Source organism: Micromonospora palythoicola, from assembly GCF_036689795.1.
Taxonomy (GTDB): domain Bacteria; phylum Actinomycetota; class Actinomycetes; order Mycobacteriales; family Micromonosporaceae; genus Micromonospora; species Micromonospora palythoicola.
Genome location: NZ_JBAGKI010000022.1, coordinates 1 through 56876 on the forward strand (window position 1 = coordinate 1; position 56876 = coordinate 56876).

A 56876-nucleotide genomic window follows, 5' to 3' on the forward strand; every position below is an offset into this window, starting at 1 on the left:
GCGTGCCCAGCGCAGGGCGCCGCGCAGCGCCGGGTGGGGCGCAGACGGCAGGTGGCCCGCATTCCTCTTGGGAGGCATGCGGGCCACGAGGCCGATCAGAGCTGTCAGTCGGTGACGGTCACCGTCACCTCGTTGATGCCGCGACCGGCGGTCACGGTGGTGTCTCCGTTGCCCTGGCGGGACAGCGCGCGCAGAGTCCAGGCGCCCGGCGCGGCGAAGAACCGGAACTGACCGGCCGGCGAGGTCACCACCTCGGCGGTGAACTCACCGGTCGAGTCGAGCAGCCGGACGTACGCGCCGGCCACCGCCTCGCCGTCCCCGGAGCGGACGACACCGGTGATGACGGTCTCCCGCTCCAGGTCGAGGCCGGCGGGCAGCGGGGCCGCCTGGTCGGGGGCCGCGCAACCGGCGGCGGTGCTTGCTGCGGTGGGTGCGGTCATCTCAGGCCTCCCCCGGCTCGTCGCCGAGCGCCACCGGCACCCCGACCAGCGAGCCGTACTCGGTCCACGATCCGTCGTAGTTCTTCACGTTGCGGTGGCCCAGCAGCTCCTGCAGCACGAACCAGGTGTGCGAGGAGCGCTCGCCGATGCGGCAGTAGGCGATGGTCTCCTTGCTGTCGTCCAGCCCGGCCTCGCCGTAGATCCGGCGCAACTCGTCGTCGGACTTGAAGGTGCCGTCCTCGTTGGCCGCCTTCGACCACGGCACGCTGATCGCGGTCGGGATGTGGCCGCCGCGCTGCGCCTGCTCCTGCGGCAGGTGAGCGGGGGCGAGCAGGCGGCCGGCGTACTCGTCGGGGCTGCGTACGTCGACCAGGTTCTTGGTGCCGATCGCGTCGACGACCTCGTCCCGGAAGGCCCGGATGCTGGTGTCCGGCTCGCCGGCGACGTACTGCGTCGCCGGGCGGGCCACGGTGTCGGTGACCAGCGGGCGGGCGTCCAGCTCCCACTTCTTGCGACCGCCGTCGAGCAGCTTGACGTCGCGGTGGCCGTAGAGCTTGAAGTACCAGTAGGCGTACGCGGCGAACCAGTTGTTGTTGCCGCCGTAGAGGACGACGATGTCGTCGTTGCTGATGCCCCGCTCGGACAGCAGCGCCTCGAACTGGGTCTTGTTGACGAAATCCCGGCGGACCGGGTCCTGGAGGTCGGTCTTCCAGTCCAGCTTGATGGCACCGGCGATGTGGCCGGAGTCGTAGGCCGAGGTGTCCTCGTCGACCTCGACGAAGACGACGCCCGGGGCGTCGAGGTTCTTCTCGGCCCACTCGGCCGAGACGAGTGCGGTGTCGCGACTCATCGAATCACTCCCTGGTGAGGATGGATGGTGAGCCAGCGCGCGGAGGTTGTCGGATGTGATGGTGTCGCACCACGCGCGGGACCCATAGCTCGGAACGGATCACGGGTTCGTGCGACGGCGCCGCTGCCGGGCGTCCGGTGGGGTGCACCGGGAACTAGGTACGCATGCCCCGAGTGCCTTGGCCGCTAGGCGGCCCGAGACAGCCCCGCCGTCAGATGACGGGGCGACACAGGCAGGTGGCCACGCGGCACAGGTCGACCGCGCGCCGTTTGGTGAGGAGCGTCCCCATGAGCAGGGAGCCTACCAGCGATCCCAGAATTCTCTATCGGGCCGACCAGCATCCGGGACGCCGGGCCGCTGGTCAGCCGGCCGAGTTGATCGGCACGTCCCGTGCGTCGGCGGTCACCGTCAGCCCCTGCGGCTGCGGTCGGACCTCGCGGACGGTGAGCTGGAACGGCAACTCCGGCAGGGGCACGTCGACCGAGATGCTGCGGGCGAAGTTGCTCACCAGGGCGCGGGCCAGCGGCACGTCCGGCAGCCCTTCGGCGTCCAGGTCGTCGAACTTCAGGGACACCTGCCCCTGCTCACCGACGATGATGTCGGCGGTGCCGGTGACGGTCAGTCGTTGGCCGAGGACGTCCACCGGGGCGGTGACGGCGAGCTGGCCGTCCCGTTCACCGAGGGTCAGCCCCTCCCGGTCGAGCAGGGCGGACAGGCTCTCATAGCTGATGGTGCCGGTGCCGTTCACCGTCTCCGCCACGACCTCACCCTGCCCGGTTCGCAGGGTGTCCAGCGAGGCCCGCACGTTTCGCGCGTCCACGTCCAGGCTGGGCAGCGCGACGGCGTCGCCCTGCACCGAGGCCCGCACGTCCCGCAGCTTGATCGAGATGCGTTCGTAGCGGCCGTCGAGCACCTGGGTGAGGAACGGGAAACCACCCACCTCGACCTCGGGAGGCGAGGACTGGGCGTTCTGCTGGGCGACCTGCTGGCGTACCTCGTCGGCGATGGTGCGCTCGGCGACGGACGCCGCCACCCGGTCGGCGATGGCGATCAGTCCGGCGAGCACGATCAACAGGACGACGAACCCGATCAACACCTTGCGCCCACGTCGCCGCGGTCGCCGTTCGTACGCCTGCGTCTGCTCCACGCCGCCTCCTGTTTCGTCGTACCTCGATGCCGCCAGCGGTGGACCGGTGGTACCCGTGGTCCGGATTTCTCAATCGCGCCGGGCCGGATCGCGCCGCCCGCCCCGGGCTGTCAGAGCAGCAGCCGGCACATCAGGTACGCGGCCGGCGCCGCCATCGCGAAACCGCCGAGTGGGCCCTGCACGTGCCGTGCGGCCCAGGCCGGCGGCGTCTCGCCGGCCATCAGCCGCCCCGCCTCGGCGTAGCTGACGGCGAGATCGGCCAGCACGGCGACAACGGCCGCCGCCAGGCCGATGATCGCGGCCCGGGTGGGGGTGAACGGAGTGACCAGGTAGCCACCGAGCAGCGCGCTGATGAGCGTGCCGACCATCGCGCCGCCGACCACCCCCGCCGCACCCCTGGGCACCTGGGGCGCCAGTCGTGGCCAGGCGGCGAGCGCGTCGGTCACCCGGGCGACGACGAGCGCCACCCCGGCCGCGGTCAGGCAGACGGTGATCGCCTGGGTGCCGGCCGGGATCCGGCTGAGCACGATGAGCGTGGCGAAGGCGACGACTCCGAACACACTGGTGGCGGTGCTCCGCAGCGAGTCGGTCACCCGGACCCGGTCCACCCGTCGGACCAGTTGCCCGAGCACCGCCGCGAGCACCCCGCCCACCGCGACGTAGAGCAGTGGCGCCAACCGGGCCTCGGCCGACCGTACGGCCACCACGTCGGCCGCCACCGCCGTGACGGTGCCGACCCCGAGCACGACCGCCAGTGCCGGTGGCCGGGTGACCATGGTCCAGGCGAGCAGGAACATCACCTGCACGGCGAGCACCACGAGGGTGAACGGCAGCCGGTGACCGGGACTCGAGGTCTGCGCCGCGATCACCAGGCCGAGGCCGAGCAGCGCGGCGAAACCACCGATGGCGAGCGAGATCTGTCGGCGTACCTCGACCGGCGGTTCCGCCTCCTCCTCGTCGTCGGCGTCGGTCTCGTCGTCAGGGCGGCGAGCCGAACCGCCGCGGCGCAGGCGGCGCGGGCCGCGCGAGCGCCGCTCGTCGACCTCCACAGCCGGACCGGTACGCGGCACCGAGCCTCCCGGGGCGGAGGGGTCCTCGGCCCACGGGTCACGGCCGGGCTCGGGCGAGTTGGCGGGAAACACCCACCGATCGTGCCAGACCAACCTCACATCGCGGGTGCCAGCGTTTCCACCACGTTAAAACCTGCGCCGCGATCAGGGGCAGATAGGGCAAAGAGGAAACCGCGTCAAGGTCGTCCGCGAGGAATCGGTTACGCTCAACGGCGAAACCCGCCCGTCAGCGACGCCGGGACCCACGGAAGTTCCCAGCGCCACACCCCGCAGGAGTGCCGCTGGTCGCGCGCGGCCGTAACGGGCCGCCGGGACGGAGGTGATCGTGGAGATCCTGCTGCTGGTGACCGCACGGGCAGGCGAACCATCCGCAGTGCTACCGGCACTGGACCTGCTGCCGCACTCGGTGCGCACCGCGCCTCGCGACGTCCGCACCCTGGTCGCGGGCCCGAGTCCGGACGCCGTGCTGGTCGACGCCCGCTCCGAGCTGAGCGAGGCCCGGGCCACCTGCCGGATGCTGCACGCGACCGGGCTCGGCGTGCCGCTGGTCGCGGTGGTCACCGAGGCCGGCCTGATCGCGCTGAACGCCGACTGGGGCGTCGACGACGTCATCCTCGCCTCCGCCGGCCCGGCCGAGGTGGAGGCCCGGCTGCGGCTCGCGGTCGGCAGGCTGAGCAACGCGACCGCCGGGGCCGGCGGCTCCATCCGGGCCGGCGAGCTGATGATCGATCCGGACACCTACGCCGCGAAGCTCAAGGGTCGTCCGCTCGACCTCACCTACAAGGAGTTCGAGCTGCTGAAGTTCCTCGCCCAGCACCCGGGTCGGGTGTTCACCCGCGACCAACTGCTGCGCGAGGTGTGGGGTTACGACTACTTCGGCGGCACCCGCACGGTCGACGTGCACGTGCGTCGCCTGCGCGCCAAGCTCGGCTCCGAGTACGAGTCGATGATCGGCACCGTCCGACAGGTGGGCTACAAGTTCGTGGTGCCGTCGTCGCGGAACCTGCCGGAGACCACCGATCACACGCCGCTGCCGATGCGGGCCCTCACCGTCGAAGGGTAAAAATTCCTATATGCCCTTTTTGGTCGACTCGCGGGTCATATCGTGACTGCCAGTTGACCAGCGGGGGGCATTGGTGGGCGCTAACCAGGTGGGGGCGGCGCGGGCCGTCGGAATCATCACGCTCGTGGTGACAGCGGTGCTCGGCTCGGCGTACCTGCTCGGAAGGGGCCTGGTGCCCGACGCGTCCCGGACCGACGCCGCCGTCACCGCGACCGGTGCCGAGCACCCCGAGTACGCGGACCAGTCCGCCATCGACGTCGAGCCCGAGCACACCCGTGCGCCGGACGCCGAGCCGGACCGGTCGCAGCCCGCCGACCCGCAGGAGCAGGACCCGAACATCGGCCCGATGGGCACCCGGGTGAGCACCGGCACCGCCGGTGTCGCGCTCACCTTCGACGACGGACCGCACCCCGACTACACCCCCCAGGTGCTCGCGATCCTGCGGGACTACCACGTCACGGCCACCTTCTGCGTGGTCGGCAAGAACGCCCAGGCGTACCCGTGGCTCGTCGAACAGATCGTCGCCGAGGGACACACGCTCTGCAACCACAGCTGGGACCACGACGTCGCCCTGGGCGCCCGGTCCGCCGACTGGATCCGCGCCGACCTCATGCGGACCAGCGAGGCGATCCGCGCCGCGGTGCCCGACGCGCCGATCGCCTGGTACCGACAGCCCGGCGGGGCCTGGACCTACTCGGTCATCTCCGTCTCCCGGGACCTCGGCATGGCGCCGCTGCACTGGACGCTGGACCCCTCCGACTGGCGGGCGCCCGGCGCGAGCCGGATCGCCGCCTCCGTGATCAATCAGGCACGGCCGGGCTCGATCGTCCTGCTGCACGACGCGGGCGGCGACCGTCAGGGCACCGTGAACGCGCTGTACCGGATCCTGCCCGAACTGGCCGGCAGGTTCGAGGTTCAGGCGTTGCCACCACGCGGACTGTGACGCGGGTACCCACCGTCGGTCCGGGCGGCCGGTCCACCGTGCGGCTACGGTGATGCGATGAGCAGCACCCAGTCGGACGTCGATCAGGTCAGCCGCCTCGACCGGCTCGGCCCCGCGGAGGTCGCCGACGTGCTGGCGCTCGCCGGCGCGGCCGGCGACGCCGACGGCGCGGACCCGATGGACGAACGCGTGCTGCTGCGCCTCCGCGACGAGCACGCCGCGGCGACCCACCTGGTCGCCCGCTCCGCCGACGGCACGCTCACCGGGTACGCACACCTCGACACGACCGATCCGGACCGCGGCGTCGGCGTGGACCTGGTGGTGCACCCGGCGCACCGGCGGCGGGGCACCGGGCGGGCGCTGGCCCGGGCGGTGCTGGCCGCCGCCACCGGGCCGCTGCGGGCGTGGGCGCACGGCGACCATCCCTCGGCCGCCGCCCTCGCGGTCGATCTCGGCTTCCACCGCGCCCGGGTCCTCTGGCAGCTGCGTCGACCGCTCGCCGCCCCGCTGTCCGAACCGCACCTGCCCGACGGGGTGACGCTGCGCGCGTTCCGCCCCGGCAGCGACGACGAGGCCTGGTTGACGCTCAACGCGCGCGCCTTCGCCGACCATCCGGAGCAGGGCCGGTGGACCGCGCAGGACCTGCGGGTACGGCTCGCCGAGCCGTGGTTCGACCCGGCCGGCTTCCTGCTCGCCGTCGAGTCGGCGACCGGCCGGCTGCTCGGCTTCCACTGGACGAAGGTACACGAGCGCACCGGCTCCGCGCGCATCGGTGAGGTGTACGTGCTCGGGGTGGAGCCCGCCGCGCACGGTGGCGGGTTGGGCCGGGCCCTGACCACCGCCGGGCTGGCGTACCTGCGTGACCGACGCGGACTGGACCGGGTGATGCTCTACGTCGACGAGTCGAACACCGGCGCGGTGGCGCTCTACGAGCGGCTCGGTTTCGCCCGCTGGTCCGCCCACGTGAACTACCAGCTCGGCTGATCCGTCCGGGTCACGGCAGGTGGAACCGGGGCCGGTCGGGATCGGACAGGTCCAACCGGGGCGTGATCGGGGTGACCGCGTCGCGGTCCGCCGCCGCCGCTGCCACCGCGGCGAGGTCGGTGCAGGCCGCCATCTCGCGAAGGGTGACCAGGGTCGGCGGGAGCATGCTCAGCTCGCCGGCGGCGACCTGCCGCCCCGCCTCTCCGGGCCGGATCCACAGCGTGTGGTCGGCCTCGCCGGAGACGTCGCGGGTGCGCTGTCCCTCGGGCAGCAGCGCCACGAAGAAGTACGTGTCGAAGCGACGCGGCTCGAACTCCGGGGTCACCCACCGGCTCCACGGCAGCAGCAGGTCCGACCGGATGGTGAGCCCACGCCCGGCGAGCAGGTCGGCGAAGCCGGTCCGCCGCTGCTCCAGGTCGGCCCGGACGGCCTCCCAGCCGTCGTCGCTGACGTCACCGACGACCCGCGTCGCGTCCGGGCCGGCGAGCAGCACCCCCGCCTCCTCGAAGACCTCGCGGGCCGCCGCGCAGACCACCGCCTGGGCCGCGCTCGGGGCCAGCCCGAGGCGTCCGCCCCAGTCCGCCGGTGTCGGGCCGGCCCAGTCCAGGTGGGTCGTGGAGTCCGACGGGTCCACTCCACCGCCCGGGAAGGCGTACATGCCGCCGAACGCCATCGCCGCGACCCGACGGATCAGGTAGACCTCGAAGCCGGCGTCGGCCGGGCGGAGCAGCAGCACGGTGGCGGCCACCCGGGGCACCGCCGGCACCGCACCGGAGGCCCGGAACCGGCGGGCGTGCTCCACGAGCGCGGGCGGCGCCGGGAAGCCACGGTCGATCGTCATGCGCCGAGACTAGTCCCGACCCGTGGATGCCCAGTACAGCGCTCTGCTGATCTTCGGTAGCGTCGCGCCATGACTCGTTGGGGCATCCTGGCCACCGGCCACATCGCCGCCCGCTTCGCCGAGGATCTCCGGCTGGTGCCGGAGGCCGAACTCGTCGCGGTCGGTTCACGCACCGCCGAGACCGCGGAACGCTTCGCGGAACGGCACGGCGTACCACGGGCGTACGCCTCCTGGGCGGAACTGGCCGCGGACGCCGAGGTCGACGTGATCTACGTCGCCACCCCGCACGCCGCCCACCACGAGGCGGCCCTGACCTGCCTCACCGCCGGCCGGCCGGTGCTTGTCGAGAAGCCGATCACCCTCGACCTGGCCACCAGCACCGAACTCGTCGACACCGCCCGCGCCGCCGGGGTCTTCCTCATGGAGGCGATGTGGATGCGGTGCAACCCGCTGATCCGGCGGGTCTGCCAGCTGATCGCCGACGGCGCGATCGGCACGTTGACCGGGGTCCGGGCCGATTTCGGCGTCGCCGGGCCGTTCCCACCCGAACACCGGATGCGCGCCCGGGCGCTGGGCGGCGGCGCGCTGCTGGATCTCGGTGTCTACCCGATCAGCCTGGCCCACCTGCTGCTGGGCCGACCGCAGCACGTACGGTCCTGGGCGAAGCTGGGTCCGGAGGGCACGGACGAGAACACGGGCCTGGTCTTCGGCTACGACACCGGTGCGGTGGCCACGTTGAGCTGCGGCATGGTGGGCGCCACCGGACTCACCGCCTCGATCACCGGCAGCACCGGACGGATCGACCTGCCCGAGCCGTTCTTCCGCCCCGGAGGGTTCACCCTGCACCGGGCCGACGCGGCACCGGAGACGATCACCGAGGAGCTGGTCGGCTCGGGCTACCAGTACGAGGCCATGGAGGTGCAGCGGTGCCTGGCCGAAGGCCTGACCGAGAGCCCGCTGGTACCGCATTCGGCCACGCTGGAGATCATGGGCCTGCTGGACGAGATCCGCGCCCAGATCGGCGTCTCCTACCTCTGATGTTGTCGAAGGGCCCCCGGGACGACGGGGGCCCTTCGACACCGGTCAGCTGAAGATCGGACGGACCAGGAAGTACATCAGGGCACCGATCGAGCCGGCCGCCGGGAAGGTGAGGATCCAGGCGCCGATGATGTTGCCGGCCACGCCCCACCGCACCGCGGAGAGCCGCTTGGTGGCACCGACGCCCATGATCGCCGAGGTGATCGTGTGCGTGGTCGAGATCGGGGCACCGAGCACCAGGGCGTTGAAGTAGAGCACGCTGCTGGCCACGGTCTCGGCCGCGAAACCCTCCGGCGGGCGCAGGTCGATGATCTTCCGACCCAGGGTCCGGATGATCCGCCAGCCACCGGCGTAGGTGCCGGCCGCCAGCACCGCCGCCGAGGTCCAGAACGCCCACTCCGGAATGTAGGTGGCGTCCTCCTGGTAGCCGCCGACGAAGAGGGCGAGCACCACGATGCCGATGGTCTTGGCGGCGTCCTGCATGCCGTGACCGACCGACATGGCCGCCGCCGAGGCGGTCTGGGCCCAGCGGAAGCCCCGGTTGAGCTTGCCCGGATGCCCGTTCCGGAAGATCCACTGCACCGCGATCATCACGATGTAGCCGAGGAGGAAGCCGACCATCGGCGACAGGATCATCGGAATGATCACGCTCTCGCCGATGCCGGTCCAGAGCACGGTGCCGGAGGCGGCGACGGTCGAGCCGACCAGGCCACCGATCAGGGCGTGCGAGGACGACGAGGGCAGGCCGAAGTACCAGGTGATGATGTTCCAGGTGATCGCGCCGATCACCCCGGCGAAGACGATGCCGAGGCTGGAGACGCCGGTGGGCAGCTCGACCAGGCCGCTGCCGACGGTCTTGGCGACCTCGGCGCCGAAGTGGGCACCGATGAAGTTGCCGACCGCCGCCATGGCCAGGGCGACCCGGGGGGTCAGCGCCCGGGTGGAGATGCTTGTCGCGATCGCGTTGGCGGCGTCGTGGAAGCCGTTGGTGTAGTCGAACACCAGGGCCACCCCGATCACCGCCAGCACGGCGATGAGCTCGGGACTCACAGGATCAGGACTCCTTGACCGCGATGGTCTCGACCGTGTTGGCGACGTGCTCGAAGGCGTCGCAGGCGGCCTCCAGCTCGTCGGCGACCTCCTTCATCTTCAGCACGGTCAACGCGTCGTACTCCCCGGAGAACAGCCGCACCAGCAGCATCCGGTAGGCCTGGTCGCCGTCGTTCTCCAGCCGGTTGATCTCGATCCAGTAGTCCTCGAGATCCTTCATCGACTTCAGTCGGGGCATCGCGTCGGCGGTCAGCTTCGCCTGCTGGTCGAGCACGTGCACCAGCTCGTGCATCTCCCGGGGCAACGACGGCAGCTTGGTCAGCCCGTAGAGGTAGAGCAGGTTGCCCACCGCCTCCAGGTGGTCCATCACGTCGTCCAGCAGCGAGCCGAGCCGGTAGATGTCCTCCCGGTCGAAGGGGGTGACGAAGGTGGAGTTGATCTTCTTGTACAGGTCGTGCGTGATCTGGTCGCTGTCGTGCTCCACCTCGGTGAGCCGCTCGCTCACCGACTGCACCTCGACATCGGGCAGGGCCAGCTCGTTGAGCAGCTCGGTACCCCGGACCAGATTCTGCGCGGCCCTGGTGAAGAGCTCGTAGAAAGCGCCCTCGTTGGGGCGGAAGGAAAACCTCACAGCACGGACCTCGTCGTGTCGGGTGGAAGGGGTGGCGGCCGTCGCTCCGGCGCCCTGCTGAGGGGAATGCTAGGGAACCGTCAGACCGGCGATTTTTCGGCCCACCCCTGGCCAGATCGCATTCACCGCTCGTTCAACTTCTGTTCACCTTCACCGGCCCCGTGGTTCCCAGCAGCCGCTCCCGTTCCCGCGCGATGTCGAAGTCGGCTGGCGGATACCCCAGATCAAGAGTGTTGAACGTCTCACGCAGCAGGTGCGCCACCGCCCAGTCCCGGTACCACTTACGGTCCGCCGGCACCACGTACCACGGCGCGATCTCGGTGCCGCACCGGGCGAGCACCTCGGCGTACGCGGCCTGGTAGTCGTCCCACCGGGACCGGGCGTCGACGTCGGACGGGTGGTACTTCCAGTGCTTCGTCGGATCGTCGAGCCGGGCCAGCAGCCGCTTCGCCTGTTCGGCGTTGGAGATGTGCAGGAAGACCTTGACCACGACCACTCCGGCGTCGGTCAACTCCCGCTCGAACTCGTCGATCTCCGCGTACCGGGGCCGCCAGACGTCCTCCGGAGCCCGCTCCTGGACCCGGGGCACCAGCACGTCCTCGTAGTGCGAACGGTTGAAGACCCCCAGGCTGCCCGGGGGCGGCAGGGCCCGCCGGATCCGCCACAGGAAGTGGTGCCGCAGTTCCTCCACGGTCGGTGGGCCGAACGCCCGGATGTGCACGCCGAGCGGGTTCATCGCCCCGACCACCCGCTTGACCGTGCCGTCCTTGCCACCACAGTCCATCGCCTGCAGGACCAGCAGCACCCGCCGCCCGGCGCCCGGGTCGGCCTTCGCACCGGCGAACAGCATCTCCTGCTGGTCGGCCAGCTCCGCACCCAGCCGGGCGACCTGCCGGCGGGCCCAGGACTTGCGGTCCGGCCAGGTCACCTCGGGGCCGGGCAGGCCCGGGGTCGAGCGGGGGTCGATCTCCGCGAGATCCACCGGGCCACCGGGCCGCACCCGGAGCAGGTCGCGTACCGCGCCGCCGGTCGGCGCCACCACGTCGAAGTCACCGTCGTCCACCATCGGAGCATCATCACCCGTCCGCCGCCGGTCCGCGCGACGGAGGTGGCCACGGCGATCAGACGACCAGGGCCAACCACTTGCGGTACGAGGTGGCGAAGGGCTCCGTGCCGTCGCCGAGCGCGCCGTACAGCCAACGCGCCGCCGCCTCGGCCGCCACCACCAGGTCGTCGGGGTACCCGAAGCGGACCCGGTGCTCGGCGAACTCGTCCTCGTCGCGCAACTCGACCAGGCCGGTCTCCCGGCGCCGGACCACGTCCAGGTCGAGGTCGATCAGGTGCACGGTGTCCTCGCCCTCCCAACGGGCCGGACTGGCGATGTCGCAGTAGACCTCGCTGGTCCGGGGCGGTGGGTTGAACATGCCGGTCCACCAGGCGTGGTGGGGCACCAGCAGCACGAAGGGAATCTGCTCGACCGACGGCCGGCCGTGGTAGACCGAGCTGGTGCCGGCCGACACGCCGAGCCAGATGCCGAGGTCGTCCTCGGCCAACCGACGCGCCGGGTAGTCGCGGTGGGCGCTGCCGTCGAACTTGCGGTAGATCACCCGGATCACGTCGCTCGGCATGAGTCGCACCCTAACCGATTCCGCCCACGCGTCGCCGTCGGGAAGTTACCGGACGACCGGGCGGTGTTTTCCGTTATGTGCGCCCGCAACACACGGCTGTTCGGTACCGACCACGTCCGACCCGGCGGGTACCGTGCCACGGTGACTCCGCCCCGCACCGCCACCGGCACCAACACCACCCGCGACAAGGCCCGCCGCCGGGGGGACCGCCCGGGCGGGGCCGAGCTGTTGTCCGCCGCGGTCGGGGCGGTGCCCGGCGGCACGGCCCGTCCGGGCCAGCAGCGGATGGCCGCGGCGATCGAGGAGTGCGTCGCCAGCGGTGACCACCTGCTGGTGCAGGCCGGCACGGGTACCGGCAAGTCCCTGGCGTACCTCGCGCCGGCCCTGACGGTGGACGGACCCGTGGTGGTCTCCACCGCCACCCTGGCGTTGCAGTCCCAGCTGGTGGAGCACGACCTGCCCCGGTTGGCCGACGCCGTCGAGCCGTTGCTCCGGCGCCGGCCCACGTTCGCCGTGCTGAAGGGCCGCCACCACTACCTCTGTCTGGCCCGGCTGGAGAACTCCACGGCGGACGAGCCGGAGGACACCCTCTTCGACGCTCCGGCCGAGCGTCCCGGCGGCACGCGCTGGCTCGGTGAGGCCGGCCGGCTGGGCAAGCAGATCCAACGCCTGCGGGACTGGGCCCTGGAGACCGACACCGGTGACCGCGACGAGTTGGATCCGGGGGTCGACGACCAGACGTGGCGGCTGGTCTCGATGCCCGCCCGCGAGTGCGTGGGCGCCTCCCGCTGCCCGTACGGCACGGAGTGCTTCGCCGAGGCGTCCCGGGCCCGAGCCCGGGAGGCGGACATCGTGGTGACCAACCACAGCCTGCTCGCGGTCGACATGCTCGCCGGTCGGCACATCGTCCCGCCCCACCGGCTGTTGGTCGTCGACGAGGCCCACGAGCTGGCCGACCGGGTCTCCTCGGCGGCCCAGGCGGAGCTGACCCCGGAGCTGATCGACCGGTCCGCCCGGCGGGCCCGTCCGCTGCTGCGCCCGGAGACGGCCGAGGCGTTGACCGCGTCGGGTGACGCCCTCGCCGTCGGGCTGGCCGAGGCACCGGTCGGACGCATCACCAGCGGGCTGCCCGGCCCGCTGCGGGAGGCCTGCACACTGCTGGACGCCGCCACCCGATCCGCGCTCGACAGCATCGGCGACGTCAAGGCCGACGACCCCGACCCGGTACGCAAGCAACAGGCCAAGGCCGTCCTCGACGAGTTGTCCACCACGGCCCAGCGGCTGCTGGATGAGGCCGACCACGACGTGGCCTGGGTGGAGCGCAACGACGTGACCGGACGCCGGGCACTCGTGGTGGCACCGCTCTCGGTCGCCGGCACCCTCGCCACCCACCTCTACGACGAGCGGACCGTGGTGGCCACCTCGGCCACGCTCGCGCTGGGCGGGCGGTTCGACACGGTCGCCCGGGCGCTGGGCCTCGACTCGCCCCCGCCCGGCCCGCCGTCACCGGCCGCCGCCGCCCTGGCCGAGGCCGCTCGGCGACCGGCCGGGCCGGGCGGGGCCACCCGGCGACCCGCCGGGCCGGGCGGGGACACGCGGCGACCGGCCGGGTCCGCCGAGGCGGCGGGCGGTACCGAACCGGCCCGGGCGGAGGACGCAGGCACGGCGACCGACTCCGGGCTCGGGTGGCGTTCGCTCGATGTCGGCTCGCCGTTCGACTATCCCCGGCAGGGCATCCTCTACGTGGCCGCCCACCTGCCCCGACCGGGGGCGTCCGGGCTGCCCGAGGCCGCCGGGGAGGAACTGCTCGGGCTGGTCACCGCGCTCGGCGGGCGTACGCTCGGCCTCTTCTCCTCGCGGCGGGCCGCGCAGCAGGCGGCGGAGCTGCTGCGCGCCCGGACCGACCTGCCGGTGCTGCTCCAGGGTGAGGAGGCGTTGCCGCTGCTGGTCCGGCGCTTCCGCGAGGAGCGGGCGAGCTGCCTGTTCGGGGTGATGTCGCTGTGGCAGGGGGTCGACGTTCCGGGCGATTCGTGCCAACTCGTGGTGATCGATCGGCTGCCCTTCCCGCGCCCCGACGAACCGCTCGCCGCGGCCCGGGCGGCGGCGGTCGACGCCCAGGGCGGCTCCGGCTTCGCCGCGGTGAGCGTCCCGATCGCGGCGGTCCGACTCGCTCAGGGCGTGGGCCGGCTGATCCGGGCCAACGGCGACCGGGGCGTGGTGGCGGTGCTGGACTCCCGACTGGAGACGGCCCGCAGCTACGGCTCGTTCCTGCGCCGGTCCCTGCCCCCGTTCTGGTACACGACCCGTCCGGAGGTGGCCCGGGGCGCCCTGGCCCGCCTCGCCACGAGCTGAGCCGGGCGGCGCGGGCACACCGGCGGCGCGGACCGGGCCGGTCGCGTGACCGGAGTCAGGGCGCCCGGGAGGCGACGACGACCGCGTCGGGTGGGGTGTCGGGGACGCGCCGCGCGGCGAGGCGGCGTACCGCCGTGTTGAGCACCGCGATGATGGGCACCGCGACCAGCGCGCCGGTGATCCCGGCGAGCACCACGCCGGCCGCCAGACCAATGATCACTGCGAGCGGATGGATGGCGACCGCCCTTCCCATGATCAACGGCTGGAGGATGTGGCCTTCCACCTGCTGCACCCCGATCACCACACCCAGGATGATCAATGCGGTCACCGGGCCGCTGTCGACCAGCGCCACCAGCACCGCGACGCCTCCGGACAGAGTCGCACCGACGATCGGAATGAACGCGCCGAGGAAGACCAGGGCGGCCAGGGGGAAGGCGAACGGGATGTCGAAGATGACCAGGAAAATGCCGATACCGACGGCGTCGATGAAGGCGACGAGCACGGTCGCCCGCACGTAGGCGACAAGCGTCGCCCAGGCGGCCCGACCGGCGTCGTCGACCTTCCAGCGCGCGGCGACGGGCAGCAGCCGGACCAGGAACCGCCAGATGATGTTGCCGTCGCGCAGGAAGAAGAAGGTGGCGAAGAGGACGAGCACCGTGCCGGTCAACACCTCGGCCAGGGTGGCCGCGGTGGAGAGGGCGCCGCTGGTGAACCGCTCGGTGTTGTTGTCGACCCACCGCTGGGTCTCCTCGATGTACCGGTCGAGGTCGTTGTCCGACAGGTGCAGAGGCCCGGTCTTGAGCCAGTCCTGGATCTGTTGCAGACCCTGGGTCGACTTCGCGGTCAGCTCCGGAACGCCCTTGATGAACTCGTTGACCACCAGGGTGAGCGTGCCGATCACCGCGGCCAGCCCGGTGACCAGGACCACCGCCGTCGCCAGTGATCGCGGCAGGCGGGCCCGCAGCAGCCAGCCGACCGCGGGTGCCAGCAACGCCGACAGCAACAGCGCCACCGCCAGGGGAATGATCACGATGCTGATCGTGCCCACGAGCTTCAGCAGCGCCCAGAAGAGGATGCCGATGACGATCAGCCGCCAGCACCAGGCGGCGGCGATCCGCAGCGCGTGCGGCACGTCGGCGTCGTCGCGACTGGAGGTGGAGTTGTGCACCGGCGCGGTCGGTTCGGCACCGACCACGGTCGCCGCGGCCGGTGCCGCCGGCCCGGGACTGGAGGGCGAGGCCACGGCGGCCGACTCCGGGACGTCGGACGGCGTCTGGCGACCCGCACGGACCGATTCCCGGCCCGACTCGTACGCGCGACGCAGCCGTCCGCGTATCCGCTCGAAGCGGCTCAAGCGCACCTCCTGGCAGATCTTCGCCCGCGCACTGCGTCAGGTCGGACAGGATACGCCCGACCCGGCAACGGTAGGACGGATTCGCCACCCACAGTGCCCCGTCCGACCGGTCCGCTAACCCGGTGACCACCAGCGGGCCGGCGCGGACGACACGGTAGCGTCTGCGGCGTGACCGCCGACAACCTCGACTCCGGCCTGCCCATCCGGCTGCTGCACGACCGCGTGCTGGTGCGGATGGAGGGCAGCGACGGCGAGCGGCGCTCCAGCGCCGGCATCGTCATCCCGGCCACCGCGGCGGTCGGCAAGCGCCTGGCGTGGGCCACCGCGGTCGGGGTCGGCCCCAACGTACGCTCCATCGTCTCCGGCGACCGGGTGCTCTTCGACCCCGACGACCGCTCGGAGGTCGAGTTGCACGGCCGCGGCTACGTGCTGCTGCGGGAACGCGACGTGCACGCGGTGGCCGCCGAGCGGGTCGAGGAGAACGCGACCGGCCTGTACCTCTGACCGGCCCCGGGCCCCCCTCGATCGTCCTCGCGTCGTTTGCCGCGCTCCCCGGCGGGAAGCCAGCCGCACCACCGGCCAGGGGAGGGACGATGCCGGTATTCGTGAAGAAGGTGCTGGCCTGGGGAAGCCTCGCGTTTCTGATCTACTTCATGGCGTTCCGGCCGGAGGGCGCCGCACAGATGTTCAAGGCCATCGGTGCGGCCCTGATGATGATGGCCCAGGGGCTCGGAGACTTCCTCACCAGCCTGATGACCTGAGCACCACCCGCCGACCGGCCGGCGTCGAGCGGTCAGCGGTGTCCCGGTGGCCAGGGGGCGGCCGGACGTGGACCGTACCAGCCGGGCCCGCCGTAGCCGGCGGGGAACGCGGGTGGCGGGGGCGGCGGCGGGGTGAGCACCACCGGGATCGGCACCACCGGCTCCTCGGGGGCCTCCACCGCCCGCTGCGAGCCGTCCGGAAAACGCAGGTGGTAGCGGTGTCCGTCCCAGACACCGACCGGTGACTGGGGATCCCGGCCCACGAAGTACGACCGGTACGCGGCGATGGAGTGCAGCAGTTCCTGTTCCTCCCGGGCCGTCCGGTCCCGGTCGACGGGCCGGCGGTCCAGCCCCCGGCTGGCACCGTCCCGCAGCAGGGCCAGCCGGGTGGCCGCGAACTGGTAACCGCGCATCGCCCGTAGACCGGCGTCACCGGCCACCCGCCGGGCCCACACCCGGGCCGCGTGTCGTCGGCCGAGGCTGCTCAACGCGGCCACCTCCGGTGGGGTGAGCCAACCGGCCCGGACGTAGTCCGGCAGGACCCGCTCGGTCAGCCGCCCCTCCCAGGCCCGCAGCCACACGGCCAGGCCGACCATGCCGAAGAAGATCGGCACCATCACGCCGACGAAACCGAAGAGCGAGATCAGCACCTGTCCGGTGGCCTGGGTCAGCGTCGGCAGCAGGTTCCACGTGCCGTGCAGCATCATCGCCAGCAGCAGCCCCGCGAGCGGGGCGAAGAACCGCACCCGACGGTCCGCCGACCGGGCGGCGATACCGAGCCCGATACCGGCCATCGAGGTGAACAACGGATGGGCGAACCCGAACAGCAGGATCCGGACGATGAAGATGGCGATCACCTGTTGCGCCCCGGTCGCCGGCCCGTACTGCTCGACTCCCGTGGCGTATCCGTACCCGCCCAGGTAGAGGATGTTCTCCACCATCGCGAAGCCGATCGCGGACAGCCCGCAGTAGACAAGCCCGTCGGTGATGCCCGACCACTCCCGTCGCCGGAAGATCAGCAGCAGGATCGGGCCGAGGGTCTTGGTCAGCTCCTCGATGAAGGGTGCGACCAGGACGGCGGTGAGGGCGACGGGCAGGCCCTGGTCCTCGAACCAACCGGCCGCCGTCTCGTTGACCGTCAAGGAGGCCGCGGTGGAGACGAAGGCACCCCAGGCGAAGCAGAAGACCAGGTACTTCAACGGCTCGGGTTCGTAACGGTCGAGCCAGAGGAAGCAGGCCACCAGCACCGGTACCGGAAGGACCGCCGCGGCGGTACCGACCAGCAGCGCCTCCGGGCCGAGACTGGTGCCGAGCGTGAACAGCATGAAGATCGCACAGGCCGCGATCAGGATGATCACCCCGACCAGCACCAGCGCCCGCCGCCAGCTGAGGCGACGTCGCGGCATTCCGGGTACGCCACCACCCGCGCCTGGCGCGACGGGCACGGACGGCGACGGCGGCAGCGATCCGCCGGACGGGGTGACGGCCATGCGGTCAGCGTAGTCATGCCCGGCCCGGCCGGCCGGGCGCATGGCCGCCTGGCGGCTCAGCCGACCGGGGGCGCGGTGGGCCGCCGCACGGCGGGCTCCGGCCCGGCCGGCGCCCCCGGCCGGTCCAGCTCACCGAAGGAGCGGCGGACCAACCGGTTCGCCTCCTCCTGGCTGATGCCGGAGGCCACCAGCAGGTCACTGGCGGTGGTACGCACCTGCGCCACCACCACGCTGCCGGAGAAACCCACCCCGTCGCCGTACGCCCGACCGGCCTCGCTGACCGCGCGCAGCGACCGCTCCCGGGCCTGCTCGGGCTCCTCGCCCTGAGCGAACTCCTTCTGCAGCAGGCGAACCGACTCGGCCAGGTGGCGCAGCGCGTCCGGCATCGGTTCCGGGACCGGCTCGTCGTCCTCCACCAGGGTCACCGCGCGCCGGATCAGGGTGCCGCTGTTGCGCATCGCCCGGTCGATCGGGTCGGCCGCCTCCGCGTAGTGGGTGAGTTCGCTGCGCCGGTGCCACCGCGCCGGGGAGAGCAGCGCGGTCTCCTTGGCCCCCTCGATCGCCTCGGTGAAGGTGGCCAGTTCCTCCTTGTTGTCGCGCAGCCGGTCCAGCGCGTTCTGGATCTTCTCCCGATCGCGCTCCCGCAACCCTTCGGCGGCGACGTCCAGCTGCTCGGCGAGCAGATCCAGCGCCGGCCGGGCCGCCCGGTTGAGCACCCGCAGCGGGTTGAGCGGCAGCAGAATCGCGGTGACCAGCAGCGCGATGCTGCCGCCGACGATCGCGTCGATGAACCGGGGCAACTCAAGATCCTCCACCGACGGGCTGAGCGTCACGATCAGCACCGCGGTCGCCGCGGCCTGGATGACGATCGCGACGCTGCCCCCGGCGAAGACGGTGAGCACGATGGCGGAGGTGACCACCAGGCCGAGTTGCCATGGCCCGGTGCCGAGGAAGTAGATCAGCAGGTCGCCGACGAACACCCCGACGCCCACCCCGAGGATCAGCTCGACGGTCCGGCGGAACCGCTGCCCCACCGAGACGGCCAGGGTGCCGACGGCGGAGATCGGGGCGAAGACCGGCTGCGGATTGCCCAGCAGCTCGTGCGCGGCCACCCAGGACAGCCCGGCCGCCAGACCCGCCTGGGCGGCCAGGCCGAGCGACAGGCGCACCCGGTGCAGCCGGTCGCGCAGGGTGGCCTTGCCACGGTGGTGCAGCTGCGCCATGGTCCCGGCGATCCGGGCCGTGTCCACGTCGGAACGGCCGTCGTTTGCTCGGTCACGGCGCAGCAGCCGGGAAAGTCCGCTCCGGGCCACCGCCATGGCCGGGACTACCCGCCGGACGCCCGGACATTCCCGCCGAAGCGGCACATCGCTCCGGACCGGCGACCCGTCGCCGCATCGGGCAGACTCGGGCCGGTGACGGAGTTGCTGGCACGATGGCGTACCGCCGCCCGCGCGGCCGGAGCGGCTGACCCCGCGTCGGTCGACGCCGCCGGGGCGGAACTGCTCGAACGGTGGCGGGAGCCGCACCGGCGCTACCACACGGTCACGCATCTGACCGCCGTGCTCGACGTGATCGACCGCCATGCCTCGACCGCGTCGCGACCCGATCTGGTGCGACTCGCCGCCTGGTGCCACGACGCGGTGTACGACCCCCGCGCCCCCGGCGATCGGAACGAACGCGCCAGCGCGGCGCTCGCCGACGCCCTGCTCACCCGGTCAGGGCTGCGGTCGGACGGGGTGGCCGAGGTGGGTCGGCTGGTGCTGCTCACCGCCGGTCACGTGGTCGACCCGGCGGACGCCGACGGCGCGCTGCTCTGCGACGCCGACCTGGCCGTGCTCGCCGCCCCCGCAGCGAAGTACGACCGGTACGCCACCGCGATCCGCCAGGAGTACGCCCACGTCCCCGAGCCGGACTACCGGGCGGGCCGGGCAAGGGTGCTCGCCTCCCTGCTCTCCCTACCCACCCTCTACCGCGTCCCCGAACTGGCGACCCGCTGGACCACCCCCGCCCGCACCAACCTCACCCGCGAACTGACCCACCTGACCCGATAACCCCGTCGATCTTGCACTTTCGGTCGGGACATAACGGCGTCAAAGCCGCGGATCGGGGACCGAAAGTGCAAGATCGCGGGAGTCTGGGCGGGGGCGGGAGAGGTGTTTGGGGCGGCGGAGGTTGGCGGCGCGGAGGAGACGGACGATGTCGCGGCTGGGTACCACCTGCGCGCCGAGCCAGACGGCCATCGCGAAGCGCTCGGCGGGCACGTCGTAGTGGTCCCGGTCGAAGCCCCGCCGGGGAGCACCGAGCATCTCCGCGAAGGCGTGCAGTTCGGCCAGGGACACGTCGCTGATCAGGTGCGACCAGAGCCGGCCGCGCCCCGGCCAGGACGGCCGGTCCACGTAGATCACGCGGCCACGGTACCGGGCGACGACCCAGGTTGATGATCACCATTGGCCGGTCGTAGCCTCGGCCGCATGGCCACCTCCCCGCTCCTCGACGACCTCCGCGCCGCTCTCGGGCCGGACGCGGTGCTCACCGATCCTGACCTGCTGCGTGGGCACGAGCGGGACGAGGCCGACCTGTGTGCGTCGGCGACACCGCTGGTGGTGACCCGGCCGCGCAGCACCGAGGAGGTCGTCGCGGTGGTCCGGGCGGCCGGGCGGCACGGCGTACCGGTGGTGCCGCAGGGTGCGCGTACCGGGTTGGCGGGCGCGGCGAACGCCGTCGACGGCGCGGTCGTGATCAGCACCACCGCGCTGAGCAGCATCCTGGAGATCGATCCCGTGAGCCGGATCGCGGTCGTGCAGCCGGGAGTGGTCAACGCCGCGCTCACCGCGGCCGTGGGTGAGCACGGCCTGTGGTACCCGCCCGACCCGGGCTCCTGGGAGTCGTCCACCATCGGCGGCAACGTCGCCACCAACGCGGGCGGGATGTGCTGCGTCAAGTACGGCGTGACCACCGAGTACGTGCTCGGCCTTGAGGTGGTGCTCGCCTCGGGCGAGGTGCTGCGCACCGGACGCCGGACCGCCAAGGGGGTGGCCGGTTACGACCTGACCCGGCTCTTCGTCGGCTCGGAGGGCACCCTCGGTGTGATCACCGAGGTGACGGTGGCGCTGCGGCCCGCGCCGGCGGAGTCGCTGACCCTGGTGGCCGTGTTCGGCTCCACCGCGAACGCCGGCGCGGCGGTGGCCCGGATCGCCGCCCAGGGGCTCTCCCCCAGTCTGCTGGAACTGCTCGACCGCACCCACCTGACGGCGATCGAGGCGTACCGGCCGATGGGGTTGCGCACCGATGCGGAGGCGCTGCTGCTGGCCGCGGCCGACACCGGTCCCCGGGCGGCGGCGGACCTCGCCGAGTTGGCTGCGGTCTGCGACGCGGCCGGCGCCGAGGAGGTGTACGCGGCAGGTGACGCCGTCGAGGCCGCCGCGCTGTTGCAGGCCCGCCGGCTGGCCCACCCGGCCATGGAGAAGTACGCCGTGGACACGTACCCGGGCGGCAACGGTGGCCTGATCATCGACGACCTGGCGGTGCCCCGGGGTGCGCTCGCCGCACTGCTCGACGGGGTGGCCCGGATCGCGGCGGAGTGTCAGGTGCCGATCGGGGTGGTCGGTCACGCCGGCGACGGCAACATGCACCCCAACATCGTCGTCGACCGGGCCGATCCGACGAGCCTGGAGCGCGGCCGGCGAGCCTTCGACGAGATCATGCGGTTGGGGCTGGACCTGGGCGGCACGTGCACCGGTGAGCACGGCGTCGGCCTGCTCAAGCGGGACTGGTTGGCCCGGGAGATCGGTCCGGTGGGCGTCCGGGTGCACCAGGCGATCAAGGCGGCGCTCGACCCGACCGGCCTGCTCAACCCCGGAAAGGTGCTCTGACGACGCGGCCTCGGCGCTGCCGCTAGCCCACCATCTCGGCGGGCGTGTTCTGGGTGAGCAGCAGCAGGATCTCCTCGGCCACCGGCGGCCGTTCCTCCCCCGGGCAGTCCTGCGAGGTGATCAGGCCGGCCGCGGTCAGCAGGGTGGAGGTGAGCGCGCCGACGCAGCTGACCCGATAGCCCCGGGCCTCGTCGGTCTCCAGGGCCAGGTCCGGCTCGGCCAGCAGTTGCTGGAGACGCTCCCGGTGCTCCGCACTCAACTCACCGGTCGAGGTGACCCCGTCGCCGGCACAGTCGATGCACTCCCAGCGCCCGTCCGGCTCCACGTTCAGGGTGCGCAGCGGACCGTCGGCCCCGTCGTTCTGCAGCAGGCTGACCCGGCCCTTACCGGCGGTGGTGGCCCCCGCCCCGCCGGGTTGCCCGGCGGCCGGCGCGCTCGGCGCCACGGGCGGTTCGGAGTTGTCGCCGAACGGCGCACAGCCGCCGAGAGCGACCGCCAGCAGGACGATGCCGGGCAGGAAGACCAGTCGTGATCGGGAAAGCGCCATCACTCGCGGAACTTACCCCACCGTAGGTAGCGAGCGTAACCCCATCGGATGGATATCCACGCTCGGCGATCCCCAGAATGGAACCGTCAGCGGGCCAGGCCGGCCGCGCCGTCGTCGGCGCCCCGATCCGCCGGGTAGCCGCGCACGTCCGGAGCGCCGAGCCGAGCGGCGTCCGCGGTGGCGTCGTCCGGCATCAGCTGGGACTGCCGCTCGGCCTCCACCCGGGCCCGGTAGTGGGTCACCTCCCGGGCCCGGCGCGCCGCGTCCCAGCCCAGCACCGCACCCATCAGCTCGGCCGCGTGTTCGGCCGACTCCAGGCCCCGGTGGGTGGTCTCGATCGAGATCCGGGTACGCCGGGTGAGCACGTCCTCCAGGTGCAACGCCCCCTCGGCGCGGGCCGCGTACGTCACCTCGGCGGCGAGGTACTCCGGCGCACCGGCCAGCGGGGAGGACAGCAGCGGATCGGCGTCGATCAGGGCGAGCAGATCGAGGGTCAGGCTGCCGTAGCGTTCCAGCAGGTGCTCCACCACACCCACCGGCAACCCGTGGCGGCGAGCCAGGTCCGCCCGGTCCCGCCACATGGCCGCGTACCCGTCCGCGCCGAGCAGCGGCAGGTCGGCCGTACGCGACACCCGCTGGCCACCGAGCCGGCGTACCGCCCGGTCGACCACGTCGGCGGCCATCACCCGGTACGTCGTGTACTTGCCACCGGCCACCAGCAGCAGCCCGAGCATCGGCTCGATCACGGCGTGCTCCCGGGAGAGCTTCGAGGTGGAATCCGCCTCGCCGGCCAGCAGCGGACGCAATCCGGCGTAGACACCTTCGATGTCGGCCGTGGTCAGCGGGCGGTCCAGCACCGTGTTGACCTGCCGGAGCAGGTAGTCGATGTCGCTGGCCGAGGCCGCCGGGTGGGAGCGGTCCAGCCGCCAGTCGGTGTCCGTGGTGCCGATGATCCAGTGCCCACCCCACGGGATGACGAACAGGACACTCGTGGCCGTACGCAGGATCAGTCCGGTCTCGCCGGTGATCGCCGAGCGGGGCACCACCAGGTGCACCCCCTTGGACGCCCGCACCCGGACACCGGGCCGCAGGCCGACGTCGTTGAGCATCCGGGACATGTCGTCGGTCCAGACACCGGTGGCGGCGATGACCGTGCGGGCGCGCACCTCGAACTCGGTCTCGGGCGCACCGGGGGGTGCCTCCAGGTCGCGGACCCGGACCCCGGTCACCTCCCGGGCCTGTCGGATCAGTCCGACCGCCCGCGCGCTGCTGACCACGGTCACGCCCAGGCTGGCGGCGGTGCGGGCCAGGGTGATGACCAGACGGGCGTCGTCGACCTGCCCGTCGTGGTAGCGGATCGCGCCGGCCAGGCCGTCGGAGCGCAGGCTCGGAAAGACGCGGCGGGCACCCTCCCGGCTCAGGTGCCGGTGCAACGGCATGCCCCGGCCACCGCCGAAGAGGCCGGCGAAGGCGTCGTACGCGGCCACCCCGGCGCCGTAGTAGGCCCGCCGCAGCAGTCGGGCGGGCAGATCACGGACGCCCTGACCAGCGGGGAGCGGCACCAGGAACGGCACCGGCCGCACCAGGTGCGGCGCCAGCCGGGTGGCCAGCAGCCCGCGCTCGGTCAGCGCCTCGTGCACCAGGCCGAACTCCAACTGCTCCAGGTAGCGCAGGCCACCGTGGATCAGCTTGCTGGACCGGCTGGAGGTGCCGGCGGCGAAGTCGCGGGCCTCCACCAGGGCCACCTTGAGGCCCCGGGACGCGGCGTCGACAGCCGCTCCGGCACCGGTCACCCCGCCCCCGATCACCAGCACGTCGAACCGCTCGGCACGCAGCCGACGCAGGTCGGCGGCGCGGCGAGCGGGCGAGAGCTGCCCGGCAACGGACCGCAGAACGTTCGGATCACGCACCCGTCCACGTTAACCGTCCCCACCCGCCACCGGCAGGTGCCGCCCGGGCACCCCGATCAGCCGCCCGGCAGATCCGTCCCGACGACCGGGCGGCTGCGACGTACTGTGTGCGGATGCGGGCGGATCCCACCACACCCGGCGCGGCCGGTAGCCCCTGGGCGATCGTCGCGGCGGTGTTCGCCGGCTGCTGGACGGTCACGGTCACGGTCCTGGCGCAGACCGGCGGCTGGACCATCGACCAGGTGGTCCTGATCGGCGGCCTGGACCGGCTGGTGCCGCTCTGGCCGGTGGTCTGCCTGCTCACCGTGCTGCTGATCGCCGCCGCGGCGCTGCCGCTGGCCCTCATACCCCGCTCGGCGGCGGTCCGCGTCACCGGGCGGGTGTGGTTTGCCGGCGCGCTCGTACTCGGCCTGCTCGGGTTGCTGCGGACGATCCCCCCGGTGCACCACGAGGCGTACCTCGCCGGGCTGGCGCTGGTGGCCATGCTGCTGGCGGTGGTGACGGCCCGGCTGCCGTCCCACGTCCTCGGCCCCGGCCGCCGGGCCGACGAACCACGGCGGGCGGAATCCGTCGGCGGGGTCGGGCAGCAGGTCGACCGCCCGGACCAGCCGGACCGGATGCCGCCCGGCGGCCCGGGGCACCGGACCGGGCCGGAGGCGATGCCGGTCGGGCGACCGGCACGACTGGACGCACGTCCGTCGGTGCCGGCCCTGCTCGCGATGGCCGCCGGGCTCGCCCTGCTGCTGCCCTGGGTCTGGTGGGGGGCCCTCGGCGGGCTGTCGGAGACCATCCTCGCCGGGCTGGCCGCGGCGGCCGTCGGCGCACTGGCCGCGACGCTGCTCGACGCTCGGTTCTGGTGTCGTTTCGACGCCGACGAACCGCCCCGACCGGCCCGGCTGGTGCTGCTGGGCGGGCTCGTGGCCGGGGTGGTGCTGCTGCTGGTGGGTGCCGGCACCGGCCACTCCGGTGCGCAGTTGCCGCTGCTGGTGACGCTGCCGCCGGCCGGGTTCGCGCTGGCCGCGCTGCGGGCCATGAGCCGCCGGGCGGCGGCCGGGCGCGGCGTCGCGCACCCGGACACCTGGCCCGGCGTGCCGGAGCAGCCGGCAACCGGGGCCACCGTGCGCCGCCATCCGGCCGGGTCGGGTGGCCGGGCACCCGTTGCCTGGCTAGTCGGGCTCGGTGTGTTCGGCCCGCTGGCGTTCACCGATCCGGAGGAGGTCAGCCTGCTGCTGGTCAGCACCCGCGACGTGCCCTTCTGGGTCGCCGCCGCGACCGGTGCCGGACTTGCCGTCGGACTGGTGCTGGCGGTCGGATACGGCCTGCTGCTGGCGCGACGCTCGGCCCGTACGCCGAGCCGCGCGCTGGCCGCGGCGAGCGCGCTGACGCTGCTGGTCACGGTCGGCCTGGTCGGCTCGGTCGCCGGCCAGCCGGGGCTGCACGGGGAGCGGCTGTTCGTGCTGCTGCGGGAACAGGCGGACCTGAGCGGTGTCAGCGGCGGACCAGGTCGGGCCGGCCGGGACGCGCGCGCCCGGGAGGTCTACCGGCGGCTGGTCGACACCGCCGACCGGACCCAGGCCGACCTGCGGCGGGACCTGCGGCGGGCCCGACTGCCGCACACCCCCTACTACCTGGTGAACGCGATCGAGGTGGCCGGCGGGCCGGCGGTACGGGCCTGGCTGTCCAGCCGACCCGAGGTGGCCCGGGTACTGGTCAGTCAACGCCTGCGCCCGTTGCCGGCGCCCGCCGACAGCGCCACCGGCAGCGCGCCGGCCCCGTCCGGCCCACCGTGGCACCTCACCATGATCGGCGCGGACCGGGTCTGGTCCGAACTCGGCGTCACCGGCACCGGGGTGACCGTGGGTAGTTCCGACTCGGGGGTGGACGGACGGCACCCGACCCTGGCCCAGGGCTTCCGAGGCGGCGACGACTCATGGTTCGACCCGTGGAACGGCACTGGCGCACCGACCGACCGCAGCGGGCACGGCACCCACACGATGGGCAGCGCCGTCGGGCGGGACGGCATCGGCGTGGCTCCCGGCGCACAATGGGTCGGCTGCGTCAACCTCGACCGCAATCTGGGGAACCCCGCCGCCTACCTCGACTGCCTCCAGTTCATGTTGGCGCCCTTCCCGCCGGGCGGTGACCCGTTCCGGCAGGGGCGGCCCGCCCGGGCACCGGAGATCCTGACCAACTCGTGGGGCTGCCCACCGATCGAGGGGTGCGATCCCCGGGCGCTACAGCCGGCCACAGCGGCGCTGGAGGCCGCCGGGATTCTCGTCGTCGCGGCGGCCGGCAACACCGGCCCGTTCTGCGGCTCCGTGCAGGATCCGCCGGCACCGTACCCGGACGTGCTGACCGTCGGCGCGGTGGACGACCGGCGGCGGGTCACCGCCTTCTCGTCCCGTGGCCCGACGGCCACCGGGACGACGAAACCGGATCTGATGGCGCCGGGCGCGGAGGTCATCTCCGCGATGCCCGGCGGCGGGTACGCCGTGCTCGACGGCACCTCGATGGCCACCCCGCAGGTGGCGGGGGTGGCCGCGTTGATGTGGTCGGCCAATCCGGAACTCGTCGGCGACCTGGACCGGACGCGGCGGATCCTGCGCGAGACGGCCGAACCGATCGAGACCAGCGACTCGGCCCGGGACCGGTCCGACGAGTGCGGCGGCCCGGCGAACCTCGTCGGCGCCGGCTTGGTCGACGCGTACGCGGCCGTCTCGGCGGCTCGTGGTTGATCGCCCGCGACCGATTCCACCCCGATGTGAGCAGTACTCGCCCGAGGGTTAATCCGAGCCCTCCGGACCTGCTATCTTGCGGCTTCATGCACGGTCATTCGTCCGGGTCGGCAGCTCCTCTCCGGACATCGTCGACAGCCCGCTGGCGGGGCATGGCCCTGCTGATCCTGCTGGGGGTACCGGCGCTCGTCGTGGCGCTCTGCTGCGGGGTGGTCCATGTGGTCACCAGGTCCGCCACCGACGACCCGTTCGGCCAACGCGGAGGCGTCACCGGACCGCCCTGATCCGGGCCGCATCCATGGCGGAGCGGGTCGCTGATGTTTCCCGAGCCAAACCGATCAAAAGGGTCTTAACGCCAAATAGATCCCGATAGCGCCATTCGACCTTCCCGCTGCTCGGCGCGCCCTACCGTTTCGGTAGAGGAGGCAGCCATGAGCATGGACGACGATCAGGCCCGGGAAGCCCCACCGACCACCTGGGCCACGATCCACGGACTCCCCGGCCAACTGCCGATCGACCGGCTCGACCACGGCGACGCCGAGCAACTGGCCGAGATGACCGGAGTGGACGAGCCACCCGAGGAGCCCCTCATCCTGGTGGACGAGCCGGTTCAGCACCGCCCGCCGTACGACCGGGCGCGGAAGCGCCGGAACCAGCGACCGCTGCCGACGTAGCCGACGAGTGGCCACCGACACAGCGGAAGGGGCGGACCGCTGACGCGGCCCGCCCCTTCCGGCGTTGGAGCTGGACTCAGAAGTCCATGTCCCCGCCACCCGGGCCAGCCGGGGCGGCCGGGGTCTTCTCCGGCTTGTCCGCCACGACGGCCTCGGTGGTGAGGAACAGCGCGGCGATCGACGAGGCGTTCTGCAGCGCGGAACGGGTCACCTTGGCCGGGTCGATGATGCCCGCGGCCAGCAGGTCGACGTACTCGCCGGTCGCGGCGTTGAGGCCGTGACCCGAGTCGAGGTTGCGGACCCGCTCCACCACGACGCCGCCCTCGAGGCCGGCGTTCACGGCGATCTGCCGCAGCGGGGCGTCCAGCGCGATCTTGACGATCTGCGCGCCGGTCGCCTCGTCGCCGGCCAGGTCGAGCTTGTCGAAGGCGGTCTTGCCGGCCTGCACCAGCGCGACACCACCACCCGGGACGATGCCCTCCTCGACGGCGGCCTTGGCGTTGCGGACCGCGTCCTCGATGCGGTGCTTGCGCTCCTTGAGCTCGACCTCGGTGGCCGCGCCGACCTTGATCACCGCAACGCCACCGGCCAGCTTGGCCAGCCGCTCCTGCAGCTTCTCCCGGTCGTAGTCGGAGTCGCTCTTGTCGATCTCGGCCCGGATCTGGTTGACCCGGCCCTGGATCTGCTCGGCGTCGCCGGCACCGTCGACGATGGTGGTCTCGTCCTTGGTCACCACGACCTTGCGGGCGCGGCCCAGCATGTCGAGGCTGACGGCGTCCAGCTTGAGGCCGACCTCCTCGCTGATGACCTGGCCACCGGTGAGGATGGCGATGTCGGTCAGCATGGCCTTGCGGCGGTCACCGAAGCCCGGCGCCTTGACGGCGACCGACTTGAAGGTGCCACGGACCTTGTTGACCACCAGCGTGGCCAGGGCCTCGCCCTCCAGGTCCTCGGCGATGATCAGCAGCGGCTTTCCGCCCTGCATGACCTTCTCCAGGATCGGGAGCAGGTCCTTGACCGACGAGATCTTGCTGTTCGCGATCAGGATGTACGGGTCGTCGAAGACGGCCTCCATACGCTCCGGGTCGGTCATGAAGTAGGCCGAGATGTAGCCCTTGTCGAAGCGCATGCCCTCGGTGAGCTCCAGCTCCAGCCCGAAGGTGTTGCTCTCCTCGACGGTGATGACGCCTTCCTTGCCGACCTTGTCCATCGCCTCGGCGATGATCTCGCCGACGCTGGTGTCACCGGCGGAGATGGAGGCGGTGGAGGCGATCTGCTCCTTGGTCTCGACGTCCTTGGCGAGCTTCAGCAGCTCCTCCGAGACGTTGGCGACCGCAGCCTCGATGCCCCGCTTCAGGGCCATCGGGTTGGCACCGGCGGCCACGTTGCGCAGGCCCTCGCGAACGAGTGCCTGGGCCAGGACGGTCGCCGTCGTCGTGCCGTCACCGGCGACGTCGTCGGTCTTCTTGGCGACCTCCTTGACCAGCTCGGCGCCGATCTTCTCGTACGGGTCCTCGAGCTCGATCTCCTTGGCGATGCTCACACCATCGTTGGTGATGGTGGGGGCACCCCACTTCTTCTCGAGCACGACGTTGCGGCCCTTGGGGCCGAGGGTCACCTTCACGGCGTCGGCGAGCTGGTTCATGCCCCGCTCGAGGCCGCGGCGCGCCTCTTCGTCGAACGCGATCATCTTGGCCATACGGCGTTGTCCTCCTGGACACTCACGGGCCACCCGAGTGTGTGCCCCGGATGGGCCGTCTGGTGTACGCACCTTGGGACGTCGCCACCTGGCGACGGCGACGTCTCCTCGGCCGGGCCGGATAGCCCGCGACGACCGGCCACGTGCCTCACCCGTGGTTATGTCACGGGCGCGACCGCAGCCCCACCGTCCCGACCAGCTGGCACTCACGCCATGCGAGTGCCAATGACTTGTTTAGCACTCTGCCCTGCCGAGTGCAAGCACGATGGCCCGGGTCAGCCGAGTTCGGCCGCCAGTTGGTTGGCGTTCACCGGGCCCTCGTGCGCCCGCTGCTCGGCGTAGGTGACCACCAGCCCGACCTGCTGCGCGAGGTACGCCGGCAGCGTCAGCACCGCGACCACCGCGATGGTCAGCACCACACCCACCGTCGTACCCGGCGAGTCCAGCGGAGTGGCACCGAACGGCAGGGTCGCCAGCGACTCGATCAGGCTCGCCACCAGGGAGAGACCGATCACCGCGGCACCCACCAGGGCCACCCGGCCGAGCAGCAGCCCCGGCCGGTCACGCAGCATGCGGTGCGACCTGCTGAGCGGGTCGTGCCGCTCGAACAGGTAGACCGGGCCGGCCAGGGCCAACGCGAACACCGCGTACACGCCGGGCAGGAAGCACAGGCAGAACCCGAAGACGACGATCAGGGTGACGAGCAGCGTCCAGCCCCACAGACCGAGCGAGCGGCGCATCCCGTAGCGCAGCGCCGCGGCGGTGCCGACCTGCTCGCCGACCGCCTGGCGGGTGATCAACCAGGTGCCGGCGGCCCAGCCGACCGACTGCACCAGACCGAGGAGCACGCTGCCACCGAGCAGCACGAGCAGGAGCGTGCCGAGATCCGTCCAGAAGTTCGCCGGCAGCGCGGCGGAGTCGCTGGCGAGTTGGCTGTCCCAGCGCGCCGAGGGGTCCACGGCCAGCGTGAGCACCGACAGCACCGCGGCCGGCAGCACCTGGGTGAGGACGAGAATCGGCAGCAGTTGTCGCCAGCCCCGGCGGGCGGCGCCCACGCAGCGCCCGAACCAGCCGCCCAGCCCGGCCCCGGGCGGGGTGACCAGGGCGTCAGCGGGATCGAGACCGTAGCCTGCGGGGTGGTGCCAGCCGTAGGCCGGCTGTCCCGGGTACAGCGGTTGACCGGGATACGGCGACATGCCGACGTGCGGCGGCTGCGCGGGATGGCCCGGTTGCGCGCCGTAGGGCGGCGGCTGCGCGGGATGGCCCGGTTGCGCGCCGTAGGGCGGCGGGCCGAACCCGGGCGGCGGGTCGAGCGGCCCGGGCGGCGGCGGTTGGTCCGCGGGCGAGGAGGTGGGACCTGTTGGGGGCGGCTGGTCGGACATGGAACCTCCTCAGCGACGGCTGGTTCGGCCCATGATCTTCCCTTGTGGGGCGCCGGCACCGCAGCCCCCTCCGGCGATGGTCACGCCACCCCGACGACGATCGGTCGCCCGGGGTGGGTCGTCCGCACTCAGGCGATGACGCGTACCCGCTCGGCCTGCGGGCCCTTCTGGCCCTGGGCGATCTCGAACTCCACTCGCTGACCGTCGTCCAGCGCCTTGTAGCCGTCCATCTCGATCGCGGAGAAGTGGACGAAGACGTCCTGCCCGCCGTCGACGGCGATGAAGCCGTAGCCCTTCTCGGCGTTGAACCACTTCACGGTGCCTTGTGCCACGGTGTTTTCCTCACTCTGCACGGCGTTCCACTACCTCGGGTCACCGGCGCACCGGCACCCGGAAACCACCGGTTTCGGCAATCCGCGACGACCACTGAAACGGGTGACCGAAATCGCACGCTACACGAGGAGTGACGACGGCGCACGACCACAAATCGGGCGTATTACAGTCACCCGTATCGTCGTACGTCATTGTGATAAGCATGCGGGCATGACGAACGTCACGGACGGAACCTGGGTGCGCCGGGCCGTCATCCGCCGGGTCGAACCAGCGGACGCCGCTCGGATGCGCGCGCTGCGGCTGGAGATGCTCGCGGACGCGCCGCTGGCGTTCCTGGAGACGATCGCCGAGGCCGCGGCCCGACCGCACGCCGAGTACGCCGCCCGGGTCGCCCGGGTCTCCGTCGGCCCGGACACGGCGCAGTTCGTGGCGGATCCGGGCGGCCGGCTGGTCGGGCACGTCGGTGGGATGGCGCACCCGACCGAGCCGGGGGTGACCGTGCTCTACGCCGTCTACGTCACGCCGGGCTGGCGGCGCACCGGCCTGCTCGGGGAACTGGTGAGCGGGGCGGCAGGGTGGTCCCGGGCCTGCGGACGCCCCGAGCTGATGCTGGAGGTGGTGGTCGGCAACGACCGCGCCTACCGGGCCTACCAGCGGCTGGGATTCGTCGACACCGGTGTCCGCGTACCGCACCCGACCATCCCCACCCTGCGCGAACTCCAGATGCGCCGGGCCGCGTAGCCCCGAGGCCGGTCGTCCGCCTGGTGGCTCCGAGGCACCCCCGGAGCCACCGCCGCAAACCCTCAGACGTGCCGGCGACTCTGCACGATCCGGAACCGGTTCGCCACGTACGCCCCGTCGGTCAACGCCGAGTTCGCTGCCGCGTTCGCGCCGCTGCCGTGGAAGTCGGAGAACGCCGCCGACTGGTTCACGAAGACGCCGCCGGTCAGGTTGGCCGACAGGTGCACCCCGACCTCGATCGCCGCCGCCTCGGTGCCGTCCAGCACCGCGTCGTCGGTGGAGTAGACCGCCGCGGTGAGCGCACCCTGCTTGCCCACGGTCGAGCGCAGGATCTCCAGGCTGTGCGCGGTGGAGTCGGTGGCGATGGCGAAGGAGATCGGCCCGAACCACTCCCGCGAGTAGGTCGCGGTGTCGCCCGCGTCCAGCTTGACGATCGTCGGCGTACGCACCACGGCGTCCGGGAACGACGGGTGCTCGACGGTACGCGACTCCAACACCGGCGAACCCACCTTGGCTACCTCGGCCAGCCGCTCCAGCACCCCGTCGTTGACGATCGCCCCGGTCAGCTCCACTCCCCGGGCCGGATCGCCGGTGAGTTTGCCGACCGCCGCGGCGATGCCACCGGCCACCTCGTCGAAGCTCTTGTGGCCCTGGTCGGTGTCGATGCCGTCCCGCGGGATGAGGATGTTCTGCGAGGTGGTGCACATCTGCCCGCTGTAGAGCGTCAGCGTGAAGCCCAGGTTGCGGCACATCCCGGCGAAGTCGTCGGTGGAGTCGATCACCACCGTGTTGAGCCCCGCCTTCTCGGTGTACACCGCCGCCTGGCGGGCGTTGGCCTCCAGCCAGTCGCCGTACTCGGTGGAGCCGGTGAAGTCGACGATCCGGACCGCCGGGTGCAGGGCCAGCGTCGAGGCGAGCTTCTCGTCCGGGGCCTCGGGTGCCAGCAGCACCAGGTTCGGGTCGAAGCCGGCCTCGGCAAGCACCTGGCGGGCGTACCGGACGGTGACGGCCAGCGGCAGCACGGCGCGCGGATGCGGCTTGACCACGACCGGGTTGCCGGTGACCAGGGAGGCGAACAGACCCGGGTACGAGTTCCAGGTCGGGAAGGTGTTGCAGCCGATGACCAGGGCCACGCCCCGGGGCACCACGTGGAAGGTCTTGGACATCCGCAGCGGGTCGCCCTTGCCGGCGGCCTTCTCCCAGCCGGCGGTGCCCGGGTGCCGGGTCATCTCCGCGTACGCGTAGGCCAGCGCCTCCAGCGCGCGGTCCAGGGCGTGCGCGCCACCGGCCTGGAAGGCCATCACGAACGCCTGACCGCTGGTGAACTGCACCGCGTTGGCCAGCTCGAAGATGTTCCGGTGCAGCCGGTCGAGGATCTCCAGGCAGACACCCGCCCGGGCCTGCGGGCCGGCGTCCCGCCAGGCCGGCAGCGCGGCGGACGCGGCGGTGACCAGCTGGTCGGCGTCGGCGTGCGGGTACCGCACGTTCAGCGGGACGCCGAAGGGGCTCTGCTCGGTGGCGACCCGGTCGCCGTCGCTCGGCTGGTCGAGCGGGAAGTCCGCGCCCAGGTACGCCTCGAAGGCGGCCTTGCCGTCGGCGGCGGCGGTCTCGCCGTACACCCGTGGGCTCGGTGATTCCGGGTAGGCGGACCAGTACCCCCGCTCCGCGATTGCGGTCAGCGCGCGGTTGAGGGTCTCGGCGTGCTTGGCGTAGAGGGGGTGCGGGGTCTCCGTCATGCCCGCCATCATGCAACACGAAGCCCTCAGATCAGTAGGGGCGTGTCACAACTTCAGATGGTCAGCTGCCAGTCGGTCCAGGCGTCGACCGGGCGGAAACCGAGCTGCTCGTTGATGCTGATCATGTGATCGTTGACCGCCGCGTTCCAGGTGTCGATCGCGGCCAGGGCCGGCTCGTGGGCAAGGGCGTGCCGAAGGTTCTCCACCTTGACGAGCAGGCCCAGGCGGTGTCCCCGGTGTGCGGGGTCGACAATTGTGATCTCCTGCCAGGCGTGCCACGGCGTGGACGGGCCTCTGTCGATCATCGTCCAGGCGACCAGCCGGTCGGTCGCCTCGTGCACCGCGCCGACGTGGTAGCGCCGTCGGCCCCGCAGTCGCTGGATCCGCTCGATCTCCCGGAACCGCGCGGCATCCACCTGCTCCGCCTCGATCGCGAGATCACCCGTCGGCGCGTCGATGAGCAGCCGGCTCTCCAGCCGCGCGACGTCGACCACGTACTCCTCGGCCACCGGCCCCCGCCAGGCCACCGTCCGGTAGCCGGCGGCGCGGGCGCGGGCGGAATCGTGCAGGGCGGCGAGGGCCGCCTGGTCGAGCCGCGTGGTGTCCAGCCGACGCCGCACCTCGGCCAGCGCGGCCTGCGCTCCGGCCGCCGCCGCGAAGGCCGCACCCGGCGCCGCCCGCTCCGGTCCGCCGGGCAGTGGCCCCGGGGTCTCGCCGATCAACCGCTGCCGGCCGTGCTCGGCGGCCACCTTCCGGGCGTACGCCAGTAGCGCCCGCCCCACCCCCTGCCGCCGCCGCGCCGGGTCCACCGTCAGCTCGGCGGTGGCGATGCCGGTGTTCTCCAGTTGCGGCAGCCGCATCCGCAGGTGGCCGGCCACCTCTCCGTCCCGCCGGGCCAGCGCCTGGTGGATCACGTTGCCGTGCGGCGGATGGGCGACCAGGAGCCCGAACTCGGCCCGGTCCCCCACCGGCAGGTCGGGCAGGTCGACGGCCTGCGCCGCCGCGACGACGCGGTGCGCCGCGTCGATCGCGGCCGCGTCGGTGGAGTCGTACGGCGTGACGGTGACGGCCATGGCGCGAGCCTGCCCGCCGACCGGCGGGCACCGCCACCGGATTTCCCGCCGGTCACACGTCGAGTTGCCAGTTGCTCCACCGGTCCCGCACCTGGAACCCGAGCTGTTCGTTGATGGTGATCATGTGGTCGTTGCTGGCCGCGTTGAACGTGTCGATGACCCGCACGGCGGGCTCGTGAGCGAGCAGGTGCCGCAGGTTTTCGATCTTGGACAGCAGGCCCAGTCGATGGCCCCGGTGCTCCGGGTCGACGATGGTGATCTGCTGGAACGAGTGCCAGTCCGCGGACGCTCCGACGTCCAGCATCGTCCACGCGACCAGCCGACCGGACGCCTCGTGGCGCAGGCCGACGTGGTAGCGCCGCCGGCCGCGCGCATCCAGCGCCGACTCGGTGCCGCGTAGCCGTTCGGCGTCGACCCGCTCCGGCTCCCACGCCAGGTCGCCCATTGGCGCGTCGGCCAGCAACCGTCCGTCGAGGTACGCCACGTCCGCCGCCAGGTCGTCGGGAGTACACCCTTGCCAGCGCAACACCGCGTAGCCGGCCGCCCGGCTCCGGGCGTCGGCCAGCAGCGTGTCCAGCCGCGCCTGGTCCAGGTCGGCGACGGTCAGGCGGCGCCGGATGTCGGTCAGCGCGTCGACCGCGCCGAAGGAGGTGGCGAAGGCAGCGGCCGCCGAGGGGCGGTCGGGTTCCCCGGGCGGGTGCGCCATGCTCATCGCGCTGACCCGCTTGCGTCCGTGCGCGCGCAGCACGGCGAGGCCGTGCTGGACCAGCGCCCGGCCCACCCCCCGGCGCCGGTACGCCGGGTGCACGACCAGGTCGGCGGAGGCGTTCTCGGTGTTGTCCAGTTGCGGCAGATCCAGCACGAGGTGGCCGGCCGGCTCACCGTCGAGGTGTGCCAGCAGGTTGACCGGTGCATTGCCCGGCATCGGCTGGTGCACCATCGCACTGAACCGCCGCCGGCAGAAGGGCGGAAAGTCGGGCAGGTCGGCGGCGACGTAGGCCGTGCCGATCCGGTACGCCTGCTCGATCGCCTGCTCGTCGGCGGGACCGAAGGGGGTGACGGTGATGGTCATGCCGGCAGCCTGCGCCAGCGACAGACGAGCGGGCCAGCGAATTTTCGCTGGCCCGCTCGGACGTTGGTCGGGAGGGACGATCGCACAACGCCTCCGGCGCTGGGTCGTAAAGACTGAAAGTCTACGGCGAAGCGCCCTCCCGCACGGAGCATCTTGCGCCGTCCGTTTGCGGTCGTCAAGTCCCTGGCGGCGTGTTTCGCTCACTCCCTGCGAAATACCGCTTACTCATCCGTTCGTCAGCTCAGCAGGCCCGCGTCCCGAGCGGCCCGCAACGAAGGCTTGATCCGGTGGGTGGGACCGACCTCACCGGCGACCGCGTCGAGGGTCTTCAGCCCTTCGCCGGTGTTGAACACGACCGTCTCGGCGGTCGGGTCCAGCCGGCCCGACTCGACGAGCTTGCGCAGCACCGCCACGGTCACCCCGCCGGCCGTCTCGGCGAAGACCCCGGTGGTACGCGCCAGCAGCCGTACCGCCGCGCGGATCTCGTCGTCGTCGGCGTGGTCCATCCAGCCACCGGTGCGGCGCACCGCCTCCAGGGCGTACAGCCCGGCCGCCGGGTCGCCGATGTTCAGCGACTTGGCGATCCCGGTCGGCTTGACCGGGGTGATGGTGTCGGTGCCCGCGTGCAGTGCGGTGGCGATCGGGTTGCAGCCGGCCGACTGTGCGCCGAAGACCTTCCAGCCGCCGGCCGGTGCCTCGACCAGCCCGATCTCGACCAGCTCGCTGAACGCCTTGTCGATCTTGGTGAGCAGCTCGCCGGAGGCCATCGGGATGACCACCTGGGCGGGGATCCGCCAACCGAGTTGCTCGGCCACCTCGTAGCCGAGCGTCTTGGACCCCTCCGCGTAGTACGGCCGCACGTTGACGTTGACGAAGGCGGTGTCCTCGAACTCGTCGGTCTCGACCAGCTCGCCGCAGAGCCGGTTCACGTCGTCGTACGACCCGTCGATGGCGACCAGGTCGCCGCCGTAGACGGCGGTCGTGACGACCTTGCCCTGCTCCAGGTCGCCGGGGATGAAGACCACGGACGGCGTACCCACCCGGGCGGCGTGCGCGGCGACGGAGTTGGCCAGGTTGCCGGTGGAGGCGCAGGCGAACCGGGAGAAGCCGAGCGCGCGGGCGGCGGTGAGCGCCACCGACACCACCCGGTCCTTGAACGAGTGGGTGGGATTGGCGCTGTCGTCCTTGACCCACAGTGCAGCGGTGATGCCCAACTCGGCGGCGAGCCGGTCGGCGGCCACCAGCGGGGTGAACCCGGGGTCCAGGGTGACCCTGGTGGCCGGGTCCTGGCCGGCGGGCAGCAGGGCGGCGTACCGCCAGAGGTTGCGGGGGCCGGCCTCGATCTGCTCGCGGGTGACGGTGGCGAGGACGGCCGGATCGTAGTCGACCTCCAGCGGGCCGAAACACTCGTAACAGGCGTGCTGGGCGGCGAGCGGGTAGCGGGCCGAACAGGCCCGGCAGACCAGGGCACGAGCGGGGCTGGCGGCGGTGTCGATGCCGGACGGGGCGAGCGTCGACGTCATGTCGAAGTCCTCTCATCTTTCCCCGCATCGCACCCTGCGGCGGGGACGGAATTGGCACCTGCCCCGCTGGATGCTCACCGGTGAGCGCGCGAGGTGGTTGCCGGGGCGTCGTCGGGCCGTATCCCTCAGCCCCTCTGGATGAGGTATGCAGTTGTGTTGCCGAGTCTAGGCAATCCGGACGCAACCGTCGCCTGTCAATCCCAGCCTGTGAGCGAAACCTCAGCGGCGCCGTTGCCGCGCCCTCCGGCGCCGCTGAGCCTCACCGTCAGGCCGGCACGGACCGCCGTTCGCCCTCGCCGAGAGCGACCGTGGTAGCCCCGCGCCGCCACAGCGTGTCCACCGCCCAGGTACCCGGGCCGAGCACCGCCACCAGGAAGAACGCCCAGCAGAAGAGGACGGACAGTTCGCCGTTGTTCCGCAGCGGCAGCAGCGCCTCGGGCTGGTGGACCACGAAGTACGCGTAGGCCATCGAGCCCGACGCCAGCAGGGCCGCCGGCCGGGTGAACAGGCCGAGGAGCACGAGGGCGCCGCAGACCAGCTGGATCACCGCGGCGTACCAGCCCGGCCACTGGCCGAGCGGCACCGCCTCGCCGCTACCCCGGTTGCCGCCGAAGACGCCGAAGACCGATGACATGCCGTGAATGAGGAACAACAACCCGATGACGATGCGGAACAGGGACAGAGCCGGCCCGCCGAACCGGTCAGTGCGCATTGGTACCTCCTACGAGTGGGGTGGTGGTACCAGAATGCGGACTTGATAGATAGTTGTCGATGCAATCTCTCTTGGTGGGAACGCTCCCAGCGTCAGTCTAGCGGTCGAAACTTTCGGCGAGCAGGACCACGAGAAATCCTTACCGCCCGCTTACGCGAAGGCCGGGAACACCCGCCACCGCTGCCGGGTGCGACGATGCTCCGATGCCACGTACAACGGTCCGCAGCTCGGCCCGCGGTGTCCGTCGGCTCCGCGCGGTGCCGATCTCGATCGCGGCGGCGCTCGGCCTGCTCTCCGGGTGCGCACCAGCCGGCGACACCGCGACGGCACCACCCGCGCCGGTCCCAAGCTCCAGCGGACCGGGCGCCGCAACCTCCGGCGCCACGCCGCCCGGCCACGGCGGTCTCGACCGCCTACCCGCCCGCGACGGCGATCTCGGGGGGAATACCGGCCCGACGTCCGAATGCCCCGACTCCGGCGTCCGGATCACCTACCGCGGCGTCAGCGCCGCGATGGGGCTACGGGCGATGGGCCTGGAACTGGTCAACTGCGGCGACCGCACCTACCGGCTGCGTGGGTATCCGGAGCCGAGCCTGCGGGACGCCGACGGCAGGGCCATCCCGGTCAGGGTGATCCGGGGCGCGAAAGGGATCACCTCCGGCTTCGACGATCCACCCCGGTCGCTGGTGCTGGCCCCCGGTGAGGCGGCCGGCGCCGCCCTGCTCTGGCGCAACCTGGTCGACAACCCGACCGTGGTGGCGACGAACGCCGAGCACCTCGAGGTCGCCCCGTTACGCGGCCGACCCGCCCAACAGGTCGTCATTCAGGGGCGGATCGACCTGGGCAACACCGACCGGCTCGGGGTCAGCGCCTGGCGCAAGCAGGAGCCGAGCACGCCGCAGCCCACACCCTCGACGCCGAACCCGCCGCCCACCACACCGGCCCCGCTGCTCTGAGCCGTCCCGGCTGTGGCCGAGCGGTCGCGGGCAGCGCGCTCAGCTGGTGATGTCCTTGCGGGTGAAGCGCCAGAAGGCCAGGCCCCAGAACACGGTGGCGTAGCAGATCGCCGAGACCGTGCCCCGCACGATGTCGTCGGTCTGCACGGGCGTGGAGAGCAGCCCCAACCACGCGGTGCTGTAGTGGGTCGGCAGGAACGACCGGATGACGCCGAGCGCGGTGATCTGGTCCAGGATGCTGGAGAGGATCCACAGCAGCACCGCACCACCGACCGCGCCCAGCGCCGCGTCGGTGGTCACCGACAGCAGGAAGGCCAGCCCCGCGACCACCAGCAGGACGATCGCCAGGTAGCCGAGCACCGCGAGCAGCCGCAGCAGCCCCTCGCCCGGCTCCAGTTGGGCGGCGACCGTGCTGCGCAGCGGCGACCAGCCGTAGCGCAGGGTGCCGATGGCCAGTGCCGTGCCGGCGAGCAGCACCAACGCGAGCCCCGAGTACGCGAGCGCGACCAGCAGCTTCACCGTGAGCAGTCGGGCCCGGGGCACCGGAATCGCCAGCAGATAACGCAGGCTGCCCCAGCTCGCCTCGCTCGCCACCGTGTCGCCGCAGAACAACGCGACCACCACGACCAGCAGGAACGAGGCCGACACGAAGATGGTGAAGAGGGTGAAGTTCAGCCCGCCGGAGGTGGCGAGATCGATCAGGCTGCCGAACTCTCCGCCGCCGTTGTCGTCGTCGTTCGAGTCGAACTGGAACGCGATCAGGATGATCAGTGGCAACAGCACCATGAAGCCCAGCGCCAACTGGGTACGCCGGCGCGACGCCTGCCGGCGGAACTCCGCGCCGCACGGCAGCGTACGGGCGGGCCGGTAACCGGCCGCCGCACCCGAGGCGGCAACGGTGGTCGTGTCCCGCGTCGGCTCGACAGTCGATCCCGCCATCACCGGTCCCCGCTTCCCCGAGAGTTCTCGCCCACCAGAGCGAGGAAGGCATCCTCCAGGCGACGCCGGGGCACCACCCGGTCCACCGCGATCCCGGCCCGGACCAACTCCGCGACCACCTCGCTGCGGGCGGTGCCGTTGGTGTCGACCACCAACTGCCCGTCGGCGTCGTCGAGGATCCGTACGCCACCGAGGCCGTCGAGTACGGTCCGGGCCGCGCTCGGGTCACTCACCTCGAACAGCACGCTCGGCGAGTCGCCGACGATCTCCTCGACCGGTCCGGAGGCCACGATCCGGCCCTTGTCCACCACCACCGCGTGGGTGCAGGTCTGCTCCACCTCGGCGAGCAGGTGGCTGGAGACCAGCACCGCCCGACCGTCGGTGGCGTAGCGCTGGAGCACCCGGCGCATCTCGGCGATCTGCGGTGGGTCCAGCCCGTCCGTCGGTTCGTCGAGCACCAGCAGTTCCGGCAGCCCGAGCATGGCCTGGGCGATGGCGAGGCGCTGCCGCATGCCGTGGCTGTACTTGCGCACCCGCCGGTGCACCGAGGAGCCCAGACCGGCGATCTCCAGAGCCTGTTCGAAGTGGGCGTCGGTCTCCGGCCGGCCGGTCGCCCGCCAGTACGCCCGCAGGTTCTCCAGGCCGGACAGGTGTGGCAGGAACCCCGGCCCTTCCACCAGCGCACCGATCCGCGACAGCACGGGCGAGCCGGGCACCAGCCGGTGCCCGAAGACGTAGATCTCACCCGCGGTCGGCTGGGTCAGCCCCATCAGCACCCGCAGCGTGGTCGTCTTGCCGGCGCCGTTGGGTCCGAGCAGGCCGACCACCTGACCGGGGTGCACCTCGAAGTCCACCTCGGAGACCGCGACGAAGCCGTCGGCGTACTCCTTGCGCAGCCGGCGTACCGCCAGCGGGGTGTCCGCGTACTCCGGGTGCACCGAGGTGTCCTGGCGGCGGTGCCGGCGGCGTAGCACGGCCACGAGCACGACGAGCCCGACCACGATCGCGGTGAGCAGCCCGACCAGGATCCAGCGCCAGATCGCCGCCTCGGTGGGGATCGGGTCGGCGTCGACCGTCGGCAGGCTGACCGGGGTGTCGCCGAGCGCGACCGCGTGGACGGCCGGCTCGATCGGGGTCGTGTAGGCCTGGTCCGAGGTGGCCACCACCAGCCGGAGCCGGTGACCGGCCTCGACCCGGTGCACGATCGCGGGCAGGGTCACGGTGACCGGCGTGGCGGCGTCGACGCTCGCCGGCAGGCCGCTGAGCCGGATCGGCGCGATCAGCCCGCTGGGCAGGGTGGCCGCCCCTTCCGGGTCGACCACGTAGAGCTTGGCGAAGAGAACGGCCTCGCCGCTGCTCGACGCGGCGCGCAGCGACACGGTCGGCGCACCGACGATGTCGACCGCCTCGGTCAGCGGCTCGGACTCGAACCGGGCGTGCTGCCCGGGTATGTCGCCGGCCACCCCGCTGAGCAGCGAGCTCAACGAGCCGGCGAACGGCACCGAGGAGATCGCGGCGGGGTTGCCGCGGGGCGGGTTGGCCACCGGCTGGACCGGGCCGGCCACGGCCACCTCGACTCGGGAGTCGCCACCGAGACCGGGGTAGTCGTCGGTGCGGTAGCCGGTGGCGACCAGCCCACGGTCCATGGCGTCGAAGCCGGCGATCCGGGAGAAGGTGAAGGTGTCGCCCGGTGCCGCACCGTCGCCGGCGACATAGTGGTCGAGCCACTGCGCGGTGAGGAACTTGACCCGGTCGGAGTCGGTCTGTGGTCCCGCGCCGCCGTCGTGGCCGCCGGTGAACCAGGCGACCCGGACCGGGGTCCCGTTCGCGGCGATCCCCCGGGCGTTGGCGTCGGCCTCGGCCAGCGGGAAGAGGGTGTCCGCCGCGCCCTGCACCAGCAGGGTGGGCGCCTTGACACGGTTCAGCACCCCCGCCGGGCTGGACCGTCGCAGCAGGTCGACGGCGGCCTGGTCGGCCCGTCCGGTGGCGGCGATGCGCAGGTACGCGGCGCAGACGTCGGCGGCGAACCGTCCGCAGGAGGGATCGGGGAGAGCGCCGGCGGTCGGTGCGCCAGGTGCGGTACCGGGCCCCTGGCCCGGGGCGGGGCTGGGCGGCCCGGCACCCGGCGCGCCCTCCGGCGTCTCGGCACCGGTGCCGGAGATCCCGGCCGGGCCGGAGCCGACGTTTCCGCCGCCGCCGAAGAAGATGCCGGCCCAGCCCGACTTGAACACGCCCTCGGTCGGCTCGCCGCCGGTGCTCTCGGGCAGGAAGGCCCGGGACAGGTCATTCCAGGTGATCATGGGAACGATCGCGTCGACCCGCTGGTCCTGGGCGGCGAGCAGCAGGGACAGCGCCCCGCCGTAGGAGCCGCCGACCACGCCCACCCGGGGGTCACCGGCGGCGTCGGTACGGACCTCGGAGCGTGCGGCGAGCCAGTCCAGCAGCCGTTGGGCGTCGCGTACCTCGTGGTCGGGACTGTCCAGGTGAATCTGCCCGCCACTGCGACCGAAGCCACGCGCGGTCCAGGTCAGTACGGCGTAGCCGCGGTCGGCCAGCTCCTCGGCGTCGGTACGGACCGACTCCTTGGTGCCACCGAAGCCGTGGGCGAGCAGTACCGCGGGCACCGTACGGCCGGCCGCGGCGTCACGCGGAAGGTACAACGTGGTGTCCAGGTCGACCGGCTCGTCACCGCTCGGTCCGGACCGGACGGTGAGCATCGCGGACTCGGTACGGAAGCCCGGCCGGTCCGGCCAGACCGCCCAGAGCACGGCCACCGCCAGCAGGACGACAGCAGCCGTGGCGGCGACGGCCCGGCGGCCGGTGGGCAGGGCACGTCGGAGCCGCGCGGCCGAGAACGGCGATCTCATTGGGCACACGGTACGGCCCGAAACCTGAGTATTAGCTGAGATCCGCCGTACGTCCGTTCTGGTAGCCCGTTCGTCATCCGACGAAGGTCGTCCGCACACCGTCCAGTCGGCGAACCTTTGGGACGACTTCGCATCGCGGAAATTCCTGCCTTTCACTCGAATCTATACTCAAGTACGCCTATCTCCAGCGGAACGGCACCCACCGTGAGCGAAATGATCGCCGTGAGTCACATCGCTCGAAGTGACGCAAAGCTGACCCTCGCCGACCGGGCCCAAGTCAGCACGCTTCGATTAGTTTTCCGGTCCGGCGCACGGGACCGGCTCGTCGACGCCGTCGGACAACCTGCGCCACGCCGGAGGAGACAACCATGACCGTTCCCGCTCCGCGGGTCCGTCGCCGGCCCCGGACACCGGGCCGGCTGTTGCCGCTGCTACTCACCACCGCGCTGCTGCTGCCGGTGGCGTTCCTGGTCGGACAGGCACACGAACTCGTCGACACCGACCGCGACGTCGTCGCCCGGGAGCGGCTCGGCGTCGAGTACCTCCGCGCCCTGGGGCCGGTGACCGACGCGCTCGTCGACGCGCAGAGCGCCGCCGTCACCGGCCGGCCACTGCGGCGGGACACCCTCGACCAGGCGGTCGAGCGGGCCGCCACGGTCGACGCGCGGATCGGCGGCGAGTTGAGCACCAGCGAGCGGTGGGCCGGACTCCGCGCGAAGTTGGAGGCTCTACCCGAACGCGCGCTGACCGACCGGGAGGCCGCCTTCACCGTGTACGGCGAGGTGACCGACCTGTTGCTGGCCCTGCACAACAAGGTCCGGGAGACCTCCGGCCTGATCCGGGACACCGGCGTCGACGCGTACTTCCTCCAGGACGGCGTCGCGGAGGAGATGCCGGAGGCCATGGTGGCCGCCGGCCGCCTCACCGACCTGGCCGTGCTGATGAACCGCCGGTCCGAGGCCGAACGGCTCCAGTCGCTCAGCCAGCTGGCCACCCTCCGGGCCGCCGCCCTGCAACCCGCGAACGACCTGGCCAACAACCTGCGGGCGGTGGTGGAGAACACGGAGAGCGCCGACCTGGGCGCGAACGTGCTCACCCCCTTCGACGCGTACCAGCGGGCCGTCGAGACGATGGCCCTGCACTCCCAGCCGGTCGACCAGGCCGGCACGGTGGACACGACCCGGCTCCTCGCGGCCCGCAACGAGGCCCAACAGGCCGCGAAGCAGCTCCAACCGGTCCTGCTCGACGAGATCGACCGGTTGCTGGCGGAGCGGCTCGACGGGCTGGACCGGGACCGTCTGCTGATTCTCGGCGCGGGAGGCCTTGCCGCACTGCTGCTGGTCGGGCTCGCGGTGAACACCTGGATGTCCCGTCCGCGAGACACTTCCGCCGCACCGGCGGCCGGTGACGCACCGGCACCGCCACCCGGTGTCCGGTGGGACACCGCCGGAGCCCGTCCCATGGAACCGCCACCGGCGCTGCAGCCGGTCGGACAGGTCCACGAGCCGGATCGGTGGAGGCCCTTCGATGCTGCTCGGTAGGCTCCGGATCCGGGGCAAGCTGACCCTGTTGGTGACCATTCCCCTGCTCTGCATGCTGGGGCTGACCCTGCCGGTGGTCCTGGAACGCGCCGGAGTGGCCCAGCGAGCCGGCGAGATCGACCAGACCGTCCAGCTCGCCGGCCGGGTCGGCACCCTGCTCCAGCACCTGCAGCGGGAACGCATGCTCGCCATCGGCCTCCTGCTCGGGCAGGTCGAGCGCAGCGCACTCGTGCAGGAGATCGCGGAGGTGGACGACCGGATCGTCGACCTGCGGGTCGACTTCGACGACGAGCTTCCGGCCGAGGTGGGCCGGGCGCTCGACGGCGTTGCGCAACTGGCCGGTATACGTACGGCCGTACTGGCCGGCGAGGCGGCGCCGCCACAGGTGATCGGCGCGTACGGGCCGGTCCACGTCGCCCTCATCGACTCGCTGCGGCTGCCACACGACGTGGACACCCGGACCTCGGCCGGACGGCAGACGCTGGCGCTGGACAGCATCCTGCGCAAGAGCGAGGGACTCAGCGGCGGTGGTGCCCTGATCGTCCTGGTCGCCGCCGCACCGGACCCACGGTTCGCCACCGCGTTCGTGGCCAACATGGCCACACTCCAGTCGGAGAGCAACAAGATGCTCGGCCTGCTCACCCCGGAACAGCAGGCGCTCGTGAACATCGAGCAGACCGCCGTGGACGCCCGGACCAGCCCGGAGTTCCTGCAACAGAGCGCGCTCGACCCGGTGGCGGCGGTGGCGGGCATCCCCATCCAGGCCCTCTTCCCGACGGTCTCCTCGCTGATCACGCTGGGTCAGTTCGTCGAGAAGAAGCTGGTCGCCGACGTGACCGCCGAGGTACGCGCCCAACGGCAGGCGGCGCTTGCCGGCGCGTACTGGGTGACCGTGCTGGTCGCGGTGGTCCTGGTCGGCGTGGTGCTGCTCGCCCTGGCCATCGGCCGCACGGTGACCGGGCCGCTGACCCGGCTGACCCGCTCCGCCGACCGGGTCGCCCGGGTCGCCGAGTCCGAACTGGTCCGGGTGGCCGACGACGAGACCGACAACGCCCAACCCGTCCGCCTCGATCCCGTCGACGTCCGCGCCCGGGACGAGGTGGGCGACCTGGCCCGCGCCTTCGAACGGGTGCAGAACACCGCCGCCAGGCTGGTGGAACGGCAGGCCGCGAGCCGGCGCAACGTCGCCCAGATGTTCGGTCACGTCGGCCGCCGTACCCAGAACCTGGTCGGTCGGCAGATCGCCCTGATCGACCGGTTGGAGCAGCAGGAGACCGACCCGGGACGGCTGGAGAACCTGTACCGGCTCGACCACATCTCCAGCCGGCTGCGGCGCAACGCGGGCAACCTGGTGGTGCTCTCCGGTGCGGTGGGCGACGTCGCGCACGTCGCGCCGGTTCCGCTGGCCAACGTGGCCCGCCTCGCCCTCGGTGAGATCGAGGACTACACCCGGGTGGACGTCCAGGTGCCGACCGAGGCCGCGGCGGCACCGGCGATCGTCGGCGACCTGGTGCTGGCGCTCGCCGAGCTGATGGAGAACGCCACGGTCTTCTCGCCGCCGCACACCCGGGTGCTGGTCAGCGGCGAACTCACCGAGAACGGCGTACAGCTCACCGTGGTGGACCACGGCATCGGCATGACCGAGGCACGGCTGACCGCCGAGAACGCCCGCCTCACCCGCCGGGAGCGGTTGGACCTCGCTCCGACCGAGGTGCTCGGGCTGTTCGTGGTGGGTCGGTTGGCCCGCCGGCACCACTGGGCGGTCGGTCTGTCCGCCACCCCGGGCGGCGGTGTCACCGCCACCCTCCAGATTCCGCGTACGTCACTTGTCGTCGGGACGCCCGAGCCGGCCGGCCTTCCGGCCCCGCCGGTCGGCCGGGCCGCCCCGGTGGCCGCACTGCCGGCCCGACACCAGCTCGAACCGGTGCCACCGCACCGGGACGCCCCGCCGGCGGTGGACCTGGCCGGCGCACCGACGGAACCGGCGGCGGTCCCGTCCGGGTTCAACCCCACGCTGCTGACCCGGGCGTCCGAGAGCATGGAGCTGTCCGAGTCGTGGGACGCGTTCGCCACCGCCCCGGAGCCCGCCGGCAGGGCCGGCGCGGAGCCGGCCGAGCTCGACCCGGAGACCGTTACGGTGCCGCAGGTCGCACCGGTGTCGGCGGTTCCGCCGACACCGATGCCCGGCGTCCGGCAGCGGGTACCGGGTGCCAGCCTGCCCAGGACGGCGCCGAGGGTGGGCCCGGTCGACGCCGGTGGCGTCGATCCGAGCGCCGCCCGCGCCGCCGTCGAGGCGTTCGAGTCGGGGGTACGCCGGGCCGAGCAGAGTCAGGCCGACGCCCTGCCACAGCCGGTCGCGCCGCCGGCTCCCCCCGGGCTGTCCCAGCTGTCCCGCAGGGTGCCCGGCGCCAACCTGATCGAGCAACTGCCGCAGCAACCGCTCACTCAGGACCCGGGCGATCCGGCCGAGGTCCGCGATCGCATGACCGCGTTCGAGACGGGCGTCGCCCGGGCTCTGCGCGATGTCCGTAACCACCGCAGCGACGACGAAGGAACGCCACGTTGACCAGCCCGCACGTGCACGAGAACCTCGACCACCAGAGCCACGGCGACCTCAGCCCCGAGGCCCGCACCTTCAACTGGCTGCTGGATTCCTTCACCTCCGGAACGGCGGGGGTGCTGGAGGCGATCGCCGTGTCGTCCGACGGCCTGCTGATGGCCATGTCCGCGATCAAGGACCGGTCCAACGCGGAACGTCTCGCCGCGGTCGTCTCCGGCATGACCAGCCTGGCCGGCGGTGCCGCCAGCTGGTACGCGTTGGGCGGCCTGAACCGGGTCGTGGTGGACATGGCCGAGGGCTACCTGCTGATCAGCGCGATCAGCAGTGGTTCGGTGCTCGGCGTGGTCGCCGACCGGTCGGCGAACCTGGGCACCGTCGCCTACGAGATGACCCTCTTCGCCGGTCGGGCCGGCGGGGCGCTCACCCCGCGTCTGATCGCCGAACTCAAGAACTCCGTACAGCAATGAATCCCGACGCCGCCGGTGCCGAACAGGAGCCGGTGATACGCATCCGGCCCTACCTGCGCGAGTCCTCCCCGGCCGGCCCCGCCGGCCCGGCGGGCGCACCGGCGGCGATCGGACCGGAGGCGGAGGAGGTCGGGCCGAGCGGCCCGCGCCCCTTCGTGCTGACCGCTGGCCGGGTGGCCGGCGCAGACCCCACGATCGGCCTGGAGACCCAGGTGACCGCCCGACCGACAACCGAACCTTGGAGCGTCACGGCCGCCCGGCTCAGCCCGGAACTCCAGGCGATCGTGGCGCTCTGCGGTGAACCGATCTCGGTGGCCGAGATCTCCGCCAAGACCCGGTTGCACTTCGGCGTGACCCGGGTGCTGGTGGGCGACCTGCGCGCCGCCGGCCACCTGGACGTACACGTGACCGACGCCGACGACGCCCTCGACCCCGACGTCATCCTGCGAGTGATTGATGGACTCCGTGCAATCTCCTGACTGGCCCGCCGCACCGCCGGGCGCGCTCGCCGCCAACAGCGCCGCGGCCCGCTACGGCGGTGCCGCACCGACCCCGCCGCCGATCGGCCGGGCCACCGCGCCACCGCCACCGCCGCACGCCGCCACGGCACCGCCGCCGTACCGGCCGCCCGCCGCGACGCCCGCCACACCGGGTGGTCACCGGGCGACACCGCCGATCCCGGTGAAGATCCTGGTGGCCGGTGGTTTCGGAGTCGGCAAGACCACCACCGTGGGATCGATCTCGGAGATCGCCCCGCTGACCACCGAGGCGGAGATGACCACCGCCGGGATCGGGGTCGACGACCCTGGTCAGCGCTCCGGGAAGACCACCACCACGGTGGCGATGGACTTCGGCTGTGTCACCATCGACCGAAGCCTGAAGCTCTACCTGTTCGGTACGCCGGGCCAGACCCGTTTCGGGTTCATGTGGGACGACCTGGCCCGGGGTGCGCTCGGCGCGCTGGTGGTGGTCGACAGCGCCCGGCTCGACGACTGCTACCCGGCGGTCGACTTCTTCGAGCGGGCGGGACTGCCGTTCGTAATCGGGGTGAACGCCTTCGACGGGCGGTTGGCGCACGACCTCGGTGCGATCCGGTGGGCCCTGGCGATCGGCGAACATGTACCCCTGGTGCAGTTCGACGCGCGGGACCGGCTCTCGGTCCGGGACGCCCTGCTGGTCGTCCTGGACCGCGCGCTGGACCGGGCCACCCGGGAGAAACGGGCCTGAGCCGACCGGCTCGCAGGCCCCTCGTGGGAAGGGGTGAGGCGGATGAGAGGCGGACTGGACGAGACTCTGGCCCGGATGCGTCGACGTGAGGAGGCGCTGCGCCGACGGGCCGCGGATCCGACCGTGCCGGCCGACGAACAGCCCGGCCCGGAGCCGGGCCACGGTCCCGGCCCCGGTTGGGGCCGGACCGACAGCCGCAACGCGGGGCCCGGCTGGTCGGCTCTCCACGAACCGGCCCACGAGGCACCGCCACGGCATCCGGTGGAGGACGTGGCCGAGGCGCTGCGCGCGGCCGTCGCCGCGCACCCGGGGGCGTCCGTCGCCGCTCGGGTCGAGCACGACGGGCAGGCGTACGACCTGCGGGTGGCCTGGGTCGACCAGGAGGTCACGGTCAGCGGGCAGCCCGCCGCGCCGCCACCGTCCTGGCCGCTGTCGGTGAAGACCGTGCCCGGCTGGTCCGCCGCGCAGGACGGGCTCAGCGACGACCCGGCGGCCCGGCTGGCCGAGTTGATCCGCCGGGATCCGTCCCTGCTCACCGGGGAGGAGCCGGCGGGCTGACCGGACGACGGGTGAGCAGGCGCTAGGGTCGGGCGGTGGGCGAACCCGAGCTGACCCTGATCGCGAGCCTGCGGCCGGCCGCACTGGACGCCCGGCGGGGCATCGTCCGGCTGCACCCGGAGGCGCTCACCGCCCTCGCGCTGCGCCCGGGTGACCCGGTCCGGCTGGCCGGGCGACGGGTCACCGCCGGCCTGGTCGCGGCGGCCGACGGCACGGCCAGCGCGGCGCTGCTGCTCGCCGACGACCTGATGCTGGGCAACCTCGGCGTACGCGACGGCGGGCAGGTGCGACTGAGCCCGGCTCCGGTCACCCCGGCCCGCCGGGTGCTGCTCACCGGGCCGGCCGAGGTCGTCGCGGTGGTCTCCCCCGAGATGCTGCGGCTGGCACTGCTCGGCAAGGTGGTGACCACCGGCGACGACGTCTCCCTGCTGCCCCAGGACGTGCTGCCGGACGCCTCGACCCGCACCCTGGTCGAGGCGGCCCGGCGCAGTCTCGCCACCCGGGTCGGCTACGCCTGGACCAGCACCCTGCTGCGGGTGCTGGTCGCCGAGCCGGATCCGGGCGCGCTGGTCACCATGGACACCCTCGTCGGCTGGGAGCACGGCCCGGAGACCCACGGTGGCGCCGGCACCGGCTCGGTCGCTCCCAGCCCGGACGGAACAGACCGACCGGGCGTCGGCGGGACCGGGGTCACCGGGACCGCGGGCGGCCGGTCGACGGTCACCAGGACGGTGGCCGGCGGCCGGGGCGGGAGCGCGGCCGGTCCCGACGGCAGCAGTGCGTGGACCGCCGGGCGAGCCGGCGGGGTTGGACGGCGGACCGACGGCAGCGGGCGAGCCGAGACCGCCCGGGCGGACGAACTGGACGTGCCGTCGGTCGACGAGCTGCCGGGCCTGCGCGCCCAGGCCGAGGAACTGACCGAGCTGCTCGACCTCGGCTTCCACCACCGGGAGGTGCTCAGTCGGCTGGGCACCACCGTGTCGCTGGGGGTGCTGGTGAGCGGTCCGGCCGGCTCCGGCAAGGCGGCCCTGGTCCGGGCGGTGGCGGCCCAGGTCGGTGCCCGGGTGCATCCGCTCTGGGCGCCGGAGGTCGCGGCGTTGACGAACGACTCGGCGGCGGCCCGGCTACGGGCGCTGACGGCCGAGACGCTGGCCGGCGGACCGGCCGTGCTGCTGGTCACCGACGTGGAGGCGCTGGCCCCGGCGGAGGCGCCCGGACCGGTGGCGACCGTGTTCCGGCGGTGCGTGGCGCAGCTCGTACAGGCCGGCGCGGCGGTGGTCGGCACCAGCAGCCGGCCGGAGGCGGTCGACCCGGCCGTGCGCTCGCCCGACCTGCTCTCGTTGCGGATCGACGTGCCGCTGCCCGACGCCGCCCTGCGCCGGGAGCAGCTGACCGTGCTGACCCGCCCGGTGCCCCTCGCCGACGACGTACGGCTGGACGAGGTCGCCGCGCGTACCCCCGGTTTCGTCGCCGCCGACCTGGCCGCGCTGGTCCGCGAGGCCGGGGTGCGCGCGGCGCTGCGGCAGAAGTCGGCGCAGACCCCCACGGTGCTGATGGCGGACTTCACCGCCGCCCTGGAGGTGGTGCGGCCGACCAGCATGGCCGCCGCCACCCTCGAACTGGCCCGGGTCACCCTGGACGACGTCGGCGACCTGGTGGAGGTCAAGCAGACGCTCACCGAGTCGGTGCTGTGGCCGCTGACCTACCCGGACACCTTCGCCCGACTCGGCGTGCAACCGCCCCGTGGGGTGCTGCTCTACGGTCCGCCGGGCTGCGGCAAGACCTATCTGGTGACCGCGCTGGCCGGGACCGGCCGGGCGAACGTGCTGTCGGTCAAGGGCGCGGAGCTGCTGTCCAAGTGGGTCGGGGAGAGCGAACGCGCGGTACGGGAGCTGTTCCGCCGGGCCCGGGAGGCCGCACCGACGCTGGTCTTCCTCGACGAGGTGGACGCCCTCGCCCCGGTACGCGGCCAGGCCACCGACGGCGGCACCACCGACCGGGTGGTGGCCGCCCTGCTCACCGAGCTGGACGGGGTGGAGGCGCTGCGCAACGTCGTGGTGGTCGGCGCGACGAACCGTCCCGACCTGGTCGACCCGGCGCTGTTGCGTCCGGGTCGGCTGGAACGGCTGGTGTACGTGCCGCCCCCGGACGCCGAGGCGCGGACGGAGATCCTGCGGGCCGCCGCGCGCAACGTGCCGCTCGCCGAGGGCGTCGACCTGCCCGCCCTCGGCACGGAGCTGGACGGGTTCTCGGCCGCCGACTGTGCGGCGCTGGTCCGGGAGGCCGCGCTGGCCGCGATGCGCGAGTCGCTGACCGCCTCCACCGTCACCGCCGAGCACGTCGCGGCGGCCCGGTCGCGGGTCCGCCCGTCCCTGGACCCGGCGCAGGTCGCCTGGCTCGCCGCGTACGCCGAACAGCGCGGCTGAGCACGCCCGGTCAGCAGGCGGCCACGTCGTCCAGCGAGATCTCGGCGTACACCCGGTCGTCGGCGTCGCGCAGCTTCGCGCCGCACTTCTCCAGCACGGACAGCGCGCCGCGGTTCTCCGGCGCGGTGTCCGCCACCACGGTCCGCATGCCGGCCGCCGCGGCCAGGTGCAACAGTTCCCGCAACGCCGCCGCGCCGATGCCCTGGCCACGGGCCGACCGACCGAGCCACATACCGACCTCGGCGACACCGGGCTCGTCCCGTCGGCTCATCCGGATCATGCCGACCACCTCGCCACCCGCCACGATCGCGTACATCGCACTACGGGTGGGCGCGTCCAGCCCGCCGAAGCTGGCCCGGTGGAACTCCCGGAACGCCTCCCGTCGCGCGTTCGACCAGCCGGCCGGCGCCTCCACCGGCGGCATCACGTCGGCCGGCTCCGCCTCGGCCACCGCCACCGAGAGCAACGGTTCGAGGTTCCGCTCGTCCACCGGCTCCAACCGGACCGCACCAGTCACGTGCCGCAGTCTTCCGCGCCCGGCGCCGCGCGTCCACCCGGTTCGGAAACGACCGGCCCCTCTGGCGGAGCGGACCGACCGGTCGGGTCGAATCGCCTCCCGGGTCACGCTCCGCGATCGTCCGGCCGGGCGAACTCGCAGTACACGGCGGAGGCGTCATCGGCCGCCTTGTGCCGACGCCGCCGGTCGGGATGGTCCCGTTCGGCGGCACGGACCCGGTCGATCAGCCCGTCCGGGCCCTCCGCGGCCACCACGTCCAGGAGGCTGGACCAGTCGAGGAGCCCGAATTCCTCGACCAAGGCGGAGGCACCGTCGGTGAGCAGCACGGCGCGACGCAACGCCGTGGGCCCGTGCCGGGGCACCGTGCCGACCACCGCGTGGTAGGCGGCGTCGGGATCGGCGGCGGCGACCCAGTAGCCGTGGGTACGGTTCATCCGCTCCCGCTGGGCGGTGACGGCACGCCGGAAGCGGGTGACCCAGTCGGTCGAATCGGGCAGCAGGTCGGCGGTTTCCCGTAGGTCGGCCGCCGAGCTGGCCAGCCGGTCGTCGGCCACCACGTCGACGCGACCACCGGTGTCGAGCACCAGCGGACTGTCACAGAGCACCAGGTAGTCGACCTGGTCGCCGCCGTCGCGGAGCAGGCACACCGTGCTCGACGGGGTGCCTGGGTGGTCGAGGTCGCACTGCTCGCCGTGGTCCGCACGGACCGCGAGGATCGCCGCGGCCAGGTTGCTCACCAGCGTCGCGGCCGGACGGGCGGCCTCCGCCAGACCGAGCCGGGCGGCCAGGTGCCGGACGTACCACTGCGGTCCGTGCACGCAGCCGGTGTCGAAGCCCTCCGGTACGGTGGCGCCGTCGAGCACCCCCACCAGCGGCCCGAACCGGAACACCAGGTCCTCGTTGACCGCCCGGCCGGGTGGCGGGGCGGAGGCGGATCGTACCCGCATGTCGGGGGCGGTCCCGATCACCGCACCCCGGCGGCGCTCGTCCGAGGCCGCCTCGGGCACGCCGGTCTCCGGATGCGCCGTTCGTCCCGGCTGCCTGGGCCCCCCGCCGCTCATTCGCCACCTCCCCGCGCCCCGGCTACCCATCGAGCACCGGACGACACGTCGAGATCGCAGACCTAGGGCCTAGCGGCGGCGGTTGCGGGCCCGGGAGGCGCGCAACCGCACCAGCCGACCCACCAGCACCGGGTCGGCGGCCAGCGCCGCCGGATTGTCCAGCAGCGCGTTCAACAGCTGGTAGTAGCGGGTGGCCGAGAGCCCGAACCGGTCCCGGATGGCCTGCTCCTTGGCACCGGCGTGCCGCCACCACTGCCGCTCGAAGGCGAGCATCTCCAGGTCGCGTTCGTCGAGCCCACCAGCCGGGGACGCTGCTCCGTCCGCATCCGCACCCGACCTCGTCGGTGCTTCCTCGGCGTCCGGCGGCGCGGTCGGAGGCTGCTCGGCCTCCGTCGACACGGCGGCCTGGGACGACGCGGGGTCGGAGGGGTGGTCCTGCGACGTCGACTCGACCTCGGGGGCGGACCTCGGCGGTGGCACCGTGACGGCGTCCGGACCGGTCTGCGCTGCCGGGGTGGCGTCGGCGGGCTGCATCGTGCTCCTCATCCGGGGGCGGCCGGCACGCTGGGCCAACCTGGCCCATCAGCCTAACGAGGGCCACCACCTGCCGCATCCCACCGACCGGTCCGCCGGTGCGACAAGGAGTGGCAGCGGCGGACCGCCCCGGCGGGGTCGGTCCGCCACCGGCCGACTCAGGTGATGTCGCGTCGCCGCATCGTCCACAGCGCCGCGCCGAGGAACAGCACGATCCCGACGGTGAACAGCACCGACGAGTGCTGCCAGGTGATGTCCAGGGTGGCCGGCTGGCACTCGCCGGTGTAGGTGGCGTTGCACGCCTGCCAGTCCTGGAGCGTGACCGTCTTCGCCATCCAAGCGTAGGCGTAGGTGGGCAACAGCCACGCCTCGGCGAAGCGCACCTGCGCCATGGACAGCAGGATGCCGAGCCCGATCTGGCCGACCACCATCACCGCGATCGCCCCGCCGAGCGCCATCGCGGTGTGCCGGCCGAGCGAGGCCAGGGCGAAGCCCACCGTCGCCGCGACCAGTGCCAGCACGATGCCGCGCAACCCGGTGATGAGGAACGACTGCCAGGTACCCGAGGTCATCCCCTCGGTGGTGCCGCGCAGGTTGGCGACCAGCCACATGCTGCCGAACCAGGCCGCCGTGGCGGGCAGCGCCAGCGCCAGCAGACCGGTGAGCAGCGCGCCCAACTTGGTCAGCAGGACGGTCAACCGTTTCGGCCGCCAGAGCAGCAGGTTCATCATCCCGCCGGTGTTCCACTCGGCACCCACGAACGAGGCACCGACCACGAACCCGACCAGCGCCAGAATCGCGGCGAGCGGGATCAGCATCTCGCCGAAGCTCTTCCGGAAGTCGAAGGTCGAGGGCAGGAACCACTCTTCCTCGATCGACTCCCGAGGCGGCGGCGTGATCTCGGCGCAGTCGGCAGGGTAGTAGTCGACGTTCTCACCCGCCGCCTTGGCCCGCTCGCAGTTCGCGCGCTCCTGTTCAGCCCAGCGGATCTGCTCCTGGTGCTGCTGGTCGGCGGCCCGCCGCGCCTCGGCGAGCTGGTCCGGGCCGATCTTCTGGTTGCTCAGGAACATGCCGGCCGCCACCAGGACCAGCACCAGCAGGCCACCGGCGGTCATCCAGCGGGCGAAGCGCCGCTTGGCCAGCCGGCGCAGCTCGGTACGGAAGAGACTCACGCGCCCCAACCTCCTCCGGCGGGTGCGGACGGTGCCGTCCCGTCGACTCGTACGGACTGGTCGACCTGCCGGTGCTGGCCGGGTACCGGCGCGGTGGCGGTCAGTTCGAGGAAGACGCTCTCCAGGTCGACCGCGATCGGTGCGAGTTCGCTGACGTAGAGGCCCTGCTCGGCAAGGATCCGGGTGACCGTGGCGGGCTTGTCCACCCCGGCGAGCATCAGATGATCGTCGTTGGCGGTGACCCGTACGCCGGCCCGGGTCAGTGCGGTGGCGGCGACCGGAAGGTCGGTGACCGCCTCCAGCCGCACCCGGACCGCGCCGGACGAGTGCTGGGCCAGCACCTCGTCGACCGGGCCGAAGGCGACCCGCCGGCCCAGCGAGATGATGGTGACCGAGTCGCAGATCAGCTGGATCTCGCCGAGGATGTGACTGGACAGCACCACCGTCATGCCGGCCTCGGAGAGGTTGCGCATGAGCGTGCGCATCTCCCGGATGCCGCCCGGGTCCAGACCGTTGGCCGGCTCGTCCAGGATCAGCAGTCGCGGGTTCTTGAGCAGCGCCGAGGCGACCGCCAACCGTTGCTTCATGCCGAGCGAGTACGTCTTGACCCGCTCACCGGCCCGGTCGCGCAGGCCGACCAGCTCCAGCACCTCGTCCACCCGCTGCTCGGGCAGGTCACCGGCGCCGGCCAGCAGCGACAGCGTGTCCCGTGCGGTGAAGTGCGGGAAGAACTGCGGGCTCTCCACGATCGCGCCGACCTGCGGTGCGACCTGGTCCAGCCGGTCGGGCACCTCGTGACCGAGGATCGCCATCCGGCCGCCGTCCGGCCGGATCAGCCCGAGCAGCGTCCGCAGCGTGGTGGTCTTGCCCGACCCGTTGGGGCCGAGGAAGCCGTGCACCTGGCCCGCCTCGACCCGCATGTCGAAGCCGTCCAGGGCGTTGCGGGTGCCACGGCGTCGACTTCGGTACGTCTTTCGTAGACCTTCGATTTCCAGGACAGCTGGCAAGCTGCACCTCCCCCGTTGGTGTGTGGGCGACGACGACACCATACGCGGTATGCAGCGGCAGGCAATACCCGGTATGCAGCGCCACGCCGAAAACGGGCACTTTCGATACCGTGAGCGTCGACGGCGCGACGCGACGTCAGCCGTCCGGGGCGCTCAGGCGCAGATGACGTGCACCCCGGCCGCGCGGAAGGCGTCGACCACCTCGGCGGCGGCCCCGGAGTCGGTGACCAGCGTCTCGACCCGGTCGACCGGGCAGATCCGGGCGAAGGCGTGACCGCCGAGCTTGGACGAGTCCGCGATGATCACCACCCGCTTGGCCCGCGCCACCATGAGGTTGTTCATCGCCGCCTCGCCCTCGTGATGGGCGGCGGCACCGAGGAGCGGATCGATGGCGTCCACCCCGAGCAGCGCCACGTCCAGCGTGACCTCACGTAGCAGTGCCCCGCCGAGCGGGCCGACCAGTTCGAAGGACTTCGGCCGCACCACGCCGCCGGCCACCACGACCTTCATCCGGGACCGGACGAGCAACTCGTTGGCGATGTTCAGCGCGTTGGTGACCACGGTCAACTGGGCACCGTCGGCGTTGGTGTTGAGATCCGGGCGCACCGCCAGCGCCCGGGCCACCTCGGTACTCGTGGTGCCGCCGTTGAGGCCGACCACCGTGCCCGGGGAGACCAGCGCCGCCGCCGCCGCGCCGATCCGCTGCTTCTCCGCCGAGTGCTTGGCCGTCTTGTAACGCAGCGGCAGGTCGTACGAGACGCCGTTGGCGACCGCCCCACCCCGGGTACGCGTGATCATCTGCTGCTGCGCGAGTTGGTCGAAGTCCCGGCGGATGGTCGCCTGGGAGACGTCCAGCCGCTCGGCGGCCTCCTCCACGGTGACCCGGCCCGAGTCGGTGAGCATTTCGAGCAGGGCGTTCCATCTCGCGTAGCGGTCCACCCCGGGCCTCCCGTGTCTGCACGATCGGTGCTTGGTTGCGTGCACACTAGTGCTCGAAACTACGAAGACGCAAAAACCAGCTCTGCTCGATCGCGGCCCCGGTTGCCATTTCCGATGGGTTTCACGCAGAATGACGCGCGAAAGACGGGATTAGCGAGCCGTAATGCGCAAGGCTCCGGCCTGCGAGGAGTTCTCATGGCGTACGTCCACGCGGAGATCGCGAGCCAGCCGGACTGCTGGCGCCAGGCGGGCCAACTGGCCCCGGCGATGCTCGACCGCCTCCCCCGCCCCGGTGAGCGGGTCGCCGTCGTCGGTTGCGGCACGTCCTGGTTCATGGCCATGGCGTACGCGGCCCGCCGCGAGGCCGCCGGCCAGGGCGAGACCGACGCCTTCCAGGCCAGCGAGTTCCCCGTCGGCCGTCACTACGACCGGTTGTTGGCGATCACCCGCT

At 72.5% G+C, this 56876-nt stretch carries 53 protein-coding genes, 2 pseudogenes and 1 riboswitch (1 of these 56 running past the window's edge); of the genes and pseudogenes, 23 read left to right on the top strand and 32 right to left on the bottom strand.

All coding sequences use genetic code 11. The features are described from left to right. Window positions 1–104 precede the first annotated feature (104 nt). The 5 genes from V5O40_RS12555 to V5O40_RS12575 form a co-directional block, all read right to left on the bottom strand. Window positions 105–440 (bottom strand): DUF1416 domain-containing protein, encoded by a 336-nt coding sequence (locus V5O40_RS12555; protein WP_332905598.1) that lies wholly within the window; start codon window positions 438–440, stop codon window positions 105–107. A gap of 1 nt (window position 441) precedes the next feature. Then, a complete protein-coding gene (locus tag V5O40_RS12560) occupies window positions 442–1290 on the bottom strand; it encodes a sulfurtransferase (protein ID WP_332905599.1) in 849 nt (282 codons plus the stop codon). Between the two features lie 211 nt (window positions 1291–1501). Continuing rightward, a complete protein-coding gene (locus tag V5O40_RS12565) occupies window positions 1502–1579 on the bottom strand; it encodes an Ms5788A family Cys-rich leader peptide (RefSeq protein WP_311202345.1) in 78 nt (25 codons plus the stop codon). A gap of 72 nt (window positions 1580–1651) precedes the next feature. Beyond that, window positions 1652–2437: an LmeA family phospholipid-binding protein gene (locus V5O40_RS12570; RefSeq protein WP_332905600.1), complete on the bottom strand. Its 786-nt coding sequence runs from the start codon at window positions 2435–2437 to the stop codon at window positions 1652–1654. A 110-nt stretch (window positions 2438–2547) separates the two neighbouring features. Then, window positions 2548–3579: a hypothetical protein gene (locus V5O40_RS12575; RefSeq protein ID WP_332905601.1), complete on the bottom strand. Its 1032-nt coding sequence runs from the start codon at window positions 3577–3579 to the stop codon at window positions 2548–2550. A 247-nt stretch (window positions 3580–3826) separates the two neighbouring features. Between V5O40_RS12575 and V5O40_RS12580 the strand changes: the two genes are divergently transcribed. The 3 genes from V5O40_RS12580 (at window position 3827) to mshD (ending at window position 6497) form a co-directional block, all read left to right on the top strand. Beyond that, a complete protein-coding gene (locus V5O40_RS12580; RefSeq protein ID WP_332905602.1) occupies window positions 3827–4570 on the top strand; it encodes a winged helix-turn-helix transcriptional regulator in 744 nt (247 codons plus the stop codon). Window positions 4571–4643: 73 nt separating this feature from the next. Continuing rightward, the gene (locus V5O40_RS12585; protein ID WP_408631869.1) at window positions 4644–5513 is read left to right on the top strand and encodes a polysaccharide deacetylase family protein; all 870 of its coding nucleotides are present in this window, start codon (window positions 4644–4646) and stop codon (window positions 5511–5513) included. 57 nt (window positions 5514–5570) lie between these two features. Next, window positions 5571–6497 carry a mycothiol synthase gene (gene mshD, locus V5O40_RS12590; RefSeq protein WP_332905604.1) on the top strand — a complete coding sequence of 309 codons (927 nt, stop codon included), beginning with the start codon at window positions 5571–5573 and terminating at the stop codon, window positions 6495–6497. Window positions 6498–6507: 10 nt separating this feature from the next. Here mshD and V5O40_RS12595 read toward each other — a convergent pair whose 3' ends face one another. Next, on the bottom strand, window positions 6508–7338 hold the full coding sequence (locus tag V5O40_RS12595; RefSeq protein ID WP_332905605.1) for an NUDIX hydrolase: 831 nt from the start codon (window positions 7336–7338) through the stop codon (window positions 6508–6510). Window positions 7339–7407: 69 nt separating this feature from the next. Between V5O40_RS12595 and V5O40_RS12600 the strand changes: the two genes are divergently transcribed. Beyond that, window positions 7408–8376 (top strand): Gfo/Idh/MocA family protein, encoded by a 969-nt coding sequence (locus V5O40_RS12600; RefSeq protein WP_332905606.1) that lies wholly within the window; start codon window positions 7408–7410, stop codon window positions 8374–8376. Window positions 8377–8421: 45 nt separating this feature from the next. Here V5O40_RS12600 and V5O40_RS12605 read toward each other — a convergent pair whose 3' ends face one another. The 4 genes from V5O40_RS12605 to V5O40_RS12620 all read right to left on the bottom strand — a co-directional run bounded on the left by V5O40_RS12605 (window position 8422) and on the right by V5O40_RS12620 (window position 11685). After that, window positions 8422–9426: an inorganic phosphate transporter gene (locus V5O40_RS12605; RefSeq protein ID WP_332905607.1), complete on the bottom strand. Its 1005-nt coding sequence runs from the start codon at window positions 9424–9426 to the stop codon at window positions 8422–8424. A gap of 4 nt (window positions 9427–9430) precedes the next feature. Next, window positions 9431–10057: a DUF47 domain-containing protein gene (locus V5O40_RS12610; RefSeq protein ID WP_093403380.1), complete on the bottom strand. Its 627-nt coding sequence runs from the start codon at window positions 10055–10057 to the stop codon at window positions 9431–9433. Window positions 10058–10190: 133 nt separating this feature from the next. Next, window positions 10191–11123, bottom strand: coding sequence for a PPK2 family polyphosphate kinase (locus V5O40_RS12615; RefSeq protein WP_332905608.1), 933 nt, complete (start codon window positions 11121–11123; stop codon window positions 10191–10193). A gap of 55 nt (window positions 11124–11178) precedes the next feature. Next, window positions 11179–11685 (bottom strand): DUF402 domain-containing protein, encoded by a 507-nt coding sequence (locus V5O40_RS12620; RefSeq protein ID WP_332905609.1) that lies wholly within the window; start codon window positions 11683–11685, stop codon window positions 11179–11181. Window positions 11686–11826: 141 nt separating this feature from the next. Here V5O40_RS12620 and V5O40_RS12625 point away from each other — a divergent pair. Together V5O40_RS12625 and V5O40_RS12630 are read left to right on the top strand one after the other, a co-directional pair. Then, window positions 11827–13185, top strand: a pseudogene (locus V5O40_RS12625) (ATP-dependent DNA helicase); the annotation flags it as partial. Window positions 13186–13353: 168 nt separating this feature from the next. Beyond that, a pseudogene (locus V5O40_RS12630) lies at window positions 13354–14037 on the top strand (ATP-dependent DNA helicase); the annotation flags it as partial. A gap of 55 nt (window positions 14038–14092) precedes the next feature. On the opposite strand, the gene V5O40_RS12635 reads toward V5O40_RS12630, so the two are convergent. Further along, complete coding sequence (locus V5O40_RS12635; RefSeq protein WP_332905610.1) at window positions 14093–15391, bottom strand: AI-2E family transporter; 1299 nt, start codon at window positions 15389–15391, stop codon at window positions 14093–14095. A gap of 168 nt (window positions 15392–15559) precedes the next feature. On the opposite strand from V5O40_RS12635, the gene V5O40_RS12640 reads away from it, so the two are divergent. Together V5O40_RS12640 and V5O40_RS12645 are read left to right on the top strand one after the other, a co-directional pair. Further along, window positions 15560–15895 (top strand): GroES family chaperonin, encoded by a 336-nt coding sequence (locus tag V5O40_RS12640; protein ID WP_164448536.1) that lies wholly within the window; start codon window positions 15560–15562, stop codon window positions 15893–15895. Between the two features lie 89 nt (window positions 15896–15984). After that, entirely contained in the window at window positions 15985–16152 is a 168-nt protein-coding gene (locus V5O40_RS12645) for a hypothetical protein (protein WP_166458800.1), read from the top strand. A gap of 32 nt (window positions 16153–16184) precedes the next feature. On the opposite strand, the gene V5O40_RS12650 is transcribed toward V5O40_RS12645, so the two are convergent. Both V5O40_RS12650 and V5O40_RS12655 read right to left on the bottom strand, forming a co-directional pair. Continuing rightward, window positions 16185–17684: a PrsW family intramembrane metalloprotease gene (locus V5O40_RS12650; protein WP_332905611.1), complete on the bottom strand. Its 1500-nt coding sequence runs from the start codon at window positions 17682–17684 to the stop codon at window positions 16185–16187. Between the two features lie 14 nt (window positions 17685–17698). Further along, the gene (locus V5O40_RS12655) at window positions 17699–18955 is read right to left on the bottom strand and encodes an FUSC family protein (RefSeq protein WP_332905661.1); all 1257 of its coding nucleotides are present in this window, start codon (window positions 18953–18955) and stop codon (window positions 17699–17701) included. A 102-nt stretch (window positions 18956–19057) separates the two neighbouring features. On the opposite strand from V5O40_RS12655, the gene V5O40_RS12660 reads away from it, so the two are divergent. Next, entirely contained in the window at window positions 19058–19696 is a 639-nt protein-coding gene (locus V5O40_RS12660; protein ID WP_332905612.1) for an HD domain-containing protein, read from the top strand. 39 nt (window positions 19697–19735) lie between these two features. Here V5O40_RS12660 and V5O40_RS12665 read toward each other — a convergent pair whose 3' ends face one another. After that, a complete protein-coding gene (locus V5O40_RS12665) occupies window positions 19736–20050 on the bottom strand; it encodes a DUF4031 domain-containing protein (protein WP_332905613.1) in 315 nt (104 codons plus the stop codon). Window positions 20051–20116: 66 nt separating this feature from the next. Here V5O40_RS12665 and V5O40_RS12670 point away from each other — a divergent pair, with 66 nt between their 5' ends. After that, complete coding sequence (locus tag V5O40_RS12670; protein ID WP_332905614.1) at window positions 20117–21517, top strand: FAD-binding oxidoreductase; 1401 nt, start codon at window positions 20117–20119, stop codon at window positions 21515–21517. 22 nt (window positions 21518–21539) lie between these two features. Here V5O40_RS12670 and V5O40_RS12675 read toward each other — a convergent pair whose 3' ends face one another. Then, window positions 21540–22064 (bottom strand): hypothetical protein, encoded by a 525-nt coding sequence (locus V5O40_RS12675; RefSeq protein ID WP_332905615.1) that lies wholly within the window; start codon window positions 22062–22064, stop codon window positions 21540–21542. Window positions 22065–22150: 86 nt separating this feature from the next. Next, the gene (locus tag V5O40_RS12680) at window positions 22151–23974 is read right to left on the bottom strand and encodes a glycerol-3-phosphate dehydrogenase/oxidase (protein WP_332905616.1); all 1824 of its coding nucleotides are present in this window, start codon (window positions 23972–23974) and stop codon (window positions 22151–22153) included. Window positions 23975–24087: 113 nt separating this feature from the next. On the opposite strand from V5O40_RS12680, the gene V5O40_RS12685 reads away from it, so the two are divergent. From V5O40_RS12685 to V5O40_RS12695, 3 genes are all read left to right on the top strand, one after another. Beyond that, window positions 24088–26709 (top strand): S8 family serine peptidase, encoded by a 2622-nt coding sequence (locus V5O40_RS12685; protein ID WP_332905617.1) that lies wholly within the window; start codon window positions 24088–24090, stop codon window positions 26707–26709. Window positions 26710–26861: 152 nt separating this feature from the next. Next, window positions 26862–26993 carry a hypothetical protein gene (locus tag V5O40_RS12690; protein WP_268968058.1) on the top strand — a complete coding sequence of 44 codons (132 nt, stop codon included), beginning with the start codon at window positions 26862–26864 and terminating at the stop codon, window positions 26991–26993. A 153-nt stretch (window positions 26994–27146) separates the two neighbouring features. Then, window positions 27147–27383 (top strand): hypothetical protein, encoded by a 237-nt coding sequence (locus V5O40_RS12695; RefSeq protein WP_332905662.1) that lies wholly within the window; start codon window positions 27147–27149, stop codon window positions 27381–27383. Between the two features lie 76 nt (window positions 27384–27459). Here V5O40_RS12695 and groL read toward each other — a convergent pair whose 3' ends face one another. The 3 genes from groL to V5O40_RS12710 form a co-directional block, all read right to left on the bottom strand. Beyond that, window positions 27460–29082 carry a chaperonin GroEL gene (groL, locus tag V5O40_RS12700; RefSeq protein ID WP_164448544.1) on the bottom strand — a complete coding sequence of 541 codons (1623 nt, stop codon included), beginning with the start codon at window positions 29080–29082 and terminating at the stop codon, window positions 27460–27462. Between the two features lie 275 nt (window positions 29083–29357). Continuing rightward, window positions 29358–30464: a hypothetical protein gene (locus tag V5O40_RS12705; protein ID WP_332905618.1), complete on the bottom strand. Its 1107-nt coding sequence runs from the start codon at window positions 30462–30464 to the stop codon at window positions 29358–29360. Window positions 30465–30592: 128 nt separating this feature from the next. Continuing rightward, window positions 30593–30796, bottom strand: coding sequence for a cold-shock protein (locus V5O40_RS12710; RefSeq protein ID WP_013288855.1), 204 nt, complete (start codon window positions 30794–30796; stop codon window positions 30593–30595). Between the two features lie 211 nt (window positions 30797–31007). Between V5O40_RS12710 and V5O40_RS12715 the strand changes: the two genes are divergently transcribed. Beyond that, entirely contained in the window at window positions 31008–31538 is a 531-nt protein-coding gene (locus V5O40_RS12715; RefSeq protein ID WP_332905619.1) for a GNAT family N-acetyltransferase, read from the top strand. A gap of 62 nt (window positions 31539–31600) precedes the next feature. On the opposite strand, the gene paaN is transcribed toward V5O40_RS12715, so the two are convergent. The 5 genes from paaN to V5O40_RS12740 all read right to left on the bottom strand — a co-directional run bounded on the left by paaN (window position 31601) and on the right by V5O40_RS12740 (window position 37654). Next, the gene (gene paaN / locus V5O40_RS12720) at window positions 31601–33274 is read right to left on the bottom strand and encodes a phenylacetic acid degradation protein PaaN (RefSeq protein WP_332905620.1); all 1674 of its coding nucleotides are present in this window, start codon (window positions 33272–33274) and stop codon (window positions 31601–31603) included. 53 nt (window positions 33275–33327) lie between these two features. Continuing rightward, window positions 33328–34347: a GNAT family N-acetyltransferase gene (locus V5O40_RS12725; RefSeq protein ID WP_332905621.1), complete on the bottom strand. Its 1020-nt coding sequence runs from the start codon at window positions 34345–34347 to the stop codon at window positions 33328–33330. Window positions 34348–34399: 52 nt separating this feature from the next. Beyond that, window positions 34400–35419: a GNAT family N-acetyltransferase gene (locus V5O40_RS12730; RefSeq protein WP_332905622.1), complete on the bottom strand. Its 1020-nt coding sequence runs from the start codon at window positions 35417–35419 to the stop codon at window positions 34400–34402. A gap of 236 nt (window positions 35420–35655) precedes the next feature. Further along, complete coding sequence (thrC, locus tag V5O40_RS12735; protein WP_269738466.1) at window positions 35656–36942, bottom strand: threonine synthase; 1287 nt, start codon at window positions 36940–36942, stop codon at window positions 35656–35658. Window positions 36943–36951: 9 nt separating this feature from the next. Continuing rightward, a riboswitch (SAM riboswitch) is annotated at window positions 36952–37087 on the bottom strand. A gap of 120 nt (window positions 37088–37207) precedes the next feature. Beyond that, on the bottom strand, window positions 37208–37654 hold the full coding sequence (locus tag V5O40_RS12740; protein WP_332905623.1) for a DoxX family protein: 447 nt from the start codon (window positions 37652–37654) through the stop codon (window positions 37208–37210). A 203-nt stretch (window positions 37655–37857) separates the two neighbouring features. On the opposite strand from V5O40_RS12740, the gene V5O40_RS12745 reads away from it, so the two are divergent. Then, complete coding sequence (locus V5O40_RS12745) at window positions 37858–38610, top strand: DUF4232 domain-containing protein (protein WP_332905624.1); 753 nt, start codon at window positions 37858–37860, stop codon at window positions 38608–38610. A 39-nt stretch (window positions 38611–38649) separates the two neighbouring features. Here the strand turns inward: V5O40_RS12745 and V5O40_RS12750 are convergent, their stop codons facing one another. Together V5O40_RS12750 and V5O40_RS12755 are read right to left on the bottom strand one after the other, a co-directional pair. Beyond that, window positions 38650–39549 (bottom strand): ABC transporter permease, encoded by a 900-nt coding sequence (locus tag V5O40_RS12750; RefSeq protein WP_332905625.1) that lies wholly within the window; start codon window positions 39547–39549, stop codon window positions 38650–38652. Continuing rightward, window positions 39549–42416 (bottom strand): alpha/beta fold hydrolase, encoded by a 2868-nt coding sequence (locus V5O40_RS12755; protein ID WP_332905626.1) that lies wholly within the window; start codon window positions 42414–42416, stop codon window positions 39549–39551. Before V5O40_RS12755 ends, V5O40_RS12750 begins: the two co-directional genes overlap by 1 nt. A gap of 368 nt (window positions 42417–42784) precedes the next feature. Here V5O40_RS12755 and V5O40_RS12760 point away from each other — a divergent pair, with 368 nt between their 5' ends. Genes V5O40_RS12760 through V5O40_RS12790 form a run of 7 tightly spaced genes read left to right on the top strand, consistent with a single transcriptional unit; the run spans window position 42785 to window position 51195 of the window. Next, on the top strand, window positions 42785–43957 hold the full coding sequence (locus V5O40_RS12760) for a hypothetical protein (protein WP_332905627.1): 1173 nt from the start codon (window positions 42785–42787) through the stop codon (window positions 43955–43957). Next, window positions 43944–46523 carry a sensor histidine kinase gene (locus tag V5O40_RS12765; RefSeq protein ID WP_332905628.1) on the top strand — a complete coding sequence of 860 codons (2580 nt, stop codon included), beginning with the start codon at window positions 43944–43946 and terminating at the stop codon, window positions 46521–46523. Before V5O40_RS12760 ends, V5O40_RS12765 begins: the two co-directional genes overlap by 14 nt. Further along, window positions 46520–46984 (top strand): roadblock/LC7 domain-containing protein, encoded by a 465-nt coding sequence (locus V5O40_RS12770; protein WP_164448556.1) that lies wholly within the window; start codon window positions 46520–46522, stop codon window positions 46982–46984. Before V5O40_RS12765 ends, V5O40_RS12770 begins: the two co-directional genes overlap by 4 nt. Beyond that, entirely contained in the window at window positions 46981–47463 is a 483-nt protein-coding gene (locus V5O40_RS12775) for a DUF742 domain-containing protein (RefSeq protein ID WP_269738473.1), read from the top strand. The genes V5O40_RS12770 and V5O40_RS12775 overlap by 4 nt, the downstream gene beginning before the upstream one ends. Continuing rightward, a complete protein-coding gene (locus tag V5O40_RS12780) occupies window positions 47441–48211 on the top strand; it encodes a GTP-binding protein (RefSeq protein WP_332905629.1) in 771 nt (256 codons plus the stop codon). Before V5O40_RS12775 ends, V5O40_RS12780 begins: the two co-directional genes overlap by 23 nt. Window positions 48212–48253: 42 nt before the next feature. After that, entirely contained in the window at window positions 48254–48769 is a 516-nt protein-coding gene (locus V5O40_RS12785; protein WP_332905630.1) for a hypothetical protein, read from the top strand. 35 nt (window positions 48770–48804) lie between these two features. Continuing rightward, window positions 48805–51195, top strand: coding sequence for an AAA family ATPase (locus V5O40_RS12790; RefSeq protein ID WP_332905631.1), 2391 nt, complete (start codon window positions 48805–48807; stop codon window positions 51193–51195). A 10-nt stretch (window positions 51196–51205) separates the two neighbouring features. Here the strand turns inward: V5O40_RS12790 and V5O40_RS12795 are convergent, their stop codons facing one another. The 6 genes from V5O40_RS12795 to V5O40_RS12820 form a co-directional block, all read right to left on the bottom strand. Beyond that, window positions 51206–51712: a GNAT family N-acetyltransferase gene (locus V5O40_RS12795; RefSeq protein ID WP_332905632.1), complete on the bottom strand. Its 507-nt coding sequence runs from the start codon at window positions 51710–51712 to the stop codon at window positions 51206–51208. A 104-nt stretch (window positions 51713–51816) separates the two neighbouring features. After that, entirely contained in the window at window positions 51817–52773 is a 957-nt protein-coding gene (locus V5O40_RS12800; protein ID WP_332905633.1) for a hypothetical protein, read from the bottom strand. 69 nt (window positions 52774–52842) lie between these two features. Continuing rightward, window positions 52843–53307 (bottom strand): DUF3263 domain-containing protein, encoded by a 465-nt coding sequence (locus tag V5O40_RS12805; RefSeq protein ID WP_332905634.1) that lies wholly within the window; start codon window positions 53305–53307, stop codon window positions 52843–52845. Window positions 53308–53465: 158 nt separating this feature from the next. Continuing rightward, complete coding sequence (locus tag V5O40_RS12810) at window positions 53466–54479, bottom strand: ABC transporter permease subunit (protein ID WP_332905635.1); 1014 nt, start codon at window positions 54477–54479, stop codon at window positions 53466–53468. Further along, the gene (locus V5O40_RS12815; protein ID WP_164448561.1) at window positions 54476–55486 is read right to left on the bottom strand and encodes an ATP-binding cassette domain-containing protein; all 1011 of its coding nucleotides are present in this window, start codon (window positions 55484–55486) and stop codon (window positions 54476–54478) included. Before V5O40_RS12815 ends, V5O40_RS12810 begins: the two co-directional genes overlap by 4 nt. A gap of 153 nt (window positions 55487–55639) precedes the next feature. After that, window positions 55640–56425, bottom strand: a complete 786-nt coding sequence (locus V5O40_RS12820; protein ID WP_269738482.1) for a DeoR/GlpR family DNA-binding transcription regulator — start codon at window positions 56423–56425, stop codon at window positions 55640–55642. A 195-nt stretch (window positions 56426–56620) separates the two neighbouring features. Between V5O40_RS12820 and V5O40_RS12825 the strand changes: the two genes are divergently transcribed. Then, window positions 56621–56876 carry the 5' portion of an SIS domain-containing protein gene (locus V5O40_RS12825; RefSeq protein WP_332905636.1) on the top strand. 674 nt of this gene lie beyond the right edge of the window, so only the first 256 of its 930 coding nucleotides appear in the window; its start codon is at window positions 56621–56623; its stop codon lies beyond the right edge, outside the window.

Bases quoted from the DNA above. Each gene is read 5' to 3' on its own strand.
- groL (WP_164448544.1), bottom strand. From the start codon at position 29,082: ATGGCCAAGATGATCGCGTTCGACGAAGAGGCGCGCCGCGGCCTCGAG.
- paaN (WP_332905620.1), bottom strand. From the start codon at position 33,274: ATGACGGAGACCCCGCACCCCCTCTACGCCAAGCACGCCGAGACCCTC.
- V5O40_RS12595 (WP_332905605.1), bottom strand. From the start codon at position 7,338: ATGACGATCGACCGTGGCTTCCCGGCGCCGCCCGCGCTCGTGGAGCAC.
- V5O40_RS12620 (WP_332905609.1), bottom strand. From the start codon at position 11,685: ATGCCGAGCGACGTGATCCGGGTGATCTACCGCAAGTTCGACGGCAGC.
- V5O40_RS12555 (WP_332905598.1), bottom strand. From the start codon at position 440: ATGACCGCACCCACCGCAGCAAGCACCGCCGCCGGTTGCGCGGCCCCC.
- V5O40_RS12670 (WP_332905614.1), top strand. From the start codon at position 20,117: ATGGCCACCTCCCCGCTCCTCGACGACCTCCGCGCCGCTCTCGGGCCG.
- V5O40_RS12650 (WP_332905611.1), bottom strand. From the start codon at position 17,684: ATGCGCCCGGCCGGCCGGGCCGGGCATGACTACGCTGACCGCATGGCC.
- V5O40_RS12645 (WP_166458800.1), top strand. From the start codon at position 15,985: ATGCCGGTATTCGTGAAGAAGGTGCTGGCCTGGGGAAGCCTCGCGTTT.
- thrC (WP_269738466.1), bottom strand. From the start codon at position 36,942: ATGACGTCGACGCTCGCCCCGTCCGGCATCGACACCGCCGCCAGCCCC.
- V5O40_RS12785 (WP_332905630.1), top strand. From the start codon at position 48,254: ATGAGAGGCGGACTGGACGAGACTCTGGCCCGGATGCGTCGACGTGAG.
- V5O40_RS12775 (WP_269738473.1), top strand. From the start codon at position 46,981: ATGAATCCCGACGCCGCCGGTGCCGAACAGGAGCCGGTGATACGCATC.
- V5O40_RS12695 (WP_332905662.1), top strand. From the start codon at position 27,147: ATGGACGACGATCAGGCCCGGGAAGCCCCACCGACCACCTGGGCCACG.
- V5O40_RS12690 (WP_268968058.1), top strand. From the start codon at position 26,862: ATGGCCCTGCTGATCCTGCTGGGGGTACCGGCGCTCGTCGTGGCGCTC.
- V5O40_RS12755 (WP_332905626.1), bottom strand. From the start codon at position 42,416: ATGAGATCGCCGTTCTCGGCCGCGCGGCTCCGACGTGCCCTGCCCACC.
- V5O40_RS12765 (WP_332905628.1), top strand. From the start codon at position 43,944: ATGCTGCTCGGTAGGCTCCGGATCCGGGGCAAGCTGACCCTGTTGGTG.
- V5O40_RS12725 (WP_332905621.1), bottom strand. From the start codon at position 34,347: ATGGCCGTCACCGTCACGCCGTACGACTCCACCGACGCGGCCGCGATC.
- V5O40_RS12685 (WP_332905617.1), top strand. From the start codon at position 24,088: ATGCGGGCGGATCCCACCACACCCGGCGCGGCCGGTAGCCCCTGGGCG.
- V5O40_RS12565 (WP_311202345.1), bottom strand. From the start codon at position 1,579: ATGGGGACGCTCCTCACCAAACGGCGCGCGGTCGACCTGTGCCGCGTG.
- mshD (WP_332905604.1), top strand. From the start codon at position 5,571: ATGAGCAGCACCCAGTCGGACGTCGATCAGGTCAGCCGCCTCGACCGG.
- V5O40_RS12745 (WP_332905624.1), top strand. From the start codon at position 37,858: ATGCCACGTACAACGGTCCGCAGCTCGGCCCGCGGTGTCCGTCGGCTC.
- V5O40_RS12615 (WP_332905608.1), bottom strand. From the start codon at position 11,123: ATGGTGGACGACGGTGACTTCGACGTGGTGGCGCCGACCGGCGGCGCG.
- V5O40_RS12675 (WP_332905615.1), bottom strand. From the start codon at position 22,064: ATGGCGCTTTCCCGATCACGACTGGTCTTCCTGCCCGGCATCGTCCTG.
- V5O40_RS12705 (WP_332905618.1), bottom strand. From the start codon at position 30,464: ATGTCCGACCAGCCGCCCCCAACAGGTCCCACCTCCTCGCCCGCGGAC.
- V5O40_RS12600 (WP_332905606.1), top strand. From the start codon at position 7,408: ATGACTCGTTGGGGCATCCTGGCCACCGGCCACATCGCCGCCCGCTTC.
- V5O40_RS12780 (WP_332905629.1), top strand. From the start codon at position 47,441: ATGGACTCCGTGCAATCTCCTGACTGGCCCGCCGCACCGCCGGGCGCG.
- V5O40_RS12715 (WP_332905619.1), top strand. From the start codon at position 31,008: ATGACGAACGTCACGGACGGAACCTGGGTGCGCCGGGCCGTCATCCGC.
- V5O40_RS12805 (WP_332905634.1), bottom strand. From the start codon at position 53,307: ATGCAGCCCGCCGACGCCACCCCGGCAGCGCAGACCGGTCCGGACGCC.
- V5O40_RS12800 (WP_332905633.1), bottom strand. From the start codon at position 52,773: ATGAGCGGCGGGGGGCCCAGGCAGCCGGGACGAACGGCGCATCCGGAG.
- V5O40_RS12740 (WP_332905623.1), bottom strand. From the start codon at position 37,654: ATGCGCACTGACCGGTTCGGCGGGCCGGCTCTGTCCCTGTTCCGCATC.
- V5O40_RS12760 (WP_332905627.1), top strand. From the start codon at position 42,785: ATGACCGTTCCCGCTCCGCGGGTCCGTCGCCGGCCCCGGACACCGGGC.
- V5O40_RS12750 (WP_332905625.1), bottom strand. From the start codon at position 39,549: ATGGCGGGATCGACTGTCGAGCCGACGCGGGACACGACCACCGTTGCC.
- V5O40_RS12730 (WP_332905622.1), bottom strand. From the start codon at position 35,419: ATGACCATCACCGTCACCCCCTTCGGTCCCGCCGACGAGCAGGCGATC.
- V5O40_RS12560 (WP_332905599.1), bottom strand. From the start codon at position 1,290: ATGAGTCGCGACACCGCACTCGTCTCGGCCGAGTGGGCCGAGAAGAAC.